Annotated in this window: 50 protein-coding genes and 1 pseudogene (2 of these 51 running past the window's edge); 29 read left to right on the forward strand and 22 right to left on the reverse strand. The window is 69.8% G+C overall.

What is annotated here, in order from left to right; all coding sequences use genetic code 11:
* Both BM140_RS03780 and xth read right to left on the reverse strand, forming a co-directional pair.
* A protein-coding gene (locus tag BM140_RS03780; RefSeq protein WP_091942128.1) for a hypothetical protein crosses the window boundary here: on the reverse strand, nt 1-875 show its 5' portion. The gene continues 112 nt to the left of window position 1, outside the view; only the first 875 of its 987 coding nucleotides appear in the window; it begins with the start codon at nt 873-875; the stop codon falls past the left edge of the window.
* Between the two features lie 108 nt (nt 876-983).
* Nucleotides 984-1,778, reverse strand: coding sequence for an exodeoxyribonuclease III (gene xth / locus BM140_RS03785; RefSeq protein ID WP_091942130.1), 795 nt, complete (start codon nt 1,776-1,778; stop codon nt 984-986).
* A 191-nt stretch (nt 1,779-1,969) separates the two neighbouring features.
* Between xth and BM140_RS03790 the strand changes: the two genes are divergently transcribed.
* From BM140_RS03790 to BM140_RS03800, 3 genes are all read left to right on the forward strand, one after another.
* On the forward strand, nt 1,970-2,632 hold the full coding sequence (locus BM140_RS03790; protein ID WP_091942132.1) for a hypothetical protein: 663 nt from the start codon (nt 1,970-1,972) through the stop codon (nt 2,630-2,632).
* A 120-nt stretch (nt 2,633-2,752) separates the two neighbouring features.
* Nucleotides 2,753-3,409 (forward strand): ABC transporter ATP-binding protein, encoded by a 657-nt coding sequence (locus BM140_RS03795; RefSeq protein WP_091942134.1) that lies wholly within the window; start codon nt 2,753-2,755, stop codon nt 3,407-3,409.
* An 89-nt stretch (nt 3,410-3,498) separates the two neighbouring features.
* Nucleotides 3,499-4,743, forward strand: a complete 1,245-nt coding sequence (locus BM140_RS03800) for a KpsE/RkpR family capsule polysaccharide export protein (RefSeq protein WP_091942136.1) — start codon at nt 3,499-3,501, stop codon at nt 4,741-4,743.
* Between the two features lie 66 nt (nt 4,744-4,809).
* On the opposite strand, the gene BM140_RS03805 is transcribed toward BM140_RS03800, so the two are convergent.
* Complete coding sequence (locus tag BM140_RS03805) at nt 4,810-5,493, reverse strand: hypothetical protein (protein ID WP_091942138.1); 684 nt, start codon at nt 5,491-5,493, stop codon at nt 4,810-4,812.
* A 156-nt stretch (nt 5,494-5,649) separates the two neighbouring features.
* Here BM140_RS03805 and flhA point away from each other — a divergent pair, with 156 nt between their 5' ends.
* Nucleotides 5,650-7,782: a flagellar biosynthesis protein FlhA gene (gene flhA / locus BM140_RS03810; RefSeq protein WP_091942140.1), complete on the forward strand. Its 2,133-nt coding sequence runs from the start codon at nt 5,650-5,652 to the stop codon at nt 7,780-7,782.
* A gap of 38 nt (nt 7,783-7,820) precedes the next feature.
* On the opposite strand, the gene BM140_RS25720 is transcribed toward flhA, so the two are convergent.
* From BM140_RS25720 to fliI, 4 genes are all read right to left on the reverse strand, one after another.
* Nucleotides 7,821-7,961, reverse strand: a complete 141-nt coding sequence (locus BM140_RS25720) for a hypothetical protein (RefSeq protein WP_165616385.1) — start codon at nt 7,959-7,961, stop codon at nt 7,821-7,823.
* Nucleotides 7,962-8,259: 298 nt separating this feature from the next.
* Nucleotides 8,260-9,315, reverse strand: coding sequence for a lysylphosphatidylglycerol synthase domain-containing protein (locus BM140_RS03815; RefSeq protein WP_091942142.1), 1,056 nt, complete (start codon nt 9,313-9,315; stop codon nt 8,260-8,262).
* 250 nt (nt 9,316-9,565) lie between these two features.
* Nucleotides 9,566-9,970 (reverse strand): flagellar export protein FliJ, encoded by a 405-nt coding sequence (fliJ, locus tag BM140_RS03820; RefSeq protein WP_056242087.1) that lies wholly within the window; start codon nt 9,968-9,970, stop codon nt 9,566-9,568.
* 90 nt (nt 9,971-10,060) lie between these two features.
* On the reverse strand, nt 10,061-11,416 hold the full coding sequence (gene fliI / locus BM140_RS03825; RefSeq protein ID WP_091942144.1) for a flagellar protein export ATPase FliI: 1,356 nt from the start codon (nt 11,414-11,416) through the stop codon (nt 10,061-10,063).
* Between the two features lie 451 nt (nt 11,417-11,867).
* On the opposite strand from fliI, the gene ctrA reads away from it, so the two are divergent.
* Entirely contained in the window at nt 11,868-12,569 is a 702-nt protein-coding gene (ctrA, locus tag BM140_RS03830; RefSeq protein WP_012452681.1) for a response regulator transcription factor CtrA, read from the forward strand.
* Between the two features lie 333 nt (nt 12,570-12,902).
* Here the strand turns inward: ctrA and BM140_RS03835 are convergent, their stop codons facing one another.
* From BM140_RS03835 to BM140_RS03845, 3 genes are all read right to left on the reverse strand, one after another.
* Nucleotides 12,903-14,483: an acyl--CoA ligase gene (locus tag BM140_RS03835; RefSeq protein WP_091942146.1), complete on the reverse strand. Its 1,581-nt coding sequence runs from the start codon at nt 14,481-14,483 to the stop codon at nt 12,903-12,905.
* Nucleotides 14,484-14,487: 4 nt separating this feature from the next.
* A complete protein-coding gene (locus BM140_RS03840) occupies nt 14,488-15,495 on the reverse strand; it encodes a 2-dehydropantoate 2-reductase (protein WP_091942148.1) in 1,008 nt (335 codons plus the stop codon).
* Nucleotides 15,496-15,695: 200 nt separating this feature from the next.
* A complete protein-coding gene (locus BM140_RS03845) occupies nt 15,696-16,460 on the reverse strand; it encodes a fumarylacetoacetate hydrolase family protein (RefSeq protein ID WP_091942690.1) in 765 nt (254 codons plus the stop codon).
* 370 nt (nt 16,461-16,830) lie between these two features.
* Between BM140_RS03845 and BM140_RS03850 the strand changes: the two genes are divergently transcribed.
* The 4 genes from BM140_RS03850 to BM140_RS03865 all read left to right on the forward strand — a co-directional run bounded on the left by BM140_RS03850 (nt 16,831) and on the right by BM140_RS03865 (nt 19,885).
* A complete protein-coding gene (locus tag BM140_RS03850) occupies nt 16,831-17,034 on the forward strand; it encodes a CsbD family protein (protein WP_091942150.1) in 204 nt (67 codons plus the stop codon).
* A 105-nt stretch (nt 17,035-17,139) separates the two neighbouring features.
* Nucleotides 17,140-17,523: a CsbD family protein gene (locus tag BM140_RS03855; protein ID WP_091942152.1), complete on the forward strand. Its 384-nt coding sequence runs from the start codon at nt 17,140-17,142 to the stop codon at nt 17,521-17,523.
* Between the two features lie 201 nt (nt 17,524-17,724).
* Nucleotides 17,725-18,501 (forward strand): creatininase family protein, encoded by a 777-nt coding sequence (locus BM140_RS03860; RefSeq protein ID WP_091942155.1) that lies wholly within the window; start codon nt 17,725-17,727, stop codon nt 18,499-18,501.
* A 430-nt stretch (nt 18,502-18,931) separates the two neighbouring features.
* On the forward strand, nt 18,932-19,885 hold the full coding sequence (locus tag BM140_RS03865; protein WP_091942157.1) for a TorF family putative porin: 954 nt from the start codon (nt 18,932-18,934) through the stop codon (nt 19,883-19,885).
* 4 nt (nt 19,886-19,889) lie between these two features.
* On the opposite strand, the gene betI is transcribed toward BM140_RS03865, so the two are convergent.
* On the reverse strand, nt 19,890-21,863 hold the full coding sequence (gene betI, locus BM140_RS03870) for a transcriptional regulator BetI (RefSeq protein WP_165616386.1): 1,974 nt from the start codon (nt 21,861-21,863) through the stop codon (nt 19,890-19,892).
* 254 nt (nt 21,864-22,117) lie between these two features.
* On the opposite strand from betI, the gene BM140_RS03875 reads away from it, so the two are divergent.
* The 5 genes from BM140_RS03875 to betA are packed head-to-tail and all read left to right on the forward strand — an operon-like array spanning nt 22,118 to nt 28,446.
* Nucleotides 22,118-23,062: a choline ABC transporter substrate-binding protein gene (locus BM140_RS03875; RefSeq protein WP_091942161.1), complete on the forward strand. Its 945-nt coding sequence runs from the start codon at nt 22,118-22,120 to the stop codon at nt 23,060-23,062.
* A 43-nt stretch (nt 23,063-23,105) separates the two neighbouring features.
* Complete coding sequence (gene choW, locus BM140_RS03880; protein WP_091942163.1) at nt 23,106-23,963, forward strand: choline ABC transporter permease subunit; 858 nt, start codon at nt 23,106-23,108, stop codon at nt 23,961-23,963.
* On the forward strand, nt 23,960-25,198 hold the full coding sequence (gene choV / locus BM140_RS03885; protein ID WP_244535271.1) for a choline ABC transporter ATP-binding protein: 1,239 nt from the start codon (nt 23,960-23,962) through the stop codon (nt 25,196-25,198). The genes choW and choV overlap by 4 nt, the downstream gene beginning before the upstream one ends.
* 55 nt (nt 25,199-25,253) lie before the next feature.
* On the forward strand, nt 25,254-26,723 hold the full coding sequence (gene betB, locus BM140_RS03890) for a betaine-aldehyde dehydrogenase (RefSeq protein ID WP_091942165.1): 1,470 nt from the start codon (nt 25,254-25,256) through the stop codon (nt 26,721-26,723).
* A 34-nt stretch (nt 26,724-26,757) separates the two neighbouring features.
* On the forward strand, nt 26,758-28,446 hold the full coding sequence (gene betA / locus BM140_RS03895) for a choline dehydrogenase (RefSeq protein ID WP_091942167.1): 1,689 nt from the start codon (nt 26,758-26,760) through the stop codon (nt 28,444-28,446).
* A 252-nt stretch (nt 28,447-28,698) separates the two neighbouring features.
* On the opposite strand, the gene BM140_RS03900 is transcribed toward betA, so the two are convergent.
* Nucleotides 28,699-29,577 carry an SDR family oxidoreductase gene (locus BM140_RS03900; RefSeq protein WP_091942170.1) on the reverse strand — a complete coding sequence of 293 codons (879 nt, stop codon included), beginning with the start codon at nt 29,575-29,577 and terminating at the stop codon, nt 28,699-28,701.
* A gap of 166 nt (nt 29,578-29,743) precedes the next feature.
* Between BM140_RS03900 and BM140_RS26180 the strand changes: the two are divergent.
* Nucleotides 29,744-30,408: pseudogene (locus tag BM140_RS26180) on the forward strand (transposase family protein); the annotation flags it as partial.
* Between the two features lie 82 nt (nt 30,409-30,490).
* Here BM140_RS26180 and BM140_RS03910 read toward each other — a convergent pair.
* From BM140_RS03910 to BM140_RS03920, 3 genes are all read right to left on the reverse strand, one after another.
* The gene (locus BM140_RS03910) at nt 30,491-30,796 is read right to left on the reverse strand and encodes a hypothetical protein (RefSeq protein WP_244535272.1); all 306 of its coding nucleotides are present in this window, start codon (nt 30,794-30,796) and stop codon (nt 30,491-30,493) included.
* Nucleotides 30,797-31,199: 403 nt separating this feature from the next.
* A complete protein-coding gene (locus BM140_RS03915; RefSeq protein WP_091942174.1) occupies nt 31,200-32,132 on the reverse strand; it encodes an ROK family protein in 933 nt (310 codons plus the stop codon).
* A gap of 4 nt (nt 32,133-32,136) precedes the next feature.
* Nucleotides 32,137-33,528 (reverse strand): dicarboxylate/amino acid:cation symporter, encoded by a 1,392-nt coding sequence (locus tag BM140_RS03920; protein ID WP_091942176.1) that lies wholly within the window; start codon nt 33,526-33,528, stop codon nt 32,137-32,139.
* 234 nt (nt 33,529-33,762) lie between these two features.
* Here BM140_RS03920 and BM140_RS26185 point away from each other — a divergent pair, with 234 nt between their 5' ends.
* The 7 genes from BM140_RS26185 to BM140_RS03955 all read left to right on the forward strand — a co-directional run bounded on the left by BM140_RS26185 (nt 33,763) and on the right by BM140_RS03955 (nt 42,905).
* Entirely contained in the window at nt 33,763-34,188 is a 426-nt protein-coding gene (locus tag BM140_RS26185) for a L,D-transpeptidase (protein ID WP_244535273.1), read from the forward strand.
* Nucleotides 34,189-34,380: 192 nt separating this feature from the next.
* Nucleotides 34,381-37,356 carry an isoleucine--tRNA ligase gene (gene ileS / locus BM140_RS03930; RefSeq protein WP_091942180.1) on the forward strand — a complete coding sequence of 992 codons (2,976 nt, stop codon included), beginning with the start codon at nt 34,381-34,383 and terminating at the stop codon, nt 37,354-37,356.
* 196 nt (nt 37,357-37,552) lie between these two features.
* The gene (gene lspA / locus BM140_RS03935; protein WP_091942182.1) at nt 37,553-38,032 is read left to right on the forward strand and encodes a signal peptidase II; all 480 of its coding nucleotides are present in this window, start codon (nt 37,553-37,555) and stop codon (nt 38,030-38,032) included.
* 163 nt (nt 38,033-38,195) lie between these two features.
* The gene (locus BM140_RS03940; RefSeq protein WP_091942184.1) at nt 38,196-38,894 is read left to right on the forward strand and encodes a hypothetical protein; all 699 of its coding nucleotides are present in this window, start codon (nt 38,196-38,198) and stop codon (nt 38,892-38,894) included.
* 178 nt (nt 38,895-39,072) lie between these two features.
* Nucleotides 39,073-40,455, forward strand: coding sequence for a M16 family metallopeptidase (locus BM140_RS03945; RefSeq protein WP_091942185.1), 1,383 nt, complete (start codon nt 39,073-39,075; stop codon nt 40,453-40,455).
* A 74-nt stretch (nt 40,456-40,529) separates the two neighbouring features.
* The gene (locus BM140_RS03950) at nt 40,530-41,813 is read left to right on the forward strand and encodes a M16 family metallopeptidase (protein ID WP_091942186.1); all 1,284 of its coding nucleotides are present in this window, start codon (nt 40,530-40,532) and stop codon (nt 41,811-41,813) included.
* A 159-nt stretch (nt 41,814-41,972) separates the two neighbouring features.
* Entirely contained in the window at nt 41,973-42,905 is a 933-nt protein-coding gene (locus tag BM140_RS03955) for a ring-cleaving dioxygenase (RefSeq protein ID WP_091942188.1), read from the forward strand.
* 48 nt (nt 42,906-42,953) lie between these two features.
* Here BM140_RS03955 and BM140_RS03960 read toward each other — a convergent pair whose 3' ends face one another.
* Nucleotides 42,954-44,441, reverse strand: coding sequence for a Dyp-type peroxidase (locus BM140_RS03960; RefSeq protein ID WP_342030018.1), 1,488 nt, complete (start codon nt 44,439-44,441; stop codon nt 42,954-42,956).
* Nucleotides 44,442-44,726: 285 nt separating this feature from the next.
* On the opposite strand from BM140_RS03960, the gene BM140_RS03965 reads away from it, so the two are divergent.
* Nucleotides 44,727-45,500, forward strand: coding sequence for a ferredoxin--NADP reductase (locus tag BM140_RS03965; protein ID WP_091942189.1), 774 nt, complete (start codon nt 44,727-44,729; stop codon nt 45,498-45,500).
* Nucleotides 45,501-45,644: 144 nt separating this feature from the next.
* Nucleotides 45,645-46,316 (forward strand): dethiobiotin synthase, encoded by a 672-nt coding sequence (bioD, locus tag BM140_RS03970; protein WP_091942191.1) that lies wholly within the window; start codon nt 45,645-45,647, stop codon nt 46,314-46,316.
* Between the two features lie 9 nt (nt 46,317-46,325).
* Here bioD and BM140_RS03975 read toward each other — a convergent pair whose 3' ends face one another.
* Nucleotides 46,326-46,694: a photosystem reaction center subunit H gene (locus BM140_RS03975; protein WP_091942193.1), complete on the reverse strand. Its 369-nt coding sequence runs from the start codon at nt 46,692-46,694 to the stop codon at nt 46,326-46,328.
* Between the two features lie 36 nt (nt 46,695-46,730).
* Complete coding sequence (locus BM140_RS03980) at nt 46,731-47,150, reverse strand: response regulator (protein ID WP_091942194.1); 420 nt, start codon at nt 47,148-47,150, stop codon at nt 46,731-46,733.
* A 177-nt stretch (nt 47,151-47,327) separates the two neighbouring features.
* Here BM140_RS03980 and BM140_RS03985 point away from each other — a divergent pair, with 177 nt between their 5' ends.
* The 4 genes from BM140_RS03985 to BM140_RS04000 all read left to right on the forward strand — a co-directional run bounded on the left by BM140_RS03985 (nt 47,328) and on the right by BM140_RS04000 (nt 50,796).
* On the forward strand, nt 47,328-47,996 hold the full coding sequence (locus BM140_RS03985) for a YoaK family protein (protein WP_091942196.1): 669 nt from the start codon (nt 47,328-47,330) through the stop codon (nt 47,994-47,996).
* A gap of 28 nt (nt 47,997-48,024) precedes the next feature.
* On the forward strand, nt 48,025-49,026 hold the full coding sequence (locus BM140_RS03990; protein WP_091942198.1) for a WD40 repeat domain-containing protein: 1,002 nt from the start codon (nt 48,025-48,027) through the stop codon (nt 49,024-49,026).
* A 6-nt stretch (nt 49,027-49,032) separates the two neighbouring features.
* Nucleotides 49,033-49,296, forward strand: coding sequence for a hypothetical protein (locus BM140_RS03995; protein WP_091942200.1), 264 nt, complete (start codon nt 49,033-49,035; stop codon nt 49,294-49,296).
* Nucleotides 49,297-49,563: 267 nt separating this feature from the next.
* Nucleotides 49,564-50,796, forward strand: a complete 1,233-nt coding sequence (locus BM140_RS04000; protein WP_091942202.1) for a peptide ABC transporter permease — start codon at nt 49,564-49,566, stop codon at nt 50,794-50,796.
* A gap of 198 nt (nt 50,797-50,994) precedes the next feature.
* On the opposite strand, the gene BM140_RS04005 is transcribed toward BM140_RS04000, so the two are convergent.
* Nucleotides 50,995-51,777, reverse strand: a complete 783-nt coding sequence (locus tag BM140_RS04005) for a peptidoglycan-binding domain-containing protein (RefSeq protein WP_091942204.1) — start codon at nt 51,775-51,777, stop codon at nt 50,995-50,997.
* An 86-nt stretch (nt 51,778-51,863) separates the two neighbouring features.
* Nucleotides 51,864-53,744, reverse strand: a complete 1,881-nt coding sequence (locus tag BM140_RS04010; protein WP_091942206.1) for a PAS domain-containing sensor histidine kinase — start codon at nt 53,742-53,744, stop codon at nt 51,864-51,866.
* Between the two features lie 360 nt (nt 53,745-54,104).
* Here BM140_RS04010 and BM140_RS04015 point away from each other — a divergent pair, with 360 nt between their 5' ends.
* Nucleotides 54,105-54,395, forward strand: a complete 291-nt coding sequence (locus tag BM140_RS04015) for a hypothetical protein (protein ID WP_091942208.1) — start codon at nt 54,105-54,107, stop codon at nt 54,393-54,395.
* A gap of 24 nt (nt 54,396-54,419) precedes the next feature.
* Here BM140_RS04015 and dgcA read toward each other — a convergent pair whose 3' ends face one another.
* Both dgcA and dgcN read right to left on the reverse strand, forming a co-directional pair.
* Nucleotides 54,420-55,403, reverse strand: coding sequence for an N-acetyl-D-Glu racemase DgcA (gene dgcA, locus BM140_RS04020; RefSeq protein ID WP_091942210.1), 984 nt, complete (start codon nt 55,401-55,403; stop codon nt 54,420-54,422).
* Nucleotides 55,404-55,419: 16 nt separating this feature from the next.
* Nucleotides 55,420-56,425 carry the 3' portion of an N-acetyltransferase DgcN gene (gene dgcN / locus BM140_RS04025; RefSeq protein ID WP_091942699.1) on the reverse strand. It continues 5 nt past the right edge of the window, so only the last 1,006 of its 1,011 coding nucleotides appear in the window; its start codon lies beyond the right edge, outside the window; the stop codon is at nt 55,420-55,422.

Below are 56,425 nucleotides of genomic sequence, written 5' to 3' on the forward strand. Positions count from 1 at the left end.
TCCAGCACGGGGGCGCCGAGGATCGCCACCAGCAGGTCGCGGGCGCCGGCCCGGCTGGTCTCGCGAAACAGCGTCACGAGGGAAAAGACGCGATCGACCGAGCGCGCCACGGCGTCGTTGAGGGTGAGGAACACGAACACCGCCTCGCCCTCGCGCAGATCCGCGGCGCGGAGCGCCAGCGTCAGCAAGTCGTAGCGGGAGGCCGGATCGGGGGCGGCGCTCAGATAGTCCTGCGGCAGGCCGAGCCCCTCGCCCAACGTCGCGAGGAAGCCCGGCACGTCGCGGGCGTGGGAGCGCTCGACCAGGGCCGAGGCGAGGGCGCGGGGTGCGGCGGGGCAGGGGCGCAGGGCCGCGGTGGCTTCCACCGCCTCGCCGATCGCGCGGCGCGCCTCCGTGTCAGCATGCAGCCAGAGCGGAGCGAGGTCGGCGGCGGGGATATCGGGGCGGGCGAGGAGGATGCGGGCGAGGTCCGCGTCGCGCCGGGCGCGGGCGAGCAGCCGCTCCAGCGCCCGCAATCCGATCAGAACGCCCGGATTCTCGGCGAGTTGCCGGTCGGCCTCCGCCTGATCCGGGGCCGGGCGCGGCGGGGCGACGTCGAGGCCGCGGGCTCGAAGCGCGGCGCGCACCGCCTCGGGCAGGTCGGGGCAGCCGCCGAGCTTGTCCGCGACGATTCCCGCAGTCGCCTCGTCCACCGTCGGGATCAGGCCCGCCGCGAGCGATTCGAAGGCGTGGATCATCGCCCGGTCACGGTTGGGCGCGGCGACGAACATGTCGGTCTGCACCCGCAGGATCACGGGCTTGAGGTCGAGCGCGGGATCGCGCGACAGCTCGATGAGACCGGACAGGTCCGGCACGGCGGAGACCGATGCGGGCATGGCACTTCGTTGACGCGGAACGCTACTGGATCCGAGTAGAGCGGTTCTGCGTGAATCGACCTTTAAGGGCTGTGCCGTCCGCCTGTCCCGTAGCGGGGAGCGTCGGCCTCAGCCGTCGCTCAGCTCCACCGTGACCGGCACGTGGTCGGAGGGCTTTTCGAGGCCGCGCAGGTGGCGCTGGACCGAGGCCGAGACGAGGCGGTCGGCGGCCTGGGGCGAGAGCAGCAGGTGATCGATGCGGATGCCTTGGTTCCGCGGCCAGCAGCCGGCCTGATAGTCCCAGAAGGTGTAGAGCCCGGGGCTCGGGTCGCAGGCGCGCAGCGCCTCTGTGAAGCCCTCCGCCAGCAGCGCCCGGAAGGCCTTTCGGGTCTCGGGCAGGAACAGGGCGTCCTGGGTCCAGGCGGCCGGATCGGCGGCGTCCATGGGCTCGGGGATCACGTTGTAGTCGCCGGCCAGCACCAGGGCGTCCTCGGTCGCCATGAGGGCGCGGGCATGGCGGCGCAGGCGCTCGATGAAGGCGAGCTTGTAATCGTATTTCGGTCCCGGCGCCGGGTTGCCGTTCGGCAGGTAGATCGAGGCGACCCGCACCGGTGCGACACCGTCCCCGTGCACGAGGGCCTCGATGTAGCGGGCCTGCTCGTCCTGCTCGTCGCCCGGCAGGCCGCGCAGGAGTTGGGTGTAGGTCAGCGGCTGGCGCACCAGCAGGGCGACGCCGTTATAGGCCTTCTGCCCCAGCGTCTCGACGGCATAGCCCGCCGCCTCGATCTCGGCGCGGGGCAAGGCGGCGTCCTGGCATTTCAGCTCCTGCAGGCACACCACGTCGGGCCGCGCTTCGTCGAGGAAGCCGAGCAGGTGTCCGACCCGCTGCTTGATCGAGTTGACGTTCCAGGTGGTGATCCGCATGGGGCGAAGGCTCGATCGGCGGGGCCGGGAGCCGTCGTCATCGGGCCTTCGCGGTCCGCTGGCAAGGCGATCGGTGAGGAAGGCGATCGCCGGCACCGGCAGACACGGACGACCTCTCGGATCGTGCGGCGGCTGCGCGGGGCGAGAAGCCTGAACCCGCGGGCGCCGACGTTGGAGGCTCGACGAAAGAAATGAATCCCTCCTGGTTCGAGCCGGTACGGGCCTATTGCGAGCGGACCGACGCGGCGTTCTGGTCCGAGCCGGTGAATGCCGTGACCAACGCCGCCTTCCTGGTCGCCGCGTTGGCCGCGGCGCTCACGGCGCGGGGCGACCGGCCGGTGCTGGCGCTCTCCGGCGTGGTGGGCGTGGTCGGGATCGGCTCGTTCCTGTTCCACACGCTGGCCAACCGCTGGTCGATGCTCGCCGACGTGATCCCGATCGCGCTGTTCATCCACGGCTATTTCGGACTCGCACTCGCCCGCTTCTTCGGCCTCCCGGTCCGGGGCGCGGTGCTCGGGACGCTCGCCTTCGCCGGCCTCGGCTTCGGGCTGTCGCCGGCGCTGGACGCGTTGACCGGCCGGGACGTCGCGGCGCTCACCAACGGCTCGGCCGATTACGGGCCCGCATTGCTGGCGCTGCTCGGCGTCGGCCTCGCGCTGCGGAGGCGCGTCCCCTGGGCCGGCCGCTCGATCCTCGCGACGGGAGGCGTCTTCCTCGCCTCGCTTGCCTTCCGCACGCTGGATGCGCGGGTCTGCGCCGCCTTGCCGCTCGGGACGCACTTCCTCTGGCACGCCCTCAACGCCCTGGTTCTGTACCGCCTGCTCGCCGCCGCGGCCCTATTTGGGCGAAGATGACGGGCGATCCCGGCATCCTCAGATTCGCCGCTTTCTTCGGGCTTCTCCGCCGCGGCGTCCCGTCTCCCGCCCGTTCGGGCGCGGGCGAGCCGTGTTTGCGACCGGCGGGGTCTGACAACCGTGATCCGCTTCGATAACGTCTCGAAATTCTATTCCGTCTACGGCAAGCGACGCGTCATCCTCGACCGGGTGAATTTTACCCTGAGGCCGGACATCAACTACGGCGTCATGGGGATCAACGGCGCAGGCAAGTCGACGACCCTGCGCCTGCTCGCGGGCGTCGAGGAGCCGAGTCGCGGTCGCATCACCCGTAGTGGATTACGGGTGTCCTGGCCGATCGGCTTCTCGGGCGGCTTCAACTCGAAGATGACGGGCCGCGACAACGTCATCTTCGTCTCGCGCATCCACGGCGAGGATCCGCGCAAGGTGCTGGAATTCGTCGAGGACTTCGCCGAACTGGGCAGCTACCTCAACATGCCGGTTCATACCTACTCGTCAGGCATGGGCTCGCGTCTGGCCTTCGGCGTGAGCATGGCGATCCCGTTCGACACCTACCTCATCGACGAGACGCTCGCGGTCGGTGACGCGCGCCTGCAACGGCGCTGCAAGGAGCTGTTCGACATGCGGCGCCAGACCGCGAACATCATTTTGATCTCGCACTCGATGGAGCAGATCCGGCAGTATTGCAGTCAGGCCATCATCCTCGTGAATGGTCAAGCGATCATCTACGACAAGGTCGACGACGCGATTCTGGCCTATCGCCGCCTGAACGGCTGACGGCGGACACGGTTTCGCCGCGTGCCCGCGCGAAACCGTCTGTGGCGTCGATCCATCGCCAACGCAATCGAGGGCGCAACCGAGGGCGAATGAGCACCGAAATCACCAATCCGTCCGGTGCGAACCTGACCACCGGGGAACGGTCGAAGGCGGTCACCGAGTCGCTCAAGCGCTTCGCCCGCATCGCCCGCCAATCGGACCGCAAGCAGGGGATCCGCGCCTACCGGACCCACGTCAAGCGCGATCCCGTGATCCCGCTGCTGTTCCTGCTGGTGTTCGTGCTGCCGACCCTCACGATGGTCGGCTACCTCTACCTCGTCGCCTCGGACCGCTACGTGACCGAGGCCCGATTCGCCCTGCGGCCGGCGCTGGGCAACGTCGACAAGGTCCAGTCCGAAAAAACCGGCGAGGATTCGAGTCTGCCCAAGCAGATGATCATCCAGGATACGATCATCACGGCGAACTACATCGACAGTCGGCAGATGGTCGAGACTCTGGAAAAGCAGCTGCCGGTGCGGGAGATGTTCACCCGGGACAGCATCGACATGTTCTCCCGGGGGCCGCAGGACGCTCCGATCGAGCGCTTCATGCGCTACTGGAGCAAACGCGTCGCCACCTCGATCGACACCCATTCGGGCATCGTCACGCTCACCGTCTCGGCCTTCGATCCGGAAGAGTCCTACAAGCTCGCCCAGGCGTTGCTCGCCGAGAGCGAGCGGAAGATGAACGAACTGAGCATTCGGGCTCGGAACGCAGCGGTCGGCGAAACCAACCGCGAACTGGCGCACGCCGAGCAGCGCATGATCAAGACCCGCATGGCGGTGCGAGAACTGCGCAATGCCGGCGGCGTCCTCGATGCGGCGGCGACGAACACCACCAACCTGACGATGATCTCGGAGCTGCGCAAGCAACGCATCGATCTGGCGGTGCAGCTCACCCTGGGCCTGCGCGACCTCGGGCCGGACACGCGCCCGATCCGGGACATCAAGACACAGATCCGCGACCTCGACGAGAACATCGAAAAGATCGAGCGCCAGATGGCGACCACCGATCCGAACCAGAAGAAGGTGCTGGCGGACCTGCTCAGCCAGTTCGAAGCCTACGACAACCAGCGCAAGGATGCGGAGGATTATTACAGCAAGGTGCTGGCCGCCAACGAGGCCGCCCGTATCCTGGCGGCTCGGCAAATCGAGTTCTTCACGCCCGTGGTCGAGCCGATCGTGCCGGTTTCCTCGACAGAGCCCAAGCGGGCCCTGTGGTCCAGCATCTGCGCCCTGGCCGCAATGGCGCTGTTCGGACTCTCGGTGGTGATCCGCAAATACGTCTTCAGCTGAGGTCGTCCGCCCGGCATGCGAGTCCGGGCCGTCCGTCGCGATCTGCGCGGGGAGGGCGGCTTGCGGTCAGCCGATCGCGCCGGGCGGGCGCCGGGTCGGCGACGCGGCGGTGGGATCGGCCGGACTGGCCGGATCGGGGGCGAGCGTCGGTTCCGGGTCGGGCGCGGGCGTGGCGGTCGCGACCGGTGCGGCTGGGCTTCCGCTCCAGCCTTGAGCTCGCCAGCCTTCCGCCCGCTCGTCGAGATCGACCGCGCCGCCGCGGCGCATCAGCGCGACGACCCGCTCGGCGAGATCGCCGTCGGCCCGCACCGTCACCAGGGTGCCGCCCCGGCGCACGCCCTCGGCGTAGGTCTCGGCGTCGGTGCCGCTGAGGCCCGCGCCGGTCAGCGCTCCGATGAGTCCGCCCGCGGCCGCGCCGACGCCCGCCCCCGACAGGGCCGTGACCAGCCAGCCCGCGGCCACGAGCGGCCCGAGGCCGGGGAGCGCGATCAGGCCGAGCCCCGCAAGCAGGCCCGCTCCCCCGCCGAGCACGGTGCCGACGGTGGCGCCCGCCCCCGCGCCGTCGGCGGCCTCGGCCTCGCCGGCCCGTGCCGGGCCGGGTTCGGCGGTGGTGGGGGGCAGCGGCCCGCCCTCCTTGAGGGAGAGAATGCCGATCTCGGCATGCGGCACGCCCTCGGCCTCGATGCGGTCGACGACCCGGGCGGCGTCCTCGTGGCTGTCGAACAGCGCGGTCACGGCGCGGCCTGCCATGGCGGTGGTCCTCTGAGGCTTTCGACGAACTGCTTCACCAAGCCCGCTTCGTTCGGCTTGGTTCCTGTCGCGGCGCCGGCGTTAACCGGTCGCTAACCCTGAACCCGGCAAATCCTGCCGGGTGGGCCTGCCGGCCCGTGCGGGAGTTTCGGCGACATGAGCGAGACGGCGGGCGCCGCCCCGGCGGGAGGATTGGGCGCCCTCGCGGCCTTCGTGCCGAGCCGCGCCAGCCTCCAGGCGCTGACGAAGCGCACCGACCTGTTCTTCGCCACCGCGGTGATGGGCATCCTCACGGTGCTGATCTTTCCGCTGCCCGCGGTATTGCTCGACCTGCTCCTCGCGGTCTCGATCATCATGTCGGTGCTGATCATGATGACGGGTCTGTTCATCGACAACCCGCTCGAATTCACGGTCTTCCCGACGCTGCTGCTCGTCGCGACCCTGCTGCGGCTCGCCCTCAACCTCGCCTCGACCCGCCTCATCCTCGGTCACGGCCACGAGGGTACGGCGGCGGCCGGCCACGTCATCGAGGCCTTCGGCCACTTCGTGATGGGCGGCAACTTCGTCATCGGGATCATCGTCTTCGCGATCCTGATCATCGTGAACTTCGTCGTCATCACGAAGGGGTCGGGCCGTATCGCGGAAGTGGCCGCCCGCTTCACCCTCGACGCGATGCCCGGCAAGCAGATGGCCATCGACGCCGACCTCTCGGCCGGCCTCATCGACGAGAAGGTGGCGAAGGCCCGCCGTTCCGCGCTCGAAGAGGAATCCTCGTTCTTCGGCGCCATGGACGGCGCCTCGAAATTCGTGCGCGGCGACGCGGTGGCGGCGCTGCTCATCACCGGCATCAACGTCGTGGGCGGCATCATCATCGGCGTCGCCCAGCAGGGCTTGGGCTTCGCGGAGGCTGCCAAGACCTACACGCTGCTGACCATCGGCGACGGCCTCGCCTCTCAGGTGCCGGCGCTGATCGTCTCGACCGCGGCCGGCATCCTCGTCTCGAAAGCGGGCGTGAAGGGCTCGGCCGACAAGGCGCTCGGCAAGCAGATGGCCAACTACCCCAAGGCGCTCGGCATGTCGGCGGGCGTGATGGGGTTGATCGCGCTGCTCCCCGGCATGCCGATGCTGCCCTTCCTCGGCCTCGGTGCGGCGGCCGGCTATGCGGCGTGGCGCATCGCCAAGACGCAAGCCGAGGCGCCCCCCGTCGTCACCAATGCCGACGGCACGCCCGCTGCCCCCGGCGCCGCGCCCGCGGAGGAGACCGTCACCGATCTCCTGAAGCTCGACGACCTCAAGCTCGAGATGGGCTACGCGCTTCTCGCCCTCGTCAACGGCGAGGGCCAGGACCGGCTCACCGACCAGATCAAGGCGCTGCGCCGCCAGCTCGCGGCGGAACTCGGCATCGTCATGCCGTCGGTGCGCATCCTCGACAACGTGAGCCTAGAGGCCAACACCTACACGGTGCGGGTCAAGGAGATCGAGGCCGGCACGGGCCAGGTGTTCCCCGGCCAGTTCATGGCGATGGATCCGATGGGCGGGCAGGTGCAACTCCCCGGCCTGCACCTGATGGAGCCGACCTTCGGCCTGCCCGCGACCTGGGTCGATGCGAGCCTGCGGGATCAGGCCCAGCTCAAGGGCTACACCGTGGTCGATGCCGCCACCGTCATCTCGACCCACCTCACCGAGGTGATCAAGGCGCATGTCTCGGAGCTGCTCAACCACGTCGAGGTGCAGAAGTTGCTGCGCGAACTGCCCAAGGAGCACACCGAACTGCTGAAGGAGGTGGTGCCCTCGCAGATCGCCACCACCGGCATCCAGCGGGTGCTGCAATTGCTGCTGGCCGAGCGGGTCTCGGTGCGCGATCTCGGCGCCATCGTCGAGGGCATCGCCGAGGTGGCGGGCCACGTGAAGAATCCGCGCGACATCGTCGAGCATGTCCGCGCCCGGCTCGGGCGCCAGATCTGCGCCCAGTACCAGGGTCCGGACGGCACGCTGCCGATCATCACCCTGTCGCCCGCCTGGGAGCAGGCCTTCCTCGAATCGATCGTCGGCGAGCGCGAGGAGCGCTACCTCGCGATGCAGCCGTCCCGGCTCAGCGAGTTCGTCAACACCGTACGCGACCGCTTCGAGCAGGCCGCGCGCATGGGCGAGATGCCGGTGCTCGTCACCTCGGTGCAGGCGCGGCCGTTCGTGCGCTCGATCATCGAGCGCTTCCGCCGCGAGACCCCGGTGATGAGCCAAGCGGAGATCCATCCGCGGGCACGGCTGCGGACGATCGGTTCGGTGTGAAGAAGGAAGAGCGGACGATGGGAGGCCGGGAGCGGCCTTCAGTCGTGGCCCTCGATGGCGCGCAGGACCGCGACCAGCTGGTCGGCCTGATGGCGCGTGAGACCCGTGCTGATGACGGTGCCGTTACGGCAGATCGAGCAGGTTCCGTCCTCGGAAACCCGCACCTTGATGGAAGCCATGATGTTCGATGATCCGAGCGCGGAAGCTGCGCCCACACTGCAAGCTTAACCGTTCGTGAAGGCTGGGCAAGCGCGCTCGTCCCGCCATCCACGATGGCGGCAGTTAATCCTTTACGAACGCGGCGTCATCCTGCGGGAAACGGTCCGCAGCTTCGCTCGCGGTGCATGGCCGAACGGCACCGACCCGCGAGGGCCGGCGCCGGTCGAAGCCCGCTGTGGGCCCCGGCATCCGCCGAGGCCTCGAGGGGAGTGGGCCTCACGTCGCCGGAGGCCGGGCGAGCGAGGCGAGAAGGAAGGCTCAGACCGCCTTCTTTTCCAGGCGCTTCTCGATGACGTGGTTGTCGAGGCCCGGCGCCACCAGCGGGGGCTCGGGCGGGTTCGGATTGGCCTTGTCGGAGAGCGCCTTCGACAGGCGCGAGCGCTCGAACAGCACCACCACCACGATGGCGATGGCGAAGGGGATCAACAGGTAGAACAGGCGGAAGATCAGCAGGGCCGCGAGCACCGGCGCTTTCTCGGCATCGGTCTGGAGCTGCATGGCGGTGAAGAACACCAGCTCGAACACGCCGAGGCCCCCCGGCGCGTGCGAGGCCAAAGCCACCGAGAACGAGGCGAGGAAGATGCCGAGCACGGCGATGAAGCCGGGATTCAGGGCGTCGGGGAGCGCGAAGTAGATGATGCCGGCCGCGCCCAGCAGCTCCAGCGGCGCCGCGATGAGCTGGCGCACCATGATCTGCGGCCGGGGATACTCGATCTTGAACGAGCGGATTGTCAGCGGGCGGAAGCGCAGCACCGAGCCGAGCACGTAGAGGGCGACGAACGCGAGCAGCGCGAAGCCGACGAGGCGGGCGGTGTGCGGGTTGGTCAGCGCCGCGGGCAGCAGGCTGTCGAGGCGGGCCAGCAGGCCCGGATCGTAGACCAGCACGAAGCCGCCGAGCAGGATCGTACCGAGGCCGAAGGTGAAGGAGCAGAGCGCCACCAGCACCGCGACCTGCGCCGCCGAGAGTCCCTTCGCGGTGTAGGCCCGGTAGCGCACCAGGGCGCCGGAGAAGACCGAGGCACCGATATTGTGCGAGAGCGCGTAGGTGGTGAACGAGCACAGCGACACGAACCGCCACGAGATGCCGCGCACGCCCAGATGCATCAGCGCGATCCGGTCGTACCAAGCGAGTGCGGCGTAGGCGACCAGCGTCGAGAGGGCGGCGAAGAGGACGTGATGCGGCGGAATCGCCAGGAAGGCGGCTTCGATGCTCGCCCAGGACTGATCCTTCAGCTTGCCCCAGAGCAGGTAGCAGGAGGCCGCCACCGCCGCGAGGCCGACCAAGCCCCAAAAGATTTCACTGATCTTCTTCATGGATACCGGCCGCCTCCCTCGAAACCGGTCCCTCCTGCGCCAGGGCCGCACGCATCGCAAGCGGGACCGGGGCGACCGGGTCGATGCGGCGGGCTCTTGCCCGCCGATCGTGACGGTTTCATGCCGACGGAGGCGTCGGTTCGGCCATGAACTCGCGGGTAATTGCGGTTATCCGGGCGCAACGCAAAAATCGCCGAGCCACTGATGCGGCTCGACGATCCGAATGAGCGGTCCTGAAAATCCGAAAAAATCAGGCCCGGGCGCGCAGGCCGATCGCGTCCATCTCGGCCTGCTCGCGGGCGGCTTCCGCGGCGCGCTCGGCGGAGCGCTCGCGGTCCTCCAGGATCTCGACCTTCTTGAGTTCCTCGAACGCCTCGCCGAGTTCGGCCTTGGCCTCGGCGAGCTGGCCCTCCAGGGCGGCCGCCGACTGGCGCATGTTGTCCCGGCGCGTGGTCGCGGCGCGGGCATAGGTCGGGTAGGCGAAGTGGGCCGGATCGGAGATGCCGGCGCGGGCCTCTTCCTGGGCGACCTCGCGCTCCAACTCGGACGCCATCCGGTTGAAGTCGGCCATCATCATCTCGATCTGCGCCACCCGGCGGCGCTTCTCGTCCACCTGGAACCGCCGCAGCCGGATCAGCGTGTCACGCGATTTCATGTCGGGCCATCCACTCCTACGCTACGCTGGCGAAAGGGCCGGACGCGTTCGCCGGGCCTTCGACAGACCCGCCCCCGACGCGATGACGCCTCACCCGCCGCCCACGATGGCGGCCAGCCGTTCGTAACCCTCGCCGATGGAGGTTGCTTCTTCCTTACCCTGCCCCAGAAAAGCCGTCAGATCCGGCATGAGCGCGACCGCTTCGTCGACCTCCGGGGACGAACCCGCCCGGTAGGCGCCGAGCCGGATCAGCTCTTCCATGTCGGCATAGGTCGCCAGCACCTTTCTGGCGCGACGCACCGTCGGCAGATGGGCCGGGTCGCAGGAGCGCGGCATGGTGCGCGAGACCGAGCGCAGCACGTTGATCGCCGGGTAGCGTCCCTGCTCGGCGATGCGCCGCTCCATCACGATGTGGCCGTCGAGGATGCCGCGCACGGCATCCGCCACCGGCTCGTTGTGGTCGTCGCCCTCGACCAGCACGGTGAAGAGGCCCGAGATCGCTCCCTCGCCGGTGCCGGGGCCGGCGCGCTCCAGCAGGCGCGGCAATTCGGAGAAGACGGTGGGGGTGTAGCCCTTGGCGGTCGGCGGCTCGCCGCCGGCCAGCCCGATGTCGCGCTGGGCCATGGCGAAGCGGGTGATCGAATCGATCATGCACAGCACCTGCGCGCCCTGGTCGCGAAAATACTCGGCGACCGCCAGCGTCACGTAGGCGGCGTTGCGGCGCATCAGCACCGGCTCGTCGGAGGTCGCCACCACGACGACCGAGCGCGCGAGACCGGCGGCCCCGAGATCGTCCTGCAGGAATTCCTGCACCTCGCGGCCGCGCTCGCCGACGAGGCCGATCACGGCGACGTCGGCGGCGGTGTAGCGGGCCAGCATGGAGAGCAGCACCGACTTGCCGACCCCGGAGCCGGCGAAGATGCCCATGCGCTGGCCGCGGCACATGGTGAGGAAGGTGTTGATGCAGCGCACGCCCAGATCGAGCGGCGGCCCGACGCGGCGGCGCCCGTGGGCAGGCGGCGGGTCGGCCCGGAGCGGGTAGATCGCCGGTCCCTGGGGGAGGGGGCCGAGCCCGTCGATGGGGCGGCCCAACGCATCGACCGTGCGCCCGAGCCAGCCTTGAGACGGCCGCACGGCGCCCGCCGCCTCGTCGCGCACCAGCACCGGGCAGCCACGGCGGACGCCTTCCAGCGAGCCGAATGGCATGGCGAGGGCCCGGTCGCCGGAAAAGCCGATCACCTCGCAGGGGACCGTGCCGGCCCCGCTCGCTTCGACCACCACGTCGAGCCGCCCGCCGAGCCGCATGGCGGCGACGGGCCCGGCGACCTCGACGAGGAGTCCGCGGATCGCGGTCACCCGCCCGAACACCTCCAGGGTCTCGACGGTGGAGAGCGCGGCGAGCGCCGCCGCGAACCCGCCGGTTCCGGTTCCCGGCCCGCCCGTCATGCCGGCCGCCTCTGCGTCATCGGCCCGTCCCTTCCTCGCGCCATCGATCGGGCCGATGTCTTAACACCCCGGTGGCCGTTTCGGCACGGACCGCTGCAATCCGTCTCGTCATGGTAAGGCCCGCGAAAGCTTGAGCGGTAAGGATCGCACCCTGTCTCCCATCTGCAACAAATCCCGCAACCGTAAGGAAATGAGAGGCTTACCCTCATCGGCACAGGCGCAGCACGGCCCGGGCGACGGTTCCTTGAGAACGGATTGCCAACCCTAATGAGAATCGCCTGCGGACTCGAATGAGATGAACCTTGCAAGCGGGATTCGGCTTTTGTTAACGGTTAAGGAATAGCGTTTCTGAAGTGGGAATGAGGGAGCGTCTGCCGAGGCCGTCGGTAGGCGCCCGGCGGCGGCTTGTCTCAAGCGCCCTGATACGGCCTGGCCGGGGTGGGGACCGACGATGCGCGTACTTCTGATCGAGGACGACAGCGCCACGGCGCAGAGCATCGAGTTGATGCTCAAATCCGAGAACTTCAACACGTACACGACCGACCTCGGCGAGGAGGGCGTCGATCTCGGCAAGCTGTACGATTACGACATCATCCTTCTCGACCTCAATCTGCCCGACATGTCGGGCTACGAGGTACTGCGCTCCCTTCGCGTCGCGAAGGTGAAGACGCCGATCCTGATCCTGTCGGGCATGGCCGGCATCGAGGACAAGGTGAAGGGCCTCGGCTTCGGCGCCGACGACTACCTCACCAAGCCGTTCCACAAGGACGAACTGGTGGCCCGCATCCACGCCATCGTGCGCCGGTCGAAGGGCCACGCCCAGTCGGTCATCACCACCGGCGACCTGATCGTGAACCTCGATCAGAAGACCGTCGAGGTCTCGGGCTCGCGCGTCCACCTCACCGGCAAGGAGTACCAGATGCTGGAACTCCTCTCGCTCCGGAAGGGCACGACGCTCACCAAGGAGATGTTCCTCAACCATCTCTACGGCGGCATGGACGAGCCGGAACTGAAGATCATCGACGTGTTCATCTGCAAGCTGCGCAAGAAGCTCGCCAACGCCTCCGAAGGCAAGAACTACATCGAGACGGTGTGGGGTCGCGGCTACGTGCTGCGCGAGCCGGTCGAGGGCGAGGACCGCATGGCGGTCTGACGCCGAACGGACGGACGACGACAAAAACCCCGCTCCGGCGGGGTTTTTTGTTTCCGGCGGGGACTGGGGAATGAGGTCGCTCGCCCAGCGGCACTGCACGCCAGAAGCGATGGGGGGCAGCTCGCTCTTTCGAACCGCCCCGTCATTCCGGGGCCGCGCAGCGGAACCCGGAATCCACCCGTGATGCGGGATACCCGGCCGAAGTCGGACCGTCGCGGCCAGTCGTGGATTCCGGGGGTGCCTGCGGCGCCCCGGAATGACGAGCGTTGAGCGAAGCAAGAAGAAGCCCCGCGGCCGGTGTGGCCGCGGGGCATCACAAAAGACGACGAAAAACTACGCCAGACCGAGCTTCTGCGCCAGGCCGATGCGCTGGAGCTTGCCGGTCGCGCCCTTGGGGATCTCGTCGAGGATCAGGATCTTGGCCGGGACCTTGAAGGCGGCGAGCCGCTCCGAGGCGAAGCCCTTGATGTCCTTCTCGGCGGCGTGGACGCCTTCGCGCAGCACGATCGCGGCGGCGACGTCCTCGCCGAGCTTGTCGTGCGGCATCGCGAAGGTGACGCATTGCGACACCGCCGGATGGTCCATCAGGATTTCGTCGACCTCGCGCGGCGAGATCTTCTCGCCGCCGCGGTTGATGATCTCCTTGAGGCGTCCGGTGATCGAGAGATAGCCCTCGGGCGAGAGCGTGCCTTGGTCGCCGGTGCGGAACCAGCCCTGCCGGGTGAAGGCCTCGGCGTTGGCTTTGTCGTTGTTCTCGTAGCCCTTCATCACGTTGTCGCCGCGAATGACGATCTCGCCGGTCTCGCCTGCCGGCACCGGCTCGCCGGCGAGATCGACGATGGCGATCTCCGGGCCCGCCGCGAGGCCGACCGAGCCGGCGTAATGCGGCTTGGGCGGCAGCGGGTTCGAGGCCATCTGGTGAGCGGCCTCGGTCATGCCGTAGGCCTCGATGACGGGGGCCGAGAACGTCTCCTCCAACTCCTTCATCACCTGCGGCGGCAGGGAGGAGGACGAGGAGCGGATGAAGCGCAGCGGGTTGCGGGCGATGATCTCGGCATTGCGCCCGGCGCGGCCCAGGATCGCCTGATGCATCGTCGGCACACCGGTGTACCAAGTGGGGCGCACCTCATCCATCCAGGCGAAGAACTTCAGCGCGTTGAAGCCCGGCGTGCAGGAGACCTGACCGCCCGCCGAGAGCGGGGCCAGGATGCCGGCGATCAGGCCGTGGATGTGGAACAGCGGCATGATGTTGAGGCCGCGATCCTCCGCCGTGAATTGCAGCGCGGTGCGGATGTTGCGGGCCGAGGCGCAGACATTGGTCTGCGTCAGCGGCACGATCTTGGGCCGCGAGGTGGTGCCGGAGGTGTGCAGCACCAGCGCGATGTCTTCCGAAGCCGCCGGGCCGCCCTTGGCCGTGGGCTCGGCGGCCTCGTCGGCGAAGGCCAGCGTGAAGCTTCCCGCGCCCTCTTCGGGGGTCGGCTTCAGGCGGGCGACCGGCAGGCCGAGCTTTTCGGCCACCGCCGCAGCGGGCGTCGCCGAGCCGTCGGCGGCGATCAGCAGCTTGGCGTTGAGATCGGTGAGGTAGAACTCGAACTCGTCGGCCTTGTAGCTCGGATTGAGCGGGGCCGAGGTGGTGCCCGCGGCGACCGCGATGAAGGCGGCGGCCATCTCCGGCCCGTTCGGCAGCACGATCGCGACCCGGTCGCCGCGGCCGATGCCGCGGGCGTTGAGTTCGGCGACCGTGCGGTCGGTGAGCGCGCGGAGCGCCTGGAAGGTCAGCGGCACGCCGCCGGGGCTCGACAGGGCGGTGGCCGCGTCGTCACCGGCCCGGATCAGGTCGTAGAGGGTCGTGGCGGCCACGGGGGTCTCCTTGGCGTCGAGGGGGGAAGAGGCGGAATCGTCGGGCATACGCATCGGGTCACGCTTCCTGGATCGCGAGGCGCCCGTTGGCGCGCTCCAGGCTCTGGGCGAGCAGGCGCATCAGGGCGAAGACGGTGTCGATGTGCGGCGTCGGCGTCTGGGTGAGGCGGCCGAGTTCGATCACCGAACCCACCAGCGCTTCCAGCTCGATCGGACGACCGGCCTCGACATCCTGCAGCATCGAGGTCTTGTGCGGGCCGACCTTCTCGGCGCCCGCGATGCGCTTCTCGATGCCGAGCCGGAAGGTGACGCCGAGCCGATTCGCGATGGTCTCGGCCTCGCGCATCATCTCGGCGGCGATCGCCCGGGTGTCGGGGAAGCGGCAGATGTCCTCGAGCGTCGCGTGGGTCAGCGCGGAGATCGGGTTGAAGCTGAGATTGCCCCACAGCTTGAGCCAGATCTCGGCGCGGATGTCGCTGGTGACCGGCGCGCGAAAGCCCGCCTTGGCGAGACGCTGCGACAAAGCCAGCACGCGCTCGGACTTCGAGCCGTCGAGTTCGCCGAGGCCGAAGCGGTTGCCCTCGATCACCTTCACGGTACCGGGATCGGTCAGTACGGTCGCCGGATACACCACCGAGCCGATGACGTGCTTCGGATCGAGGTTATCGGCGATGAGGCCGCCCGGATCGGCGCTCTCCAGACGGGTGCCGGCGTGCTCGCCGCCGTGCCCGCCCAGGAAGTACCACCACGGAATGCCGTTCTGCATCGTCACCACGACGGTGTCGGGGCCGATCAGGTGCTTGATGTCGGCCGCGATGGGGCCGACCTGATGCGCCTTGACGGTGAGCAGCACGATGTCGTGGACGCCCGCCTCCTGCATCGAGCGGGTCGCCTTCACGGACTTCGAGTGGATCTCGGTGCCGTCCTCCTCGATCAGGCGCATGCCGTTCTCGCGGATCGCGTCCGCGTTGGAGCGGGCGATGAAGGTCACGTCCTCGCCGGCCTCCGCCAGCCTGACCCCGAGATAGCCGCCGATGGCGCCGGCGCCGACGATCGCGATGCTCATGTCTCTCATCCGTGTTTCGCGGGAAAAGCCCCTCTCGGGCTCGTCCGCGTGATGGTCGTTCAGGACGGCCCGCGGGTTCGTCGCTCCGCGGGCCGTCCGCCTCTACAAGTGCCTTGGCCGTCCCGCAGTGCCCTCACCGGGGCGGCGTGACCGCCGTTGCGCGCACACGGTTCGGTGCGTCCGATGTTCGGGCCGATGCTCTAATCGAACCGGTTCGTCAGCGTGCCGATGCCGTCGATCACGACCTCCACCGTCGCGCCCTTCGGAATTGGCCCGGAGCCGACCGAGGTGCCGCAGGCGATGAGGTCGCCGGGCTCCAGGGTCATCCCCTGAGAGAGGAGCGAGACCAGCCGGGCCACCGGCATCAGCATGTCGCTGATCGGGAAGTTCTGGCGCTCGCGGCCGTTCACCAGGGTCCGCACGGTCAAGGTCTCGGGATCGAGGCCGGTGGCGACGACGGGTCCGAACGGACCGAACCCGTCGAGGCCCTTGGCCCGCGCCCATTGGGTGAAGCTCGCATCCGCCTTCAGGATCGCGGCCGAGGTCACGTCGTTGATGCAGGTGAAGCCGAAGACGTGGTCCATCGCCTCGGCCTCGGAGACGTCGCGGGCGGCCTTGCCGATCACGATCGCGAGTTCGCCCTCGTAGAGCGCCCGGCCCGAAGCCTCCGGCACCGGAATGGTCGCCCCCGACGGGCGATAGGTGTTGGCCGGCTTGATCAGGAACAGGGGCGCCTCGGGCCGGGACAGCTCCAGCTTCTCGGCGAGCGCCCCGAAATTGTTCCACAGGGCGATCAGCTTCGAGGGCCGGCACGGCAGGTCGAGCGTCACCTCGGCGAGCGGCAGCGTCCGCCCCGTCTCGGTCGGCGCGCCGAACAGGTCGCCTTCGAACACCGTGATGGTCTCGCCGTCGAGGCGGCCGAAGCCGGCCGCGCCATCGTGGCGGAAGCCGATCCAGCGGGTCACGGTCGCGCTCATCGGCTGGGTGCCGTAATGGCGGAAATGTCGAGCGGGGCGGCGTCAGCGGCCATCGAGCTGTCCCTGATCCTCTCGTTTCGGCGCCGTCGGCGTGCCGAATCTCTGCGAACGGCCGGACGCTATGCCGGCCGGTATTTTGGATACAGCATCCTTGACCCATCGAGCCGCGAAGGTTGACTGGAAAATATTTGGCCGGTGCGCAGAAATTTTTTGAAGCAGAGGGCGCGGCTCGAGCCCGATGCGGATCGCGCAGGCCAGGGATGCCCGTAACCTATGCTTGGAACCAATGGCCGCGCCCACCGTTCCGCTTGCCGAAGGCGCCGTAATCCGGCGCACAGCCAACGAAGGGAGACATCCGATGAGCAGCACCACCGACAAGCTCAAGGGCCTCGCCAACGAAGCTGCCGGCAACATCAAGCAGTCCGTCGGCAAGGTAACCGGCAACGAGAAGCTTCAGGCCGAAGGCAAGGCGCAGGAAGTCGAAGGCAAGACCCAGCGCACCGTCGGCGAAGCCAAGGACGGCGTGAAGAACGCCGCCGACAAGATCAAGCGCAGCATCTGATCCGTAAGGGTTTCAGGTTCTGACAACCGGAGCCGCACCCCTGCCGGGTGCGGCTCTTTCTTTTCCGGCGCCGATCCGAGCGCCTCACCATCGGAGAACACTTCAATGAATCGTGATCAGATCGAAGGCGGCATTCGCAACATCAGGGGCCGTGGACGCAGCGCGCTCGGCGCCGTGACCGGTCGCGCCCGGCCGCAGGTCGAGGGCGCCTACGAGCAGGTCGCCGGCGTCGCGCAATCGACCTACGGCCGAATCCATGCCCAGGCCGAGGGGCTGCACCGCGACGGGCGCCACTTCGCCGACGAGGCCGTGAGCCGCGGCCGCTCGCTGCGCGACGAGGCCACCGATCGCAGCCGCCACTACCGCAGCGAGGCCCGCCGCCAGGGCCGCGCCCTGATCGCCCGGGCCGAGGACAACCGCGGCACCACGCTGGCCCTCGTGGCGGCGGCGGCCTTCGGCCTCGGCTGGTTGGTGAGCCGCGGGCGCTGAGGCCGGTCGAGTCGCTCCCATGGCCAAGTGCCGCGGCCAAGCCCCGCGGCCAAGCCCCGCGGCCAAGCCCCGCGGCCAAGCCCCGCGGCCAAGCCCCGCGGCCAAGCCCCGCGCGCCCCGCGCGGGGCTGCCGAACGTTGACGCCGACGCCGTCTTGCCGTCCCAAGGGAGGGCGAAACGGCAGAGGCAAACCGGAAGACGATGCCGGCACGATCCTGGCTCGACCTCACGACCGAGGAAGTCCGCACCCGCGACATGGGCCGCGCCATCGCGGTGCTGCCGGTGGCGGCGGTGGAGCAGCACGGGCCGCACCTGCCGCTCGGCACAGACACCTTCATCGCGCAGGGCTATCTCGACCGGGTCGCGGCGCTCGTGCCCGAGACGCTCGACGTCTGGCTCCTGCCGGTGCAGGCGGTCGGCAAGTCGGACGAGCACGATGCCTTTCCCGGCACCCTGACGCTGACGGCCGCCACCGCGCTGACCGCCTGGACCGAGATCGGCACCGGCCTGCACCGGGCGGGTTGCCGGAAACTCGTCATCGTCTCCTCGCATGGTGGCAACAGCCCGCTGATGGACCTCGTGGCGGGCGAGCTGCGTGGCCGCTTCGGCATGATCGCCGTGACGACCGCCTGGAGCCGCCTCGGCCTGCCCGAGGGGATGTTTCCGGAGGCCGAGATCCGCCACGGCATCCATGCCGGCGGGATCGAGACGGCCCTGATGCTGGCCCTGCGGCCCGATCTCGTGCGCACAGACGCCATCGCGGATTTCGAGCCGCGCATGGTCGCCATGGAGCAGGATTTCTCGCTGCTGCGGGCCGGCCGGCCGGCGGCCTTCGCCTGGAAGACGCAGGACCTCCATTCCTCGGGCGCGCTCGGTGACGCACGCCTCGGCACGGCCGAGAAGGGCCGCGCCGCCCTGGAGCACGGCGCGCGCGCCTTCGTGACCCTGCTCGGCGAGATCGGCCGCTTCGAGCTGTAGCGGTCTGAGGCCCGTCGCGCCGTCGCGCCGATACGCCGCCGATCTCGATTTCCGTGGTGTCCGAGAATTGGGTGTTCGTCTGAGGCTAAGTCGCTGCGTCGGCTCTTGGGTGCATGTTATGTTGCCGGCAATTGAATAGGGCTCAGCAGTCGAGCCTTCGATCAGGGCGCGGTTTGAGCGACGATATCTCGATTTAATCCGATGAATTCATTGCCGGGTGTTGCGGTGTTGCAAATTTACATCGACACCTCGACTCCGGCCGGTTATCCTGTTGAACGCGTGACAGGAAGCAAGACGAGCGCAATCATCGGCTCCAGATGCGGCATTCTACTTGATGATGCTGTGTATCGGCGCCGAGACCGGCGCCGGTCGAGGATCGCATTGTCTCGCGAAGACCCGTATCGTGCTCTTGCCTACGATCGGATGTCCGATGGCGCTGCCTCACGCATGGAAAATCGCACTCCTGGCGCTCGCCGCGCCGAGCCTCGCTCGGGCCGCCGATGCACCGGCACCCTCCGCGCCGCCGGTCGATCCGCAGGCCGTCTCGGCCACCTTCGGCTTCCGCTACGTGACCGACTACATCTCGCGCGGCATCTCGCAGACCAACCGCAATCCGGGTGCGCAGGGCTATCTGGAGTTCCAGATGCTCGACGGCCTGTACTATGTCGGCATCGCCGGCGAGCAGGTCGATCTGCCGAACCGGCCCACCATGGAGATGGATTTCTCCGCCGGCATCCGCCCCACCTTCGGGGCGTGGAGCTTCGACCTCGGATACCTGTTCTACAATTATCCCGGCGAGCGGGCGCTCATCGGCACCGACGGCACGATCTACACCGCCAACAACGCCGATTACTACGAGTTCGCCGGCAAGGCCGCCTACGCCGTGAACGACGCCCTGACGCTCGGCTTCAACGCCTATTACACGCCGAGCTACTTCGGCACGCATGCGCCGGGCACCTACATTTCCGGCATCGCCAAATACGTCGTCCCGGAGGGCCTGTTCGGTCTCATGCCGTCGGGTTTCCTGCTCTCGGCGGAGGTCGGCCACTACTTCATCGGCACGACGCGGGCCTCGTTCGGGCGGTTCAATCTGCCCGACTACACCTACGGCAATGTCGGCATCGCCTACACGGCCAAGAACTTCACGCTCGATCTCCGCTACCACGACACGTCGATGAACAAGACCGAGTGCGGCCTCATCACCGCCGATCCGCGCGGCATCGCCAATGGCAGCTTCACCTCGAAGTGGTGCGGGAAGGCGATCGTCGCGACCCTATCCTTCGACGTCACCTCGAAGGACCCCGGCATCTTCGCCAGCCAGGAGACGCTCGCCCCCTCCGTGCCGGCCCGGACCAGTGACGCGGAAGGGCCGGCGGTGCGGTAGCGGCTCAGCCGCGCGGCGCCAGGATGTGGCGCGGAGCGGTGTGGACCGGTGCTTCTCCGGCCGCGCAGGGAAGGGCGCCCACTCCGTCGTCGTTGACGACCACGAGGCGACGGTCGAGTCGCTCCGCGACGGCATGGGGTCGGTCCGCCTCGCCCGCGAACAGTGCGACGCCCCCCTCAGCCGGCCCGCGCCGGAGCCGTGCCACGAGCGCGTCCGTATCGGCGAAGGGGACCAGCGTCACCACCGGGGCGAAGGTGGAGGTCCGCACCAGCGCCGAGGTCTCCGCACAGCCGTCGAGCACGGTCGGGGAGAGACAGGCGAGTGCGCCGTCCCGTTGCGTCAGGGCGCGGCCGCCCGTGAGCAGGCGGGCGCCCGAGGTGCAGTCGGCGGCGATCAGGTCGAGCACGAAGGCGCGGTGCCGTTCCGACAGCAGCGGGCCGAGATCGGTCGCGGGATCGAAGGGATCGCCGGCCCTAAGCCGGGCCGCCTGCGCGGCGAGGGTTTTCGCGAGGTCGGCGCGAGCGGCCTCATGGACGTGGACGATGGTCTCGCTCAGAAAGTCCGAGGCGCGCCACGCGCCCGTCGTGTCGAGGAGGCGCGCGGCGGTGCGCTCCGGATCGGCGCCCGGAAGGACGAGGGCGGTGCTCTTGGGCCGCGTCGCCCAGAGGCTCGTCTCCGGATCCGCCGTGCCGTCCACGAGGCGCATGGCTTCGCGCCCGAGCAGATCGGCCTGCGCTTCGAGCCGCCGTAGGGTCTGCGCGTCGCCGGGCAGCAGCACCAGCGCTCCTTCGGGCAGGCCCGCTTCGCGAAACAGCCCGAGCAGGCGCGCGGCGGTCTCGCCCACCTGCCCGTCGACGCAGGCGATCACCGCGTTGCCCTGCGCGAGCCAGGCGGCAGAGCGGCACAGGTCGAGCAGGCCGCGGCTCCACGGGATGTGGGCCGCGACGAGACCGGCGGGGCGATGAAGCGTCCGGCATTCGCGCCCGCCCGCCACCTCGATCCGAGACGGCGCAAGCCCGGCGGCGAGCCCGGCCGCCCGCTCCACCAGGGCGATGGCGCGGGCGAGGTCGGGCCCGCCGGTGTTCCGCAGCGGGCGGCCGGTCTCCAGGCTCTCGCCGCGGGTGAGCGCGGCGCCGTCCCGCCGCAGGGCCTCGGCGCATCGGCGCAGAATCGCGGCGCGCTCCGCCGGATGCGTCCCGGCCCATTCCGCGAAGCCGCGCTTGGCGTCCTGCACGCCGCGCCGGATCTCGGTGTCGCGCGCGGGCACGAGGCGGGCGATGTCGGCTCCGGTGACCGGGCTGACGACGTGGAGCGGCTCCGGCGGCGCCTCGGGGCGCGAGACCGGAAGCGGCCGGACCGGCTCGGCCGCATCGTCCGCGGCGGCGCCGGCCAGGAGGCCGTCGATGAAGGAGCGGACCAGCGCGCGGGCGCTCGACCCGTCGCTGCCCACCGCGCCGTCGCCGATATGCGAGCGCAGCCATAGGCCGTCGATCATCGCGGCGATCATCGCGGCGTAGGCGGGCACGCAATCGGCGGCGACCATCCCCTTGAGACCGTGGCGGAGATTGGCCGTCATGCGGCGCTGATAGATGCGTTGGACGCGCTTGTAGCGCTCCGAATGGGTGAGCTGGCCCCAGAAGGCGAGCCAGACCGCACTGGTGCGGCTCTCGAACTGCTCGTCGGAGAGGGCGGCGTCGCTGACCGCGAACAGGCGCTCCCGGCGGGTTCCGGCCGCGCGCAGGCCCTCGGCGGTGGCACGGGTCAGGCTGCCGGCCATGAACCGGAGCGTCGCCTCCAAGAGTCCGTCCTTGTCGCCGAAGTAATGGGCGAACAGCCCGGTCGAGACCTTCGCCCGCCGGGCGATCTCGCTCAGCGAAGCGGCGCGGAAGCCGACATCGCCCAGGGTCTCGATCGTCGCCTGGATCAGGTGGCGGCGGCGCGCCTCCTCGAAGCTCTCGGCGGATGGCGCGGCGGTCATCGTCGTCTCCGGGTCTGTGGTTGAATGCTCGTTCAAATGCATGGCGCTGGCAAGAGCCGAGCCATCCCTGTCCCGCCTGTCGCAGCGCCGAAACGACCCGTCGCGGATGCCGCAATGCAGCATATAACGGCACATTGCCTCCTGATCGACGGCGTCTGTTGAAATTTTTTGCGTGACACCCGAACGTAAATTGGTATTGAACGGTCATTCAAGAGATGTCCCGCCCGAATCGGGTCAATCCACGGAAGGCTCGCATGACACGCTTCCCTGCCCGCGCCCTCTGTACCGGTCTTGCTCTCGCCGCCGTCGCGACGGCCGCCGCCGCCGACCCGGCCGCCTGCCGCAACGTCCGCTTCTCCGACGTGGGCTGGACCGACATCTCGGCGACGACCGCCCTCGCCTCGGGCCTTCTGGAGAGTCTGGGTTACGCGCCGAAGACCCAGATCCTGTCGGTGCCGGTGACCTATGCCTCGATGGGCTCGAAGAACATCGACGCCTTCCTCGGCAACTGGATGCCGACCATGGAGGCGGACCGGAAGCCCTATCTCGATCAGGGCAAGGTCGAGGTGCTCGGGCCCAACCTGACGGGGGCGAAGTACAGCCTCGCGGTACCGGACTATCTCTACGACCAGGGCCTGCAGAGCTTTGCCGACATCGCCAAGTTCCGCCGCCAGCTCAAGGGCAAGATCTACGGCATCGAGCCCGGCAACGACGGCAACCGGACGATCCTCGGCATCATCAAGGACAACACCTACGGCCTGGGCAACTTCGACATCGTCGAATCGAGCGAGCAGGGCATGCTGGCCCAGGTCGAACGGGCGATCCAGCGCAAGGAACCGGTTCTGTTCCTCGGCTGGGAGCCGCACCCGATGAACACCAAGTTCAAGATCAAATATCTCGCCGGTGGCGACGACACCTTCGGTCCGAATTTCGGCGGGGCCGAGATCTTCACCAATCTCCGCGCCGGCTACGCCGCGGAATGCCCCAATCTCGGACGGTTCTTCAAGAACCTCACCTTCGACCTGAAAACCGAGAACGTGGTGATGGGCAAGATCCTGTTCGACGGGATGCTGCCCGAGAAGGCCGCCGTGGCGTGGCTGAAGGACAATCCCGAGGTCTGGGCGCGCTGGCTCGACGGCGTCGAGACCTTCGACGGCAAGCCGGCCCTGCCTGCGGCGCAGGCCGCCCTGAAGCGCTGAACGCCCGGCAATCCATCCACGCATCCGAGACGCGGAGCGGCCTATGTACGACTGGCTCGTCGATCACAAGCTCTCCCTCGGGATCTGGCTCAAGGCCCTGGTCGACTTCCTGAACCTGCACGCGCAGGCTCTGTTCGACTTCATCTCCGTCGTGCTCAGCGCGACGGTGGACGGGCTGACCCAAGCGCTCCAGGCGGTGCCGCCGCTCGGCCTGATCGGGGCCTTCGCGGCGGCCGCCTACTGGCTTCACCGGTCGCTCGCGCTCGCGCTGTTCATCGTTCTGTCGCTGCTGCTGGTGGTCAATCTCGGCTACTGGGAGGCGACGATGGAGACGCTCTCCCTCGTCCTGTGGTCCACGCTCACCTGCGTGCTGATCGGGGTGCCGGTCGGCATCGCGGCGGCGCATCGCCCGATGTTCTACGCGGCGATCCGGCCGATCCTGGACCTGATGCAGACGATCCCGACCTTCGTCTACCTGATCCCGACGCTTGTCCTGTTCGGGCTGGGCACCGTGCCGGGCATCATCTCGACGGTGATCTTCGCGCTGCCCGCGCCGATCCGCCTGACGCAGCTCGGCATCGCCTCGGTGCCCGTGAGCCTGCGCGAGGCCGCGCTCGCCTACGGCGCGACCCGGATGCAGATGCTGTTCAAGGTCGAGCTGCCGCACGCCCTGCCGACGATCCTGGCCGGCGTCACCCAATGCATCATGCTCAGCCTGTCGATGGTGGTGATCGCCGCCCTCGTCGGCGCCGACGGCCTCGGCAAACCGGTGGTGCGCGCCCTCAACACGGTCAACATTGCGATGGGCTTCGAGGCGGGCCTCTCCATCGTGGTGCTCGCGATCATCCTCGATCGCGTGTGCAAGCGGCCCGCGCCCCGTGCCCGAAAGGCTGCCCGATGACGGTCGCGCCCATGAAAGCCTTCGACGACGCCTTCGTCCTCGACGCCGCCACGCCGCTGGTTTCCGCCGAGCACGCCGGCAACGCGGTCGAGCTGCGGGACGTGGACATCGTCTTCGGCCGCAACATCGCCAAGGCGCTGGCCCTCTCCGACCGGGGCGAGGGCCGCGAGCGCATCCGCGAGCAGGTCGGCGCCCTGATGGGCACCTTCAAGGTCAACCTCGACATCCGCCGCGGCGAGATCTGCGTGCTGATGGGCCTGTCGGGCTCGGGCAAGTCGACGGTCCTGCGGGCGATCAACGGGCTCAACCCCGTCGCCCGCGGCCGCGTCCTCGTGCATCACCGCGGCGAGCCCGTGGACGTCACCGCCTGCAAGGCCGCGACGTTGCGCGACATCCGGCTCAACACCGTCTCGATGGTGTTCCAGCAGTTCGGCCTGCTGCCCTGGCGCAGCGTGCGCGACAATGTCGGCTTCGGGCTCGAATTGCGGGGCATGGGGGCCGCGGAACGCACCCGCATCGTCGACGAGAAGCTCGCCATGGTCGGGTTGTCGGGCTGGGCCGACAAGACGGTGCAGGAACTCTCCGGCGGCATGCAGCAGCGGGTCGGCCTCGCCCGCGCCTTCGCCACCGATGCCGACATCCTGCTGATGGACGAGCCGTTCTCGGCCCTCGATCCGCTGATCCGCGACAAGCTTCAGGACGACCTGCTCGACCTGCAGAGGAAGCTGCACAAGACCATCGTCTTCGTCAGCCACGACCTGTCCGAGGCACTCAAGATCGGCAACCGCATCGCCATCATGGAGGGCGGCCACGTCGTCCAGTTCGGCACCGCCGCCGACATCCTGCTGCGGCCGGCGAACGATTACGTCGCCGAGTTCGTCAAGCACATGAATCCGCTCGACGTGCTGACCGCGGAAGCGGTGATGCGCGCACATCGCGACCTCCCGCGCGAGGGCGACGCGGTCGTGCTCGACGCCGCGTCCGGCCTGCTCCTGATGCTCGATGCCTGTGGCCGGCCGGAGGCGGCGCAGATCGCCGGACGGCCGGTACCGCTCACCCGCGACGGTGGGGCCGAGGGGCTCGTCGTCGCCCCGTCCGATCTGCCGCTCAAGGCAGTGATCGACCTGCGCGACCGCACCCGCCATCCGCTCGTGTTCGTGAGCGAGAGCGGCCGGCTCGCAGGCGTTTGCGACCATGGCGAGATCTACCGGGCGCTGCTCCAGAAAAACGCCTGACGCGCCGCCCCGGCCGGCCCCTTCCGCTCAACCCCGCGATGCCAGGACCCTGGCCATGAATCTGAACCAGCCCCTCCGCCCCCATATCAGCGGCGCCCCCGCCCGCGACGACGGGCGCCGCACCTTCACCTCGGTCAACCCCGCCGACGGCACGGTGTTGGCCGAGATCGAGCACGCGACCCGCGCCGACGTCGAGGCGGCGGTGGCCAGCGCGGCCGAGGGGCAGGCCGTGTGGGCGCGCGTCCCGGCCCGCGAGCGCAGCCGGGTGCTGCACCGGGCGGTCGCGCTCCTGCGCGAACGCAACGACGCGCTGGCGCGTCTCGAAACCCTCGACACCGGCAAGCCGATTTCCGAGACCCGCAGCGTCGACATCGCCACCGGCGCCGACGTGCTCGAATATTATGCCGGATTGGCCCCGGCCCTGGAGGGACGGCAGATTCCGCTGCGGGAGACCGCCTTCGTCTACACGCGGCGCGAGCCGCTCGGCATCGTCGCCGGCATCGGGGCCTGGAACTATCCGATCCAGATCGCGCTCTGGAAGTCGGCGCCGGCGCTGGCGGCCGGCAACGCGATGATCTTCAAGCCGAGCGAGGTGACCCCGCTCACCGCCTTCGCGCTCGCCGAGATCTACAGGGAGGCGGGCCTGCCCGACGGGGTGTTCAACGTGCTCGCCGGCCTCGGTCCGGAAGTCGGCACATGGCTGACGGGCCACCCGAACATCGCAAAAATCTCGTTCACCGGCGGCACCGCCACGGGCGCGCGGATCATGGCCGGGGCCGCCGCGGCGCCCCTGCGCGAGGTGACGCTCGAACTCGGCGGAAAGTCGCCCCTCATCGTGCTCGACGACGCCGATCTGGAGCGGGCCGCCGACATCGCGGTGGCCGCGAACTTCTTCAGTTCGGGCCAGGTCTGCACCAACGGCACGCGGGTCTTCGTCCCGGCCGGCCTCAAGGCCGCCTTCGAGGAGCGGGTGCTCGCCCGTGTCGCCCGCATCCGCGTCGGCGACCCGCTCGACGAGGCCACGAATTTCGGGCCGCTGGCGAGCTTTTCCCATCGCGACAAGGTTCTCGGCTTCATCCGCGCCGGTCTCGCGGAGGGCGCGCGCCTGCTCGCCGGCGGCGAAGCGCCCGGCGGAGCACTGGCCAGGGGCGCCTACGTCGCGCCCACCGTCTTCACCGATTGCACCGACGCCATGACGATCGTGCGTGAGGAAATCTTCGGGCCGGTGATGAGCATCCTGGCCTACGAGCGCGAGGACGAGGTCCTCGCCCGCGCCAACGCCACCGAATACGGCCTCGCCGCGGGCGTGGTGACGACGCGGCTGGAGCGTGCCCACCGCCTCGTCCACGGGCTCCAGGCCGGCATCTGCTGGATCAACACTTGGGGCGAGTCGCCCCCCGAAATGCCGGTCGGCGGATACAAGCAATCGGGGATCGGCCGCGAGAACGGCGTCGAGACCCTGGAGCGCTACACGCAGGTCAAATCGATTCAGGTCGAATTGTCGGATTTCGCGCCTGTCTTCTGAGAATGCCCGCGCCCCATTTCACGGACAACCGATCATGACGCAGGAATACGATTTCATCATCGTCGGCGCCGGCTCGGCCGGGAACGTGCTGGCCACGCGGCTGACCGAGGACGCGGACACCACCGTCCTGCTGCTGGAGGCCGGCGGGCCGGATTACCGCTTCGACTTCCGCACCCAGATGCCGGCCGCGCTCGCCTTCCCGCTCCAGGGCCGGCGCTACAATTGGGCCTACCTCACCGATCCCGAACCCCACATGGGCGGGCGGCGGATGGAATGCGGCCGCGGCAAGGGGCTCGGCGGCTCCTCGCTCATCAACGGCATGTGCTACATCCGCGGCAACGCCATGGACTACGATTCCTGGGCGCAGGCGCCGGGCCTTGGCGACTGGTCCTACCACGATTGCCTGCCCTATTTCCGCAAGGCCGAGACCCGCGACATCGGCCCCGACGATTATCACGGCGGCGACGGGCCCCTGAACGTCACCACGGCGAAGCCCGGCCGCAACGTCCTGTTCGAGGCGATGGTCGAGGCGGGCGTCCAGGCCGGCTATCCCCGCACCGACGACCTCAACGGCTACCGCCAGGAAGGTTTCGGGCCGATGGACCGGAGCGTCACCCCGAAGGGCCGCCGCTCCTCGACGGCGCGGGGCTATCTCGATCGGGCGAAGGGACGCCCGAACCTCACCATCGTCACGCACGCGGTGACCGACCGCATCCTGTTCGAGGGAAAGCGCGCCGTCGGCGTCGCCTATCTCAAGGGCAAGGCGACGGAAGCGACCACGGTGCGGGCGCGGCGCGAAGTGCTGCTGTGCTCGGGCGCCATCGCCTCGCCGCAGATCCTCCAGCGCTCCGGTGTCGGTCCGGCGGCGTGGCTGCGCGACCTCGACGTGCCGGTGGTGCTCGATCTGCCCGGCGTCGGGCAGAACCTGCAGGACCATCTCGAGATGTACGTGCAGTACGAGTGCCTGAAGCCGGTCTCGCTGGCTCCGGCCTTACGCCCCTGGAACCAGCCGGCGATCGGCGCGGAATGGATGTTCCTCGGCACCGGCATCGGCGCGAGCAACCAGTTCGAGGCCGGCGGCTTCATCCGCTCGAGTCCCGACTTCACGTGGCCGAACCTGCAATACCACTTCCTGCCGGTGGCGATCAGCTACAACGGCACCAACGCGGTCAAGGCGCACGGCTTCCAGGCCCATGTCGGCTCGATGCGCTCGCCGAGCCGGGGCCGCGTGCGCCTGACCTCGCGCGATCCGCACGCCCATCCGAGCATCCTGTTCAACTACATGTCGACGGAGCAGGATTGGCGCGAGTTCCGCGACGCGATCCGCATCACCCGCGAGATCATCGGCCAGTCGGCCCTCGACCCGTATCGCGGCCGCGAGATCAGCCCCGGCCGGGACCGCCGGACCGACGCCGAGCTCGACGCCTTCGTGCGCGAGCACGCCGAGACCGCCTATCACCCCTCCTGCTCCTGTCGGATGGGCGAGGACCCGATGGCGGTGGTCGACGGCCAGGGCTGCGTTCACGGGCTGGAGGGCCTGCGGGTGATCGACGCCTCGATCATGCCGGCCATCGTCACCGGCAACCTCAACGCGCCGACGATCATGATCGCGGAGAAGATCGCCGACCGCATTCGCGGCCGCGCCCCGCTGCCGCGCAGCCAGGCGCCCTACCATGTCGCGGGCGACAGCCCGGTCCGTCAGGCACCCGCCCGCGCGGCCTGAGCGGGGTGGGACCGGCCCCGTCCGCTCCACCGCCGACGAGGCCGGGGACATCGAAGCCCTTCCGGCGCCGGAGGCCTCCAGGCTGCGCGAGGCGTGGGCGGAGACCGCCGGCAACCGGTCCGAGGCGGCCCGGCACCCCGGCAGGTCGCAGCCCGGCCCGATCAAGATAGTCGTGCGGTTCGGAGGGCGATACACCGGTACCACCGGATCACGGCCCGCCCCGCGCGGATCGTGGCTCCGGACATGCGCCGATCAGTACATCGGCGTACCGCCCGTGACGGGCACCAGCGCGCCCGACATGTAGCTGCCCTCGCGCGAGGCGAGCAGCACGTAGGCTGGCGCGAGTTCGGCCGGTTGCCCGGCCCGACCGAGCGGCGTGTCGGCCCCGAGCTGCTCGATCTGCTCGGGCGTCTTCGCGATCGGCTGGATCGGCGTCCAGATCGGGCCGGGCGCCACGCAGTTCACCCGGATGCCCTTCGGCGCCAGCAGGTTCGACAGACCGATCGTCAGGCTGGCGATGGCGCCCTTGGTCGCGGCGTAGATCAGCATCGTGCTGTCGGCCACCTTGGCCTGCTGGCTCGTCGAGTTGACGATGGCCGAGCCCGGCCGCATGTGCGGCACCGCGGCCTGGGCCAGGTAGTACATCGCGAAGACGTTGGCGCGGAACGCGCCTTCGAGGTCGTGCGCGGTCACGTCGTCGAGCCCGTCGTTGATGGTCTGCGCCGCCGCGTTGTTGACCAGGATGTCGATGCGGCCGAGTTCCGCCACCGTGCGCGCGACGAGCGCACGGCAATGATCCTCGTCGCGCAGGTCGCCCGGCAGCAGCAGGGCGCGCCGCCCGGCCTGCTCCACCCAGCGCGCGGTCTCCTCGGCATCCGACTGCTCGGCGTCGAGGTAGGAGATTGCCACGTCCGCGCCCTCGCGGGCATAGGCAATGGACACCGCCCGCCCGATGCCGGAATCGCCCCCGGTGATCAGGGCGACCCGGTCGGTCAGGAGGCCCTTGCCGACATAACTGGTCTCACCGTGATCCGGCGCGGGCGTCATCTTCGAGGTGAGGCCGGGCCGCTCCTGCTGCTGCTCGCCGGGAAAGGGCGGACGCGGGCCTGCTTCGCGCGGATCGGTCGTCATCGCGGGTTCCTTCTGCGGTCTCGGCTAACGTGCCGGGTCCGCGTTGGTCACCGCGACAGAATGGTGCCGGGACGAGCGACCTCTACGGCCGGACGAAGAGCCAGGACGCGATCCGATGCGCCTTCCGGATCGACACGAATCGTGCCGGCAACCCGCCGTCGCTGCCCGGTCTTCCCGCATCAGTCGTACCTGGTGCTGGCCGCCGCAGGCGACCTTGGACGGCATTCCGTACGTTCAGCCTACCGCTGTGCGTGACGGCATCTGCCGCCGGACTTTCCGCCTTGGTCCCCGTTCACTGCTGGTTCCCGCTGTCATTGAAGGCGGGCATGGCGAAGCGCCACGCCCATGGCCCTCGCGATCGCCAGCCTGTCGGGCGCGAAGCCAGCCCGACAGGCTCCATTCTCTATGCCCAGCTCGCACGCTTGGGCGTGGCTGGCGTCAAGGGCAAGCGCGGCTGCGATCCGGTCCGGCGCGTGGTTGGGCTCAAACGCAACACCCTCACCGACACCGATGGCTGCCTGTGACGGGCCACCGTCTCGACAGCCGACCAGCACCCTAAGCCTCGCCTGCTGCGGGCCGCTCGGCGCCTCTGGCCGATCCTAGCGCAATGCTTCGCCTGCCATCGGAGGGCAGGCCGGCTCCAGCACGACGGTCGAGATTATTCGGTCAGACAAGGGCGTTGAGAGCCTCGCCGTGCAGCACCGACGCTGAGCGATCGAGCGAACCTTCAGTTGGATTGTCCGATGCCACCGCCTCGTTCGTGATCACGAAACAACCCCGCCTTCAGCCGTCGACTTCTTTGGCCTGGCCACTGTCATGATCCTCGGACGGCTGGTGCGAGTCCTGCAAATTGGGGGCATGGTCACTTTGCGAAAATTGGCGCCCGTATTGAATTGTTTAATGCTGTCAGTCCTCAATCCTCCGGCTGCGCCTTCATCCGCAACTGCGAGGCGACGCATTCGCGCATCGCGTCCTCGATCCGGGCCTTCTGGGCGTTCGAGTAGCCGGCCACCTCGTCGATGCACTTCACGAAGTAGCCCGCGGTGAAGCTCTCGTTGACGGAGACGAACGACTTGCCGAAGCGGGTGGCGAGCTGGAGCCGGTCCATCGCCGAGCTTTCCCGCCACGCCTGGAGCGTGTCGGTCATCGACAGGGCGTGGGCGGCGCCGGGCGTCAGCAGGGCGGCGGCGAGGGTGGGGACGATCAGGCGACGCATCATGCGATTTTCTCCCGATGATTTTTTCTGATTTTTCTGATGAAAGATGGCGCTTTTGACTTGATGAGGCTGAGCTTACTGTTTGAGCACAGCGATATAGCCTGCCGCAGTGCTGGCGGAAGCGCGTTTCCGGCGCGGATTTCTTAGATTTCTCTGAGGCGATGCCGCTGGGTCGCAACGCGATCCACCTCGTGCCGTCCTTGCAAGGCGGAGCCGAAGCAATGACGGCACGGGGCATTCCGAGCCTTTGGAGCGAACGACAGCACGGCGACGGGGCCGGGCCAGACGTCGGTGTGGGGTGCCGCTGAGAGCAGCGTCCCGAAAGCTGGTTTCCGGCTTTCGAAAAAAGACGATGCGGCACAATAACGGAGAGCATCGTCCCGGATCCGATATCCAGGACGATGCTCTACGATTCCGGACCCCACAGCCACGCCGCCCCGCGCACGCCCGAGGCATCGCCGTGGAGGCTCGCCCGAACCGGTGTGTCGAACGCGTCGGAGAAGACGTGCGGCGCGATTTTTTCCGGCAGCGCCGCCACGACGCTCGCGATGCGCGAGAGCCCGCCGCCCAGCACGATCACGTCGGGATCGATGACATTGACCACGTGCGCGAGGCCGCGGGCGAGGCGGTCGAGGTAGCGCGCCATCGTGGCGGCGGCGCCCGGTTCTCCGGTCAGCGCGGCGGCGACGATCTGCTCGCCCGCCTGCCGCTCGCCGGTCTGCGAAAAATGGTCGGCGGCGAGGCCGGGGCCGGAGAGCCAGGTTTCGATGCAGCCGTGGCGGCCGCAATAGCAGGCCGGGCCGGGGCGCTCGTCGTCGCGGGGCCAGGGGAGGGGGTTGTGGCCCCACTCGCCCGCGATGGCATTGCGGCCGGTGAGCGCCTGTCCCCGCAGGGCGATGCCGGAGCCGACGCCGGTGCCGAGGATCACCGCCCAGACGATCTCCTCGCCTGCGCCCGCCCCATCGACGGCCTCCGACACCGCGAGGCAGTTGGCGTCGTTCTCGACCCGCACCGGTCGCGCGAGCCGGGCCGCGAGGTCCTGCGCGAACGGCCTGCCGTTGAGCCAGACCGAGTTGGCGTTCTTGATCAGGCCGTTATGACGCGAGACGGCGCCGGGCATGCCGATGCCGACGCTCGCCGGGATATCCGCCCCTTGGGCACCGGCTTCGGATTCGAGGGCGGCGACGAGGCCGGCGATGGAATCGAGGGTGCCGGCATAGTCACCCCGCGGGGTCGGCACGCGCGCTTCCGCTCGCGTCGTCCCGTCGGGCGCCAGCGCGATCCCGGCGATCTTGGTGCCGCCGAGATCGATCCCGATGCGAAGTGTTCGTTCGCTCAAGCCCTTACTGCGCCGCCACGACCTTCGGGGCGGGGGCGTCGTCGCCGGGGCCGACCGGGTCCTCGTCCGAGATCTCGGTGCCGATCGCGACCGGATGCGCCATCACCTGCGCGAGCTTCTCCCGGTCGAGCTCGCCCTCCCAGCGGGAGACGACGACGGTGGCCACGCCGTTGCCGATGAGGTTGGTCAGCGCGCGGCATTCCGACATGAACTTGTCGACGCCGAGCACCAGGGTCATCGCCGCGACCGGCACCGGGTTGCCCGGGATGGCGGCGAGCGTCGCGGCCAGCGTGATGAAGCCGGCGCCGGTGACGCCCGAGGCTCCCTTCGAGGTCAGCATCGCGACGAGGAAGATCGTGGCGTACTGGCCGATCGTGAGGTCCGCGCCCACGGCTTGCGCCAGGAACAGCGTGGTGAGCGTCATGTAGATGTTGGTGCCGTCGAGGTTGAACGAGTAGCCCGTCGGGATCACGAGGCCGACGACCGAGTCCGAGGCGCCCAGACGCTTCATCTTGGTCATCATGTGCGGCAGCACCGTCTCGGACGACGAGGTGCCGAGCACGATCAGGAGCTCGTCCTTGATGTAGGCGAGGAACTTGAGGATCGAGAAGCCGGCGAAGGCCGCGATGCCGCCGAGGACCACGAACACGAACAGCAGCGAGGTGGTGTAGAAGGTGCCGACCAGCCAGGCGAGGTCGATGACCTTGCCGATGCCGTACTGGCCGACCGTGAAGGCCATCGCGCCGAAGGCGCCGAGGGGGGCGAGCTTCACGATGATGCCGATGATGCGGAAGAACACCTGACCGGCCGCGTCGATGCCGTGGGTGATGCTCTCGCCCTTCTTGCCCATGCCGGTCAGCACGACGCCGGTGAGGATCGAGATCAGCAGCACCTGCAGCAGGTCGCCGGTGGCGAAGGCGTCGAAGAAGCTCTTGGGGATGATCGCCATCAGGTGGGCGATGGTCGAATCGGCCGCCGCCTTGCTGGCATAGCCCTCGACCGCCTTGGCATCGAGCTTGGTCACGTCGGCGCCGAAGCCGGCGCCGGGCTGGATGATCTCGCCGACCAGGATGCCGACGAGGAGCGCGACGGAGGAGACCACCTCGAAATAGATCAGCGCCTTCAGGCCGACGCGGCCGACCTTCTTGAGGTCGCCGATCGAGGCGATGCCGTGGACGATGGTGCAGAAGATGATCGGCGCGATCATCATCTTGATCAGCGCGATGAAGGCGTCGCCCATCCACTTGAACGACTTGCCCCAGTCCGGCGAGAGCCAGCCGACCAGGATGCCGAGCGCGATGGCGATCAGCACTTGGATGTAGAGCACCTTGTACCAGGGTGTGTGCGCTGCGGGCGCGCCCGCACCATGGGGCGCGGCGTGAGCGGAATGGGCCATGTTTCCTCACCGATACCGTGTCGCGCGGCCTCGTCCCGGGCGGCTTGGCGCGACGCTAATCCGTTTAATCCGTGCCCTCAATCGCGTCTCGGTAGTCGGCCGGGGCTTTGTAACCCAACACGGCTGTCGACAACGCGACGAGGGGCCTATCGCAACCGAAACGCGAGCGCGATCAAGGGGAAGCGGCCGAACCCAAGTCCCGTCCGGGCGCCCTCGGCTGCGGAGGCCCGCCCCGTGTCGATCGTCCGCGTCCTGTCCGTCGTCCTCGTTGCTCTCGTCCTCGCGTTGTCGGTGCGGCCCGCCGCGGCCTCGGTCGTCGCGCGGGTCGATCAGACGGCCCAGCGGATGCAGGTCTATGTTCGCGGCGTTCTCGCTTACGATTGGCCGGTCTCGACGGCGCGGCGCGGGTTCGTGACGCCGAACGGCCGCTACCGGGTCGGGCTCATGGCGCCGATGTGGCGCTCGCGCAAGTATCACGGTGCGCCGATGCCCTACGCGATGTTCTACAGCGGCGGCTACGCCATCCACGGGACCTATGCGGTCGGTGCGCTCGGGCGGCGGGCGAGCCACGGCTGCATCCGCCTGCACCCGGCGCATGCCCGCGAGCTGTTCGGGCTCACGCGGGCCTATGGCGGCGCGCGGGTGGTGATCCGGAACTGAGCGGCCCGGGCAAGAACCACTTCCCCTTTTTCGGGCCGCGCTCTAGAAGCGCTCGCATGTTCGGCATGATCTCCTCGGTGCGGCGAATTACGGGCCCGGCTTCCGCGTAGGCACCGCCTCCTGGCGGCCGCCGGATGCCGGGTGACCGTTTCGCCCCGTCCCCTTTTGCCCGTTGAAGACGCCGAACCCGCCATGAGCGACCAGCAAGACGCTGCCCCCGCGGCCGCCCGAGACTATTCCAAGACCCTCTTCCTGCCGAAGACCGAGTTCCCCATGCGCGCCGGCCTGCCGGCCCGCGAGCCGCTCCTGCTGGAGCGCTGGAATCAGATCGGCCTGTACGAAAAAATCCGCGAGGCGGCGAAGGGCCGTCCGCGCTTCGTGCTCCACGACGGCCCGCCCTACGCCAACGGCAACATCCATATCGGGCACGCGCTCAACAAGATCCTCAAGGACGTGATCGTCCGCTCGCAAGGCGCGCTCGGGAAGGATGCCGATTACGTGCCGGGCTGGGACTGCCACGGCCTGCCGATCGAGTGGAAGATCGAGGAGCAGTACCGGGCCAAGGGCCGGAACAAGGACGAGGTGCCGGTGCTGGAATTCCGCCAGCAATGCCGGGCCTTTGCCGCCGATTGGCTCAACGTCCAGCGCGACGAGTTCAAGCGGCTGGGCGTCACCGGCGATTGGGGCCGGCCCTACTCGACCATGGCTTATCCGGCGGAAAGCCGCATCGCCGCAGAACTGATGAAGTTCGCCGCCTCGGGCCAGCTCTATCGCGGCTCGAAGCCGGTGATGTGGTCGGTGGTGGAGAAGACCGCGCTGGCCGAAGCGGAGGTCGAGTACGAGGAGCATGTCAGCGACACGGTGTTCGTGGCGTTCCCGATCCGTGACGGTGCCACCCCGGAGCTCGCCGGCGCCCGCGTCGTCATCTGGACGACGACCCCCTGGACGCTGCCGGGCAACCGGGCCGTCGCCTACTCCAAGAAGGTCGCCTACGGGCTCTACCGCGTCACCGCCGCCGCCGAGGACAACTGGGCCAAGGTCGGCGACACCTATCTGCTCGCCGACGCGCTCGCCGAGGGTGTGTTCAAGGCCGCCCGCGTCGAGGGTTTCGAGCGCGTCGGCGACGTGCCGAACGCGGCGCTCGCCGGGCTGACGCTGTCGCATCCCTTAGAAAAATTCGATCCGGGCTACGGTTTCGCCGTTCCGATGATGGACGGCGAGCACGTGACCGACGAGGCCGGCACCGGCTTCGTCCACACGGCGCCCGGTCATGGCCGCGAGGATTTCGAGGTCTGGATGGCCAACGGCCGTCGCCTCGCGGAAGCCGGCATCGAGACCCGCATCCCCTACACGGTGGATGCCGACGGCGCGCTCACCAAGGAGGCGCCGGGCTTCACGGGCAAGCGCGTCTTCAACGACAAGGGTGACAAGGGCGACGCCAACAAGGCGGTGATCGCGGCGCTGACGGAGGCCGGTGCGCTCGTGGCGCGCGGCGTGCTGCGCCACCAATACCCGCATTCCTGGCGTTCGAAGAAGCCGGTGATCTTCCGCAACACGCCGCAATGGTTCATCGCCATGGACCGGGCGGTGGATTCCCTCGGCAACCGGACCCTGCGCGAGACGGCGCTGAACGCCATCGAGCAGACCCAGTGGGTGCCGCCGCAGGGCAAGAACCGCATCAACGGCATGGTCTCGGGCCGGCCCGATTGGGTGGTCTCGCGCCAGCGCGCCTGGGGCGTGCCGATCACGGTGTTCGTCCATCGGGAGACCGGCGAGGTGCTGCGCGACGAGGCGGTGAATGCCCGGATCGCCGAGGCCTTCGCGGCGGAGGGCGCCGATGCGTGGTTCAAGGACGACGCCACCGCGCGCTTCCTCGCCCCCGAGCACGATCCGGCGGCCTACGAGAAGGTGACCGACGTCCTCGACGTCTGGTTCGATTCCGGCTCGACCCACGCGTTCGTGCTCGATGACGCGGCAGCCTTCCCGGGCCTTGCCGGCATCCGCCGCGCGGTGGACGGTGGGCCCGACCGGGTGATGTATCTGGAGGGCTCCGACCAGCATCGCGGCTGGTTCCAGTCCTCGCTGCTCGAATCCTGCGGCACGCGCGGCCACGCGCCCTACGACGTGGTGCTCACCCACGGCTTCGTCCTCGACCCCAAGGGGGAGAAGATGTCGAAGTCGAAGGGCAACGTCGTCGCCCCGCAGACCGTCATCAAGGAATCCGGCGCCGATATTTTGCGACTTTGGGTGGCGGCCTCGGATTACTCCGACGACCTCCGGATCGGGCCCGAAATCGTAAAAACGTTCGCCGAGACCTACCGCAAGCTCCGCAATTCCCTGCGCTGGATGCTCGGCTCGCTCGCCCATCGCGTGCCGGGCGACGACGTCCCCTTCCAAGACATGCCGGAGTTGGAGCGGCTGATCCTGCATCGGCTGGCCCAGCTCGACGGCGAGATCCGCGAGGCCTACGCGACCTACGACACCAAGCGGATCGTGGCACTGCTCAACGGCTTCATGACGGGTGACCTCTCGGCCTTCTACTTCGATGTCCGCAAGGACGCGCTCTACTGCGATCCGATTTCTTCGGTGACGCGCCGGGCCTCGCTGCAGGTCATCGACGAGGCTTTTCGGCGCGTCACGATCTGGCTCGCGCCGGTCCTGGCCTTCACGGCGGAAGAGGCGTGGCTGGAGCGCTACCCGTCGGAGGGCGGCTCGGTGCATCTCCAGACCTTGCCCGAGACACCGTCCGAGTGGCGAAACGCCCCCCTCGCGGAGCGCTGGCAGAAAATCAGAAGGGTGCGCCGGGTCGTGACCGGGGCGCTGGAGATCGAGCGCGCGGCCAAGCGCATCGGTGCGAGCCTGGAGGCGGCGCCTTTGGTCTACGTGTCGGATTCCGACCTGCTCGGCGCCCTCGACGGCGTCGACTTCGCCGAAGTCTGCATCTCCTCCGCGATCACCGTTCGCGACGGCGAGGGACCGGCCGATGCCTTCCGCCTCGATGAGGTGAAGGGCGTGGCCGTGGTGCCGCAGCGGGCGGAGGGGCGCAAATGCGCTCGCTCCTGGCGGGTGACCGAGACGGTCGGCGCCGACGCCGAATATCCCGACGTGACGCCGCGCGACGCGCAGGCGTTGCGCGAGTGGGACGCCGCCAACTCGGCTGCCGCGTGATCCTCGTCGCCGACCGCGGACCGACCCTCCCCCCTCTGCGGGGGAGGGTGCCTGCGGCGCAGGCGGGAAAGGGGAGCGACGCTTCCGCTTGGCCGCACTCGACCCGAATTCTCCGGAAGCCGGGTTCCCCTCTCCCGACCCCCTTCGGGGGCCACCCTCCCCCGCAGAGGGGGGAGGGACGCGTCGAGCCTTTCAGATGACCCCCTTCCGCGCCGGCCTCCTGGCCGCCCTCGTCACCCTCCTGCTCGACCAAGCGAGCAAGCTCGGCCTCTATTTCGGCACCGATCTGGTGATGACCGGGCCGTGGCGGGTCGCGCCCTTCGCCGACCTCGTCGTGGTGTGGAACCGGGGCATCTCCTACGGCCTGTTCCAGCAGGAGGGAGGGCTCGGCCGCTGGCTGCTGGTGGCGCTCTCGCTGGCGGCCTCGGTCGGCCTCACGGTGTGGATGCGCCGGGCGGCGACGCGGCTGCTCGCGGTGGCGCTCGGCCTCATCGTCGGCGGCGCACTCGGCAACGCCATCGACCGGGCCGCCTACGGCGCGGTGTTCGATTTCGTCCACCTCCATGCCGGCACGTGGTCCTGGTACGTGTTCAACGTGGCGGATGCCGCGATCGTGGCCGGCGTCGTCGGCCTGATCCTCGACAGCCTGCGCCCGGGTGCGCGGGCGAAGGCCTGAGCCCACACGTTCCCCGCCCGAGGCTGCGACAAAGCGCGCCCCCGCCTTACGATCGCCCGAAACCCGGCTCACGCCGTCCCTGGGGATCGGGGCGATGGCGTCCGGGAACGGTCCGGCCAACCGGCTCCGACAGAGGGCCGGCCCGACGACGGGAGAGGGCGAGATGAACGGTCGGCGCGGTGTGTCTGGGAGCCGGACCTCTCCGGTCATCCGTTCGTTGATCGTCGGCACGGCGTTGTCCGCCGGACTGGCCGCCACGGCCGCCCGCGCGGAGGGCGAACTGATGCGCGACGCGCTCAGCGGCATCGGCCTGATCGAGCCCGAGCGCCCGGCCATCAATTACCGCGAGCGTGCCCCGCTCGCCATGCCGCCCAAGCTCGGCGGCCAGCAGGATCTCACCGCCGGTCTGCCGGTGCCCCGCGCCCGCCAGGCGGACCCCGCTTGGCCGAAGGATCCGGAGGTGATCGCCCGCGAGCGCGCCGCCGTGGAGGCCAAGAAGCCGATCGTGCGCGGCGCGCAAGGGCGGATGAACGACAACAACGAGACGCTCTCGGTCTACGAGATGGACGCCGGCCGCCGCGCTGGCGCGGGTGCGGTCACCGGGCCGGCGGGCAGCCCCGGCCAGGGCGACACCCGCGACTCCACGTGGCTCAACCCGTTCGAGATGTTCAGCGGCAAGGCCGAGAAGACCGAGCCGTCCGTGGCCGAGCCCGACCGCGACACGCTGACCGATCCGCCGACCGGCTACCGCAAGGCCCCGGTCAAGGTCGCCAAGCCCCAGGGCACCCCCGTGGGCGGGCCGATCAGCGACCGTGAAGAAGCCGACCCGCGTGCCTATCTGAGGAATCCGGGACGCTACTGAGGCCCTCGGGGACGCCGCCCCGCCGGGGCGGCGATTCACCGTGACGACGATCGGGAGTGGCCGCGCGGACACGCCGCGCGGTACGGTATTTGCGCCCGGCACGCATTCTCGGGAGAATGCCGGGCAATCGGGACGGAAAGCGCGGACGGGCGGAAGAGCCCCCGCACAGGGACAGACAATGCACCTCTACCGGAAGGCCACCCCCCCTCTGGGACCGCAGCGCGGCTTCGCGCATGCCGGCCGGGTGGAGGCGGCCCCGTTCGGGCGATCGGAGGCCGGCGGGCCGGAGGTGTCCGCCTTCGCCCTCGACAACGGACTCGACGTGGTGGTGGTGCCCGACCACCGCGCCCCGGTCGCGACCCACATGATCTGGTACCGCAACGGCTCGGCCGACGATCCGCTCGGCCAGTCGGGCATCGCCCACTTCCTCGAACATCTGATGTTCAAGGGCACGGACCGGCACCCGGCCGGCGCCTTCTCCAAGGCGGTCTCGGGCCTGGGTGGCCAGGAGAACGCCTTCACCAGCTACGACTACACCGCCTATTTCCAGCGCGTCGCCCGCGACCATCTCGGCACGATGATGGGCTTCGAGGCCGACCGGATGAGCGGCCTCGTCCTCGACGACGCCGTGGTGGCGCCCGAGCGCGACGTGGTGCTGGAGGAGCGCCGCATGCGGGTCGAGACCGACCCGTCGGCTCAGCTCTCCGAGGCGATGGCGGCCTCGCTGTTCGTGCACCATCCCTACGGCATCCCGATCATCGGCTGGATGCACGAGATCGAGGAGCTGAACCGCACCCACGCGATCGACTATTACCGCCGCTTCTACACCCCCGAGAACGCGATCCTCGTGGTGGCCGGCGACGTGACGCCGGACGAGGTGCGCCGCCTGGCCGAGGAGACCTACGGCCGGGTGACGCCCCAGGGCGCGCGGCCCAAGCGCCTGCGCCCGCGCGAGCCGGAGCCGCGGGCGATGCGCCGCATCGCGGTGGCCGACCCGAAGGTCGAGCAGCCGACGCTGCAGCGGCTCTACCTCACCCCCTCCTGCATGACCGCCCGCGACGGCGAGGGCCACGCGCTCGAACTGCTGGCCGAGGTGATCGGCGGCGGCGCGACCTCGTTCCTCTACCGCCAACTCGTGCTCGAACTCGGCGTCGCCGTGAATGCCGGCGCTTGGTACATGGGCTCGGCGATGGACGACACGCGGTTCGCCGTCTACGCCGTGCCCGCCGAGGGCGTGAGCCTGGAGGCGCTGGAGGAGCATGTCGACCGCGTGCTGCGCCGCGCGGCCGAGGCCCTCGATCCGGAGGCGATCGAGCGGGCCAAGATCCGGTTGGTCGCCGAGACGGTCTATTCCTCCGATTCGCAATCCTCGCTCGCCCGCATCTACGGTTCGGCGCTCGCCATCGGCGAGAGCGTGGAGGAGGTGCGCCGCTGGCCCACCGATATCGAGGCGGTGACCCGCGACCGGCTCGCCGCGGTGGCCGCGCGCTATCTCGTGCCCGCCCGCTCGGTGACCGGCTACCTCACCAAGGCCCGCGACCCCGACATCGCGGTCGCCTGACGCCGGATTTCGCCCTTTGACGGCGCGGCCCAAGGGGGCCGGCGCCGGTTGCCCGAAATAGTAGGAACCATCCGATGAACCTCGCCGAGACTGGCACCCGCACCGCGACCTCGCCGACCCAGGCGCTGCCGGTCGCGGCCGCCCCCGGCATCGAGGCCTGGCACGTCGCCTCGCCCGTGGTGCCGATGATCGCCCTGTCCTTCACCTTCGAGGGCGGCGCGGCGCAGGATCCCGAGGGCAAGTCCGGCACCGCGCAGATGCTCAGCCGCCTGCTCGACGAGGGCGCGGGCGACCTCGATTCCAACGCCTTCCAGGAGGCGCTGGCAGCGCGGGCGATCGAGCTGAGCTTCCACACCGGCCCCGATTCCATCGGCGGCTCGCTCAAGACCCTGCTGACCCATGCCGACGAGGCGATCCGCCTCCTGGCGCTGGCGCTGGCCGAGCCGCGCTTCGACGCGCCCGCCATCGAGCGGGTGCGGGCGCAGATGATCGCGAGCCTGCGCTACCAGCAGAACGATCCCGGCGTGCTGGCCTCCCGCCGCTACTTCCGCACCGCCTTCCCCGACCATCCCTACGGCCGCCCCTCCTCGGGTACGATCGAGAGCGTTTCGGCCATCACCCGCGACGACCTCGTGGCGATGCACCGTACCCTGATCGGCCGCGGCGGCCTGAAGGTCGCCGCCGTCGGCGCCTTCGATGCCGATGGCATCGCCGCCATGATCCAGCGCGCCTTCGGCGGCCTGCCCGAGGCCGGACCGCTCAAGCCCGTGCCCCCGACGAGCATCCGCGAACTCGGCAGCCGCATCGTGGTCGACCTCGACGTGCCGCAATCGGTGATCCGCTTCGGCCTGCCGGGCATCGCGTGGCGCGACCCCGACTTCATCCCGGCCTACGTGCTGAACCACATTCTCGGCGGCGGCGCCTTCACCTCGCGCCTGTTCCAGGAGGTGCGCGAGAAGCGCGGGCTGGCCTACTCGGTCGGCACCTCGCTGACCTCGCATCGCGCGGTCGCCATGACCTGGGGCTACACCGCCACCAAGAACGAGCGCGTCACCGAAGCCCTCGACGTGATCGGCGACGAGATCGCCCGCCTGATCACCGACGGCCCCTGCGACGAGGAGCTGCAGAAGGCCAAGGACTACCTCACCGGCTCCTACGCGCTCGGCTTCGACACCTCGACCAAGATCGCCGGCCAGCTCGTGCAGATCGCTTTCGAGGGGCTCGGCATGGACTACATCGCCCGCCGCAACGACATGGTGGCCAACGTCACCCAGGCCGACATCCGCCGGGCCGGCGCCCGCACCCTCGGCGACGGCAAGATGCTGGTGGTGGCCGCCGGGCGGCCGACCGGGATGTGACGCGACGCGCTTTCGGGCGTCCAGGGGGGCCGGCACGCGGGGACGCGGGGCCGGCCTTTTCATGCGCGTCGTCATCGCGGATGCGGCGCCGATCCTTGGGCCAGCGCCCGGAGCCCCTATCTGGAGGCCACCCGGCCCTTTCCGCCTCAAGGCTCCGCGATGCAGCTCACCGGTCTTCACCACGTCACCGCCGTCACGGCGCGCGCGGCCGACAACCTCGCCTTCTACACTCGTGTGCTGGGGCTGCGGCTCGTCAAGAAGACGGTCAATCAGGACGATGTCTCGGCCTATCACCTGTTCTATGCCGACGGGCGCGCCTCGCCGGGCTCGGACCTCACCTTCTTCGACTGGCCGGCCCCGCCCGAGCGCCGCGGCAGCAACAGCATCGCGCGCACCGCGTTCCGCGTGTCGGGGGAGGGGACCTTCGACTGGTGGCGCGAGCATCTCGGTCGCCAGGGCGTGAGCCACCATCCGGCGGTGGAGCGCGACGGGCGCCTCACCCTCGATTTCGAGGACGGCGAGGGCCAGCGCCTCAGCCTCATCGACGATGGCGGCGCGGGCGAGGCCCATCCGTGGGACGAAAGCCCGGTGCCGGCCGCCCACCAGATCCGCGGCCTCGGGCCCATCCGCCTCGCGGTTGCGGCGCCCGAGCGCACGGAGGCCGTGCTGACCGACATCATGGGCTTCACCCGCGCCCGTACCTTCGAGCTGCCCGAGGGCGAGGTGACGGTGTTCGAGACCGGCCCCGGCGGCCCGGCGGCGGAGGTCCATCTCCTGCGCGACACGCGTGCGCCCGCGCGCCAGGGCGCGGGCGGCGTCCATCACGTCGCCTTCCGGGTGCCGGATGCCGATTACGGGGCCTGGGCCGACCGGTTGAAGCAGCGCCGCGTGCCCTCCAGCGGCCCGGTCGACCGCTACTACTTCCGCAGCCTCTATTTCCGTGAGCCCAACGGCATCCTGTTCGAGATCGCCACCGACGGGCCGGGCTTCGCCACCGACGAGCCGATGGAAACCTTGGGCGAGCGCCTCGCCCTGCCGCCGTTCCTCGAGCCGCGCCGGGCCGAGATCGAGGCAGGGCTGAAGCCGCTGTGAGCCCCATCGCCGCGGGGACGGTCCCCACGGCGCTTTCGTCCGGTCGCGTCAGAGATCGAGCAGGAAGGTGAGGCTCGGGGAGAAGAAGTACTCGCCGCCCTTCATGTGGACGAAGCCGCCGAAATCGACGCCATCCGTCATGTCCTTCCCGTCCCACACCTTCGGCAGTTTCTGCTCGTTGGGGGTCAGCGGTCCCTGGCCGATCACCGGATCGAGGCCGTGCGGACCCTTCGGATCTACGGGAAAGTCCGTCGCGTTCGCCCAAGCGGCCTGCGTGAACTTGAATTGCCGGCCGAGATCGGAATTGTAGGCCATGAACAGCAGCCCGACGCCCTTCTCGGGCAACTTGGGGGCGACTTTCCTGGCGAATTCCTTGGAGTCCTTGGCCGCGGGTAACTCCGCAGGATGCACCTCGCGCCGCGCATCCTCGTAGGGGATGCCGCGACGGGGCATGAGGTGAAGGCGCTCCTGGGCCTCTCCCTTTTTCAGATCCGGATCGGTGCCGCCGGAACCCCGCGGATTGGTCTTGCGGATATGGGCGTGGAACGGGCAGCGCGTGCCCGGATCGCCCGTGTAGTCGAAGTTGTTCGGCGGCTTGGCGCCGCGCGCCTCGTCCGACAGCGTCACCGGCGTCCCGTCCTCGAAACGCCCGACCAAGAGCGCGCCGGCCCTTTCGCGCGCCTCGGCTCCCTTGAGGCCCAGCTTGTCCGCGATCGTCTGCTCGCGGGTCTTGAACGCCCGGACCCGCTGCTCGAGCTTGCGAAAGACGAGATAGCTGCCGAAGGCGGTCGGATCGTTCTCGACGCCGGGATCGGGCACGAGGGCGAGGGAGAGCGGGAAGGCCGGATTCCATCGGTTGGTCCCGGTGCGCTTGCGTTCCTCCTCGATGTCCTCCGCCAGCATCAGCGGCTGGCTGCGGCCGTCCACGTAGCCGAAATGCTCGATGCCCTCACCGGCCGCGTTGCGAAGCGTGGCGCCGCGCTGGATGAAGACCGTGCCGCCGGCCTTCTCGATCAGGCCGCGGATGCGGTCGGCCAATTTGGCCGTTTCGCTCGCGGTCTCGTGCGCGGCGATCACCACGCCGTGGATCGTTGCCCGGAATTCCGGCTCCCACGTGCCGACATCCGGGTCCGCGAGGTCGCGGAGGCTGCCGGCGTCTTTCATGCCGCGGCGAAATTCCGGATCGGCCGGGGCGACGTCCGCCTTCTCGATCGCCGTGTAGCCGTCCACCGACAGCGCGAGATGGGCGAAGGCGCCGCCGCCGCGCCCGCCCTCTTCCTTCTTGCCGGCGTTCTTGAACGCTTCGGCATCGAGCAACTGCCGATAGGCGCTGACGAGATGAAAGTTGGCAAGGTCACGCAGCATCCGCCTCGCGGCGCTTGCTTTGGCCGGATCCAGCGTGAAGAAGATATTCGCGGTGAAATGACGCCCATGCCCCTTGAGAATGTTGCCCTGAAGGCATTGCAGCATCAGCAATTCATCGTCATTGGCATTCTTCCATGACAATGGCCGAGCGATATCAATCGGCATCTTCATGCTCCCGCCTTGAAACACACTATCGCGCAATCGCCACGCCGGACCGGCGCGCGAATCATTTTTGTAATGGAATAACTCTAAGTGAATTGATTTGAATAAATCAACCTATCGTCAACGAAATCGGAACGGCCCACGTCGCACCGCAGCGACTCCTTCCGTCGCCTCGACGAAGTCGATGCGCTGTCCTCAGACCGCCTGCGCGGAAGGTCGGCTTGACGGGAGTCCCGCACTTGCGAGAAGAGCACGCGCAGCATCCCCATTCACGCGATCGGGCTCTTTAGAACGATGAGCAAGTACAACGAGGAGCGCGTCCTCTCCGTCCATCACTGGACCGACACCCTCTTCTCCTTCCGCACCACGCGCGATCCCTCGTTCCGCTTCCGCAACGGCGAGTTCACGATGATCGGCATCGAGGTCGAGGGGCGTCCGCTCCTGCGCGCCTACTCCGTGGTGTCGGCCAATTACGAGGAGGAGCTGGAGTTCTTCTCGATCAAGGTGCCGAACGGCCCGCTCACCTCGAAGCTCCAGCACCTCAAGGTCGGCGACCCGATCATGATCGGCAAGAAGCCGACCGGCACGCTGGTGCTCGACAACCTGCTGCCCGGCCGCCACCTCTACCTGCTCGGCACCGGCACGGGGTTGGCCCCGTTCCTGTCGATCATCAAGGACCCGGAGACCTACGACCGCTTCGAGAAGGTCGTGCTGGTCCATGGCTGCCGCCAGGTTCAGGAACTGGCCTACGGCGAGACCATCACCGAGACCCTGCCGAAGCACGAATTCCTCGGCGAGATGATCTCGAACCAGCTGATCTACTACCCGACCGTCACCCGCGAGCCGTTCCGCAACCGCGGCCGGATCACCGACCTGATGACCTCGGGCAAGCTGTTCGAGGATATCGGCCTGCCGCCCATGGCGATCGAGAACGACCGCTTCATGCTCTGCGGCTCGCCGGAGATGATCAAGGACACCCGCGAGATGCTGACCGGGCTGGGCTACGAGGAGGGCAACCACGGCGAGGCGGCCCACTACGTGATCGAGAAGGCCTTCGTCGAGAAGTGATCGTTTGAGAGGGGACGGCGCGCCGTCCCCTCCGTCGATCCGACCCATCCCCCTCATCCTGAGATGCCGGAGCGAAGCGAAGGCCTCGAAGCGGAAGGCTGTGGGTGGGATGTTTATGAGGCGTCCGTGTCCCTCCGAGCCGCCATGCCGCTTCCGCCCGCCCTGTTCATCGCCGGCGCCGGCACCGAGATCGGCAAGACCTACGTCACCGCCGCCCTCGTCCGGCACCTGCGCGCGGAAGGCCGCCGCGTCCGCGCCCTGAAGCCGCTGGCCAGCGGCGTGCCGCCGCTCGACGATCCCACCTTCGCCGAGAGCGACACCGGCCGGCTGCTCGCCGCCCAAGACCTCGCGATCACGCCCGATTCGGTCGCGGCCTGCTCGCCCTGGCGCTTCACCGCGCCCCTCGCCCCCGATCTCGCCGCCGCGCGCGAGGGACGCAGCCTCGCGCTCTCCGACCTCGTCGGCTGGTGCGGGGCGCGGCTGGCGGAAGCGGATAGGGATGAGACGGTGCTGATCGAGGGCGTCGGCGGGCTGATGAGCCCGGTAACGGGGGGCGCGACCGGCCTCGATTGGCTCAAGGCGCTTGGGCTGCCGGCCTTGCTCGTCTCGGGCAGCTATCTCGGCGCGATCAGCCACGCACTCACCGCGGTCGAAACCCTGCAGGCCCACGGCGTGGCGCTGGTGGGCGTCGTCGTCAGCGAGAGCGAGGGCGCCCCGACCCCGCCGGAGACGGTGGCCGACGCCATCGCCCGGCATGGCGGCGTGACGGTCGGGATCGTCCCCCGCGGCGGCGGCTTCCCGAACGATCTCGCCTGAGCGGGCGGCTCAGCGCGCCCGCGGATCCTTCGGACCGGCCTTCGGCTCGCGGGACTCCTGAATCTCCTCGGCCTTCTCCTCGTCGGTGTCGCCGCTGCGCTTGATCGTGGTCTCGGGCTTGGCGGTCAGCTCCTTGAGGATGGCGACCAGCTCCTTGCACTCCTTCGGGAAGCCGTAGGATTCGAGCACGATCGCGGCGTCGCGCAGCGTCCGCAGGTCGCGCACGATCTGGGCGTTCTTGGCCTCCTGCAGCTCCTTCTTCTCGGCGATGGCCGGCTCCAGCCCGGCATCCTCGACGGCGCAGGCGGCCTGCGCCGCGGGAGACAAGGCGGGGGTCAGCGCGAGCAGAAGGAGGGCGCAGGCGAGGGGGCGGCGCATCGTCGGGGCTCGTGGTTGGGTGGGGCGCGAGAAAGGTCAGGCGCGGTCGCGCAGCAGGTCGTGGGTCACGGCCACGATCTGGGCGGTGCGATAGGGCTTGGGCACGAACACCGAGCGGGACACGGCTTCGGTCGGCGACAGGCCGTCGCGGCCGCCCGAGGTGTAGACCACCGGCAGGCGCGGCAGGGCGCGGCGGGCGCGGTGGGCGAGCGCGATTCCGTTCGTGTTGCGGGCGAGATCGATATCGGTGAAGAGCAGATCGACCTGTTCGCTCGACAGGATCGCCTCGGCCTCGTCGGCGTCGGCGGCGGTCAGCACGCGGTACCCCTCGTCGAGCAGGGCCTCGGCGGCGAGCTCGCAGACGAAGGCCTCGTCCTCGACGACCAGGATCGTGCCGGTATGCGGCGCGAACGGGAAGGCGGGAAGGGCGGCGGGGGCGCAGGCGAAGGGGATCATGGCAGAACTCCAACTCACCCGGGCTCGGGCAACGGCCGAGCTTGCGGATCGCCGGATCAACGGGACCGTGGAGGGCCGCGTTCACCGTGATTGCTTCGATTTGCGCGCAATTGGTAACCGATTGGTTAACCTTGACGGGACGGTCGAAACGGGCGCGGCCCGCGAGGGGCGCGGATCGTGACGCGCCCCTGGCTGCTCGGTTTCGGCGTGGTCCTGACGATGCTCGCCGGCTTCATCGATGCGCTGGGCTTCATCCGCCTGGGCGGCTTCTACACGTCGTTCATGAGCGGAAACACGACGCAGTTCGCGGTCGCGCTGGGCCGGGGCGACGGGCTCCACGCGGTGCTGCCCGCGCTGCTGATCGCGGCCTTCCTCACCGGCGCGGTGACCGGCGGCGCCATCGCGGCGCTGACCCCCGCCCGCTGGGTCACGCCCGCGGTGCTGGCCTATGAGACCGTCACGGTCACGGCGGCCCTCGCGGTGGCGGTCGAGGACGTCCATATCGGCACCGCCTCGCTGTTCCTGGCGCTGGCCATGGGCGGGCAGAACGCGGTCCTCGCCCATGTGCAGGGGTTTCGCGCCGGCACCACCTTCATCACCGGGGCTTTGTTCTCGTTCGGGCAGAAGGCGGCCCTGGCGCTGGCGGGACGCGCTCCGCGCTTCGGCTGGTTCGGCGACGCCGCGGTCTGGACTGCCCTCTTGATCGGGGCGGTTGCCGGCACGCTCGCCCATACGCATCTCGGCGTCGCGGCCCTGGCGATTCCGGCCGCCGTCGCCGGGACGCTCTGCCTCGGCGCCGGCCTCATCATCCTCGCGAACCGGCCCGCCGCCGGTCGCGCCCGTTAACGATTCATCCGCAGGAAGGTCGATCCGAATGAGCGTCTCCGCCCCAACGCTGGCCGAGCACGTCGTGGGCATCGCGGCAGAGGCCCACGTCACCGCCGCCCACTGGCTCGGCGACGGTCTGGCTCTCGCCCTGGGTGACGGGCGGGTGCTGCTCGTGCGCGACGGCGCCCCCGAGGCGGTCGCGGCCCATCCCGAGGGCGCGATCCTGTCGGCCGTCGGCGACGGCAAGCGGCTCGTGAGCGCGGGCGACGACGGGCGCGTCGTCGCCACCGACGCCAGGGGCGCCGCCGCGGAGCTGGCGAGCGTCAAGGGCTGGGTCGATGCGCTGGCGCTCCATCCGGACGGCGCCCTCGCCTATGCAAGCGGGCGCAACGTCGTCGCCCGCGACGCCAAGGGCCGCGAGAAGACGTTTGCCGCTCCCTCGACCGCGCGGGGCCTCGCCTTCGCCCCGAAGGGCTACCGGCTGGCGGTCGCCCACTACAACGGCGTCAGCCTCTGGTACCCCAATCTCGAGACCCCGCCGGAATTCATCGAGTGGAAGGGCTCGCATCTCGACGTGACGTGGTCCCTCGACGGGCGCTTCGTCGTCTCGACCATGCAGGAGAATGCGCTGCACGGCTGGCGCCTCCAGCCCGACAAGGGCCACATGCGGATGTCGGGCTACCCCGCCAAGGTGCGCTCGCTGTCGTGGTCGTCCGACGGCAAGTGGCTCGCCACCAGCGGGGCTGAGGCCGCCATCGTCTGGCCGTTCGACTCGAAGGAGGGGCCGACCGGCAAGGCCCCGCGGGAATGCGGCGTGCGCCCGGCCCGGGTCTCGCAGGTGGCGTTCCACCCGAAATCCCCCGTTCTCGCCATCGGCTACGAGGACGGTTGCGTGCTCTTGGTCCGCTTCACCGATGCCGCCGAGCTGCTGGTGCGCCCGGCCACCAGGGGGGGCGCCATCTCGGCGCTCGCCTGGGACGCGGCCGGCCGTCGCCTCGCCTTCGGCAGCGCCGGCGGTCAGGCCGGCTGCCTCACGCTCCCGGCCTGATCCGGCATGGCCCTGTTCGGACGCCGCCCGCGCCCCGAGGCGGAAGCCCGGCGCCGGGTCGAGGCCTGGGCGCGGGCGGCGGGCGGCTTCGGCCCGGACACGGCGATGACGGTGAGCGAGATCGTCTGCGCCGACCCGGCCTGCCCCGGCTTCGAGACCGTGATCCTGGTCCTGGCGCCGGGGCGGCCGACGCGGGCCGTGAAGGTGGCCGGGGCGGTGGACGCACTGGACGAGGCGACGGTGGCGGCGGCGGTTTCCGCGGGGGCTTGAGCGGCGACACTCTCCCCGTCGACGGCGCCGTGGCTGGGCTCCTCGGCTTCCTCGCCGCCTCGAGCCGGCGGGCGCGTCACCGCCGATCTCGGACGCCCCATGGCCCGCCGCTCCCGCCCCCGCCGGGCGGGGGAAGGGCGGAGACGACGCCGGTCCGAGGCCCGGCTGACTCCGAAATGTGTTGCACGGGGCCTACAGCCGCCCAAGCGTGGCTGCACTAGGTAGGGGCAGGGCGGGCGCGCCGCGCGCCTTCGCCGGACCCTTCGCATGCCGCGCTCGACCAACACGAATGTGGATCCCGCCCTCGACGCGGCGGCTTTGTTGCGCCGCATGGGCTTCTTCGGGCTGTTCGTGGCCGTGCCGGTGGCCGCGCAGGTGTCGCGCCGCGCCACGGTGGTCCTCGCCCCCATCGCCGTCGTCCTGCTCATCACCGCGAGCGCCATCGACCGGCGCCAGCGCGCGGTGCAGCCCTCCGTGCGCCGCCTCCTCACCGCGCCCGCCTTCCTGGCCGGGCTGCTGGTGGTGTTCTGGTGCGGCCTCTCCCTGGTCTGGACGCCGTTCCCCGGGCCGGCGAGCGAGCGCTTCGGCAACCTGATCTTCACGGTGGCGATGACGCTGCTGGCCTATCTGGCGCTGCCCGACCGGATGCGCTCGGCTAATCTCTACCTGCTGCCCCTCGGCGTCGGCGCGGCGTCCGTCGTCGCGATCCTGATCGGCCTCGTCGGCGACGCGATGCTCAAGGGCAACCCGGACGGCGACAGCGCGCTGGAGCGCGGCGGCGTGGTGCTGGCGCTCCTCGTCTGGCCCGCGGTGGCGTGGCTGCGCTCGCGGCGGCGCGACACGGAATCCCTGGTGGTGGCGGTGCTGGTCGCGGGAGCGCTGCTGACGGCACCGGGCTCGACGCCGCTCTTCGCGCTTGCCGTCGGCGCGCTCGTCTTCGCGCTGACGAACTGGCGCCTCTCGCTCGGCGTGAAGGTGACGGGCCTCGCCGCCGCGGGCCTGCTCGCGGTCGCCCCGCTGCTGCCCTTCCTGGCCCGGCCGGTCGGCGCGGCCCTGTTCGGCCCGATCGCCCCCGGCGTGCTGGCGCTCAAGGCGTGGCAGAAGCTCGTGGCTCTGGAGCCGGCGCGCCTCATCACCGGCCACGGCCTGGAGACGGCGGCCCGCGGGCGCATCTTCGGCATCGTGCCGGCCAACGCGCCGACCACGATGCTGTTCGAGTTCTGGTACGAACTCGGCATCGTCGGCGCCTTCGCCGCCGCCTTCGCGCTCTACCGGGCGATCCAGCGGTCGGGCCGCGACGCCACCGCACTGGTGCCCTGCGCCATGGCGGCCTTCGCCACCGCCTTCGCAGTCGGCTGCGTCGGCGTCGGCCTCACCGTGGTGTGGTGGCTGACGACGCTCGCTCTGACGATCCTCACCTTCGTCGCGGTGGAGCGCGGCCAGTTCCGCCACAGCCGGCCGAAGGTCGGACTGATCCCACGCCTGCCCGCGCGCACCTGAAGGCCCCAACCCGTCCGCCGAGGCTCCCTCGCGCGGGCCCTTCAGGGTGACGGGATCGGGGTCGGATGCGCCGGTCGAGCGGGTGTCCGGACGGCCCTAGAGCATCGGCCCGAAAGGTGCGGAGCGGCTTTCGGAAAAAAGCCGATGCGGCACAATAACGTAGAGCGTCGTCCTGGATCCGGTATCCAGGACGACGCTCTAGCCCTGCGCCGCGCCGGCCTTGGCGGTCAGCTCGCGCAAGGTCCGGCCGGCGGCCTCGCCCTTCACCGGGAGCTTGCGGTCGCGCTCGAACCGCTCGATGGCGGCCCGGGTACCGGGACCCATCAGGCCGTCGTCCTTGAGCGGGCCGTAGCCGAGCTTGACCAGGGCGCGCTGGGCGCGGGCCACCGCCGGGTCGGGCTTGGCCGGATCGGACTTGGACGGGTCGATCTTGGTCGCATCGATCTTGGCTGGATCCAGCTTGGCCGCCATCTTCGCGGACGGCTTCGGCGTCACCGAGGCGGTGGTCTCCCCGGAGCGGATCATGTCGGCGATCGCGTCGCGGGGCGCCGGGGCGGGGGCTTCCGCGCGCACCTCCCGCGCCGGAACGGGGCGGGCCGCCAAGGGGGCGGGTTGCGGCTTCGCCTCGGCCAGCTTCGCGTCCGACGACTTCGTGTCTGAGGCCTTCGTGTCCGACGACTTGGCGGCGGTCGATCGGGACTCGACGGTCGGCAGGATCGGCGCCGGGTGGCGGCCGTCCTGGAAGCCGACGGCGTTGAGGCAGACATAGATCGCCGCGCCGCATCCCGCGAGCGTGCCGAGCGCACCGCCCGGATGGCGCAGGCACAGGGCCGCCGCCGCATGGGCGAAAGCCTTCGCGGAATCGGTGATGCCGTGCGCCGCCGCCTTCGGCTTCGCCCGGCGCGGGGCCGCCCGGCCGCCCCGCATGTCGCCCGGCACCACGATATCGCGCCGATCCCGTCCGGCGGGTGTCTCCCGCATCACGCGAACTCCCTTTCGGTTTCGTCCTCAAGTGCGCCGGACGGCAACGAGCGTGGCCCATTGCCGTCCGGTACTCCTTTGCGGTGTTACCCGGCTCGCCGCATCGGCGCGCGGGCGACGGGCGCCGGGTCGAACAGGCCGACCGGCAGGCGGATCGGTTCCGGCGCGATCTCGGGGGCGGCGCCGCGCACGGAGGTGCGGATAGGCGCCGGCTGGTCGGTGCCGCGGGCGCGGCTGCAATCGAGCGGCAGCGTCACGGCGACCAGCGTGCCCTTGCCCGGCGCGCTCTCGACCGAGACCGAGCCGCCGTGCAGCCCGGCGAGCCCGCGCACCACGGAGAGGCCGAGGCCGGTCCCCTCGTGGCTGCGGCCGTAGCCGCCGCCGACCTGGAAGAAGGGATCGCCGAGCCGCGGCAGGTCGGCCTCGGCGACGCCGATCCCGTCGTCGGCCACGACGAAGTCGAGATAGCCGCCGCCGCGGCGGACCAGCACCTCGACCCGTCCGCCCCGCGGCGTGAACTTCACCGCGTTGGAGATCAGGTTGATCAGCATCTGGCGGCAGGCGCGGGCGTCGGCGATCAGCGCGCTGCCGGCCGGGACCGGGGCGTAGCTCAGCGCCACGCCGGAGGCGTCGGCCTTGAGCCGCATCAGGTCGCAGCAGCCGCGGATCAGCGCCTCGACGTCGATCGGCTCGGGCTGGAAGTCGAAATGGCCGCTGCGGATGCGCGAGATGTCCAGCAGCGTGTTGACCACGTCGAGGAGGTGACGACCCGAATTGCCGATGATGCCGGCATATTCCTGCGCCCGTTCGGCCGAGAGGGTCAGGGCGCCTTCGCCCGCCAGCACGTCGGAGAAGCCGATGATGGCGTTGAGCGGCGTGCGCAGCTCGTGGCTCACGGTGGCGAGGAAGTGGGTCTTCACCTCGTCGGCGCGCTCGGCCTCGGTGCGGGCGCGGTCGAGTTCCGCCGCGCGGCGGCGGTGCTCGGACACGTCGCGGGTCACGGCCACGACCGTGCCGCCGTTGGCGCCGGCCAAAGCCGCCTCGATCCGGTGGGCGCGCATCTCGGCGTGGATCGTGCGGTCGCCATCGGCGCGGGGGGCGTCGAGATGGAGGCGGAACGGGACGGTGGCGGGGATGCCGCTGGCGGCGACGTCGCTGATCGCCTGGAGCAGGGCCGGACGGTCGCCGATATGGACGCGGTCGAGCAGGCCGTGGCCGCGCAGGCGTCCGGGATCGGCGCCGACGAAGCGGGCCGAGGAGCCGCTCGCTTCCAGCACCCGGCCGTTGGCGTCGTGCCACGTCACGAGGTCGTCGATGGCCGAGAGCAGCAGGCGGTCGCGGGCTTCGTTGTCCTGCATCCGCGTGCGCCACTCGCCCTCGCGGCGGATGTGCTCGATCGCCTGCGCGGTGATGTGGCCGATGGCCGTGATGGCGAAGACCGGCAGCGCCACCGCGTTCGGCCAGTCGAGGGCCGGGCCGTCGATCGGAAAGTGGCCGGAGATCGCCACCGCGATGGCGCCGAGGCCGGCGATGATCGCCGCGGCCAGCGTGGCCCGGCGCGAGCCGGACACCATCGCCTCCAGCGGCACCGCCACGAGCCAGATCGCGGCGGCCGAGCTCGGGCCGCCGGTCAGCGCGGCCAGGCACACGAGGAGCCCGGTGAGGCCGGCCGAGGACAGGGCGTGGGCGACCCAGAGCGAGCCGGTGCGCGACAGCACGACGGCGGCCAGCACCGGCAGGAACAGGCTGGCGATCGCCACCGCCTCGACGCCGCTCGGGACCCCGCGCCAGACGAGATAGGGCGGGAGCGCCGCCATCATCACGGCGCCGGTGGCGAGCCGGGAGACGAGGAAGCGCTCGTGGCGGAAGCGGACGCCCGGCTCCGACAGGGCCGAGGCGTGGACGAGCCCGGCGAGCCGGGCGTCGAAGAGGGAGGCAAGGGTACCGTCGTTACGCAACACCACCACGCACAGCGCCGGATGTCGGACCGTATCCGGCCCTTGGTCCCGCGCCCCTCGACTGCTCGTTTCGAACACCCGAACCGTCGCAGAGGCGGTTTAAGCGAGGATGAAAAGGGTCGCTCGCTTACCGTCCATCGCGCCGCCCGGAGCGCCTCGGACGGCCCGATTCAGGGGCGTTGTCCGCCGCTGTCCACAGGGCCCCCAAGAGCGCATCGTGAAGGGGAGGAGGGGCCGGGCAAGCCTTCGTTCACCACGTCCGCGCATCGGAACAGTTTTGCGTTCGGACCCGGTCGGTTCGCGCACCCGGCGGTGGCATTCTCGACGGCGTTCCCGAAGCGGCCCCGGCCGCATGCCCGGACCGGACCCATGACCTTCCTCCTGCGCGCCGCCCTGGTGATCGGCGTCCTCTCCTACCTCGCCGCCACGCGCCAGGGCGCGGGCCCCGGCTCGGTGGACAGTGCGGCCCTGCGCTCGACCGTGGAGATGACGGGCAGCCTCGCGGGCCTTGCCGCCTCGCTCCCGCCGGAGGCGCGGACGGAAGCGCTGCGGCTCGGCGGCGAGGCGATGGCGCGCCGGATCGCCGGTCAGCCGATTTCCGCCGACACGCTCTCGGCCAGCGACCGGGCGCCCGCTTGGCGGGGCGCGGGCGGGCATTGAGGCGCCGCGCGGCGCCTCGATCCGTCACCCCCACAGTTCCGCCAGCGGCGGATGCACGGTGCTGCCCTCGTAGAGCAGGGCCGGTTCGCGGTCCCGGGCCAGCAGCAGCGGCCCGTCGAGATCGACGTAAGCCGCGTGGTGGGCGATCAGCATCGCGGGCGCCATGGCCAGCGACGTGCCGACCATGCAGCCGACCATGATCTCGAAGCCGCGGGCGCGGGCCTCGTGCGCCAGCCGGATCGCCTCGGTGAGGCCGCCGGCCTTGTCGAGCTTGATGTTGATCGCGTCGTAGCGCTTGGCCAGCGCATCGAGCCCGGCCCGGTCGTGCAGGCTCTCGTCGGCGCAGATCGGGATCCTTCGGGAGATGTCGGCGAGAAGGCCGTCGTCGTCGGCGGGCAGCGGCTGCTCGATGAGGGCCACGCCCGCCGCCTCGCAGGCCGCGAGGTTGGACTCGATGGTCTCGGCCCGCCACGCCTCGTTGGCATCGACGATGAGGCGCGAATCCGGCGCGCCGCGGCGCACGGCGGCGATCCGCTCGGGGTCGCCCTCGCCGCCGAGCTTCACCTTCAGCAGCGGCCGGTGCGCGGCCGTCCGGGCGGCCTCCTCCATCGTCTCCGGTTCGCCGAGGCTGAGGGTGTAGGCGGTGGTGACGGGGCCGGGTTCGGAGAGCCCCGCGAGCGCCCAGGCCGGGCGGCCCTGGCGCTTGGCCTCGAAATCCCAAAGGGCGCAGTCGATGGCGTTGCGCGCCGCGCCCGGCCCCAGCCGCGCGAACAGATCCGAGCGGGCGCCCCCCTCGGCGAGCCACTCGGCTTGGCTCCGGATCGCGTCGGCGACGCTCTCGACGCTCTCGCCGTAGCGGGCATAGGGCACGCACTCGCCCCGGCCGCGGATCTCGCCGTCCTCGATCATGGCGGTGACGACGACGGCCTCGGTGCGGCTGCCGCGGGCGATGGTGAAGGCGCCCGCGATGGGAAAGCGCTCGACGGCGACGGTGAGGCGGCGCGGCATTGTTCTGGGACCTCTCTCAGGCCGGGAACTCGGCGGCGAGCCGGTCGAGGATGCCGTCCACCCCGAAGCGCACCGGGTCGGTCGCGGGCAGGCCGTGGGCGGATTCCGCTTCCTGGAGAAGCGCACGGGCCTGCGGCTCGGGCAGGGCCTGCGTGTTCACCGCGATGCCGACGGGGCGGATATCCGGATTGGTGAGACGGCCGAGCTGCACCGTCAGGTCGATCACCTGCCGGATGGTCGGAAGCGAGGCCTCGACGCCGCGCATGCGGGTGCGGGTCGGTTCGTGGCACACCACGAAGGCATCGGCCTGCGCCCCGTGCAGCAGGCCGAGGCTGACGCCGGCGAAGGAGGGATGGAACAACGAGCCCTGGCCCTCGATCAGGTCCCAATGGTGAGGGTCGGCGGCGGGCGAGACCCACTCGACCGCGCCCGAGATGAAGTCGGCCACCACCGCGTCGATGGCCACGCCCCGGCCGGAGATGAACACCCCGGTCTGTCCGGTGGCACGGAAATCCGCGTCGAGCCCGCGCTCGCGCATGCCCTTTTCGAGCGCCAGCGCGGTGTACTTCTTGCCGACCGAACAATCGGTGCCCACGGTGAGCAGCCGGCGGCCGGGGCGCTTGGTCCCCTTGCCGGTCGGGAACGTTTCCGAGCTGTGGCGGACATCGTGGAGGGCGCGGCCGTGGCGCTCCGCGGCCTGCGCGATCTGCGGGATCGAGCCGAGGCGCGCGTGAAGGCCGCTCGCCACGTCGAGCCCGGCCTCCAGCGCGGCGACGATCTCGGCCACCCAGTGCTCCGGCAGCACGCCGCCCGCGTTGACGACGCCGACCACCATGGTCCTGCAGCCCTTCGCCACCGCCTCTGCGAGCGTCAGGTCCGGAATGCCGAGATCGGCGGCGCAGCCCGCCATGCGGCGCTGCCCGACGCACCATTCGGGCCGCCAGTCGTTGATGCCGTAGGCGGTCTTGGCCGCCAGCGTGTCCGGCACGTCGCCGAGGAACATCAGGTAGGGCGTGGCGATC

Origin of the sequence: Methylorubrum salsuginis (genome assembly GCF_900114375.1) — a bacterium.
Taxonomy (GTDB): Bacteria; Pseudomonadota; Alphaproteobacteria; order Rhizobiales; family Beijerinckiaceae; genus Methylobacterium; species Methylobacterium salsuginis.

What these genes read in the sequence shown, in the direction of transcription:
- xth (WP_091942130.1), bottom strand. Translation starts at nt 1,778, where the DNA reads ATGCGGATCACCACCTGGAACGTCAACTCGATCAAGCAGCGGGTCGGA.
- BM140_RS03790 (WP_091942132.1), top strand. Translation starts at nt 1,970, where the DNA reads ATGAATCCCTCCTGGTTCGAGCCGGTACGGGCCTATTGCGAGCGGACC.
- BM140_RS03800 (WP_091942136.1), top strand. Translation starts at nt 3,499, where the DNA reads ATGAGCACCGAAATCACCAATCCGTCCGGTGCGAACCTGACCACCGGG.
- BM140_RS03805 (WP_091942138.1), bottom strand. Translation starts at nt 5,493, where the DNA reads ATGGCAGGCCGCGCCGTGACCGCGCTGTTCGACAGCCACGAGGACGCC.
- flhA (WP_091942140.1), top strand. Translation starts at nt 5,650, where the DNA reads ATGAGCGAGACGGCGGGCGCCGCCCCGGCGGGAGGATTGGGCGCCCTC.
- BM140_RS25720 (WP_165616385.1), bottom strand. Translation starts at nt 7,961, where the DNA reads ATGGCTTCCATCAAGGTGCGGGTTTCCGAGGACGGAACCTGCTCGATC.
- BM140_RS03815 (WP_091942142.1), bottom strand. Translation starts at nt 9,315, where the DNA reads ATGAAGAAGATCAGTGAAATCTTTTGGGGCTTGGTCGGCCTCGCGGCG.
- fliJ (WP_056242087.1), bottom strand. Translation starts at nt 9,970, where the DNA reads ATGAAATCGCGTGACACGCTGATCCGGCTGCGGCGGTTCCAGGTGGAC.
- fliI (WP_091942144.1), bottom strand. Translation starts at nt 11,416, where the DNA reads ATGACGGGCGGGCCGGGAACCGGAACCGGCGGGTTCGCGGCGGCGCTC.
- ctrA (WP_012452681.1), top strand. Translation starts at nt 11,868, where the DNA reads ATGCGCGTACTTCTGATCGAGGACGACAGCGCCACGGCGCAGAGCATC.
- BM140_RS03835 (WP_091942146.1), bottom strand. Translation starts at nt 14,483, where the DNA reads ATGCGTATGCCCGACGATTCCGCCTCTTCCCCCCTCGACGCCAAGGAG.
- BM140_RS03840 (WP_091942148.1), bottom strand. Translation starts at nt 15,495, where the DNA reads ATGAGCATCGCGATCGTCGGCGCCGGCGCCATCGGCGGCTATCTCGGG.
- BM140_RS03850 (WP_091942150.1), top strand. Translation starts at nt 16,831, where the DNA reads ATGAGCAGCACCACCGACAAGCTCAAGGGCCTCGCCAACGAAGCTGCC.
- BM140_RS03855 (WP_091942152.1), top strand. Translation starts at nt 17,140, where the DNA reads ATGAATCGTGATCAGATCGAAGGCGGCATTCGCAACATCAGGGGCCGT.
- BM140_RS03860 (WP_091942155.1), top strand. Translation starts at nt 17,725, where the DNA reads ATGCCGGCACGATCCTGGCTCGACCTCACGACCGAGGAAGTCCGCACC.
- BM140_RS03865 (WP_091942157.1), top strand. Translation starts at nt 18,932, where the DNA reads ATGGCGCTGCCTCACGCATGGAAAATCGCACTCCTGGCGCTCGCCGCG.
- betI (WP_165616386.1), bottom strand. Translation starts at nt 21,863, where the DNA reads ATGACCGCCGCGCCATCCGCCGAGAGCTTCGAGGAGGCGCGCCGCCGC.
- BM140_RS03875 (WP_091942161.1), top strand. Translation starts at nt 22,118, where the DNA reads ATGACACGCTTCCCTGCCCGCGCCCTCTGTACCGGTCTTGCTCTCGCC.
- choW (WP_091942163.1), top strand. Translation starts at nt 23,106, where the DNA reads ATGTACGACTGGCTCGTCGATCACAAGCTCTCCCTCGGGATCTGGCTC.
- choV (WP_244535271.1), top strand. Translation starts at nt 23,960, where the DNA reads ATGACGGTCGCGCCCATGAAAGCCTTCGACGACGCCTTCGTCCTCGAC.
- betB (WP_091942165.1), top strand. Translation starts at nt 25,254, where the DNA reads ATGAATCTGAACCAGCCCCTCCGCCCCCATATCAGCGGCGCCCCCGCC.
- betA (WP_091942167.1), top strand. Translation starts at nt 26,758, where the DNA reads ATGACGCAGGAATACGATTTCATCATCGTCGGCGCCGGCTCGGCCGGG.
- BM140_RS03900 (WP_091942170.1), bottom strand. Translation starts at nt 29,577, where the DNA reads ATGACGACCGATCCGCGCGAAGCAGGCCCGCGTCCGCCCTTTCCCGGC.
- BM140_RS03910 (WP_244535272.1), bottom strand. Translation starts at nt 30,796, where the DNA reads ATGATGCGTCGCCTGATCGTCCCCACCCTCGCCGCCGCCCTGCTGACG.
- BM140_RS03920 (WP_091942176.1), bottom strand. Translation starts at nt 33,528, where the DNA reads ATGGCCCATTCCGCTCACGCCGCGCCCCATGGTGCGGGCGCGCCCGCA.
- ileS (WP_091942180.1), top strand. Translation starts at nt 34,381, where the DNA reads ATGAGCGACCAGCAAGACGCTGCCCCCGCGGCCGCCCGAGACTATTCC.
- lspA (WP_091942182.1), top strand. Translation starts at nt 37,553, where the DNA reads ATGACCCCCTTCCGCGCCGGCCTCCTGGCCGCCCTCGTCACCCTCCTG.
- BM140_RS03940 (WP_091942184.1), top strand. Translation starts at nt 38,196, where the DNA reads ATGAACGGTCGGCGCGGTGTGTCTGGGAGCCGGACCTCTCCGGTCATC.
- BM140_RS03945 (WP_091942185.1), top strand. Translation starts at nt 39,073, where the DNA reads ATGCACCTCTACCGGAAGGCCACCCCCCCTCTGGGACCGCAGCGCGGC.
- BM140_RS03950 (WP_091942186.1), top strand. Translation starts at nt 40,530, where the DNA reads ATGAACCTCGCCGAGACTGGCACCCGCACCGCGACCTCGCCGACCCAG.
- BM140_RS03955 (WP_091942188.1), top strand. Translation starts at nt 41,973, where the DNA reads ATGCAGCTCACCGGTCTTCACCACGTCACCGCCGTCACGGCGCGCGCG.
- BM140_RS03960 (WP_342030018.1), bottom strand. Translation starts at nt 44,441, where the DNA reads ATGAAGATGCCGATTGATATCGCTCGGCCATTGTCATGGAAGAATGCC.
- BM140_RS03965 (WP_091942189.1), top strand. Translation starts at nt 44,727, where the DNA reads ATGAGCAAGTACAACGAGGAGCGCGTCCTCTCCGTCCATCACTGGACC.
- bioD (WP_091942191.1), top strand. Translation starts at nt 45,645, where the DNA reads ATGCCGCTTCCGCCCGCCCTGTTCATCGCCGGCGCCGGCACCGAGATC.
- BM140_RS03975 (WP_091942193.1), bottom strand. Translation starts at nt 46,694, where the DNA reads ATGCGCCGCCCCCTCGCCTGCGCCCTCCTTCTGCTCGCGCTGACCCCC.
- BM140_RS03980 (WP_091942194.1), bottom strand. Translation starts at nt 47,150, where the DNA reads ATGATCCCCTTCGCCTGCGCCCCCGCCGCCCTTCCCGCCTTCCCGTTC.
- BM140_RS03990 (WP_091942198.1), top strand. Translation starts at nt 48,025, where the DNA reads ATGAGCGTCTCCGCCCCAACGCTGGCCGAGCACGTCGTGGGCATCGCG.
- BM140_RS03995 (WP_091942200.1), top strand. Translation starts at nt 49,033, where the DNA reads ATGGCCCTGTTCGGACGCCGCCCGCGCCCCGAGGCGGAAGCCCGGCGC.
- BM140_RS04000 (WP_091942202.1), top strand. Translation starts at nt 49,564, where the DNA reads ATGCCGCGCTCGACCAACACGAATGTGGATCCCGCCCTCGACGCGGCG.
- BM140_RS04005 (WP_091942204.1), bottom strand. Translation starts at nt 51,777, where the DNA reads ATGCGGGAGACACCCGCCGGACGGGATCGGCGCGATATCGTGGTGCCG.
- BM140_RS04015 (WP_091942208.1), top strand. Translation starts at nt 54,105, where the DNA reads ATGACCTTCCTCCTGCGCGCCGCCCTGGTGATCGGCGTCCTCTCCTAC.
- dgcA (WP_091942210.1), bottom strand. Translation starts at nt 55,403, where the DNA reads ATGCCGCGCCGCCTCACCGTCGCCGTCGAGCGCTTTCCCATCGCGGGC.